We start from the raw sequence: 43,699 nt of genomic DNA, 5'->3' as shown, positions 1-43,699 counted from the left end.
ACGCCAGCCCGAACGAATTCGCAAGTATTTCGAGCACGGCCCTGTTCGCTATGCAGCTTGATACAAGTTCACAGGGGCCGGATCAATAATAAACTCTCGGCAAGTTGCGCGCGTCCGACAGCATTTCCAGAGTGGCGCCGCATGAAGGCGCGACATGTCCGGCGGTGGAAGAGGCAGAATGTCCCCGTGGTTGGAATCCCTAGGGGGTGGAACAGGGCGGCGGGCGGCTTCGGCGCAGGCAGATAGATTGTTTGTGGCCCACTGAAGACTGGACTCCGGCGATGGTGGCTGCGGAATATCGCTTGTGCCGATGTGGAAGATCCGCGCAAGTGCGTCCCAGCCCCAGGATGTCAACGGAAATGGTCTCCGAGAGATGGCGCCAGCGTTGAGCAGGGCCACGTCTATCGGATTCGACTCGTCGAGGGCGGCCCTGTCCAGGGACAGCTCAATCAGGCGCTGCGTGTGCGACGAGTCGAGTGAATATTGGCGATGTTCCCGTACGTTCCACAAGACGACTTGGCCCTGTGAGACTTGTAGGAACGTGTCCCGATTGAAATGGATGGTCATATCGGAGAAATGGGCACCGGATGGTGCCCATTGTCATCAAGTGAATTTACTTGAGCGGGATGGCCGCCTGGGTCCAATTAGCCATAACGCACGATTCGAGTTGAATCTCTTTCATGACAGTCTCCTGGTTGAAGGTGAATGGCGCCTCGGCCGAGACAAGACCATCTTTTCACGATTCTGACCCGATCGGAACAGGTAAGAGGCCGGGAGTCGGAAGCCTTGGGTCGAAAATAGAAAAGAGGGTGTGCCTGGTTTCCGCTTTTCCGGATTCCCAGATTTCTCCCAATAGAACTTACGTAGTAATACCTAATGTCGGTTGCGCAAACGGTTCGGACAGTGCTGCCGGGGGCTATCGTCCGCGCATTTGCATGTGCCGCAAAAGCCTTGTCCCATAAGGGCTGTGAGCATGCCCGCATGATGTGACCGAACGTTCTGGAACGCGTGCGGGCATGCGCGTTTCGAGGGTTGGGAAGCCTAGTGCAAATCCCAATGATCGCGTTGCAGCAAACCACACACAATAACGTTTCCCTATGTGCGAACGAACCAAGAATTCGGCGCTTCATGCGGGACGCGGGGGATTTCGCGGAGGATGCAAACCATGGCGTCATCCGGCTGCCCTGCGGTTGTCACAGACGATGGTGCCGGGCGCGCGTCCGCGCTCGCACCGCCAACCAGGAATGTGGCAGGAGACATGGCGAACAACGATTACATTCTCGAAACCCGCGGGCTCACCAAAGAGTTTCGTGGCTTCACCGCCGTGAACGGGGTCGACCTGCGCGTCGCGCGCGGCACCATTCATGCACTCATCGGCCCGAACGGCGCCGGCAAGACCACCTGCTTCAACCTGCTTACGAAATTCCTCGTGCCCAGCGCCGGGACGATCTCCTTCAACGGTGAGGACATTACCCGCGAAGCGCCCGCGCAAATCGCGCGCCGCGGCATCATCCGTTCGTTCCAGATCTCCGCCGTGTTCCCGCACCTCACCGTGCTCGAGAACGTGCGCATCGGCCTGCAGCGCAACCTCGGCACCGCGTTCCACTTCTGGCGCAGCAGCCGCTCGCTGCGTCAGCTCGACGCCCGCGCGATGGAGCTGCTCGCCGAAGTGGGACTCACCGAATTCGCCCATACGCTGACCGTGGAGCTGCCATACGGACGCAAGCGCGCGCTCGAGATCGCCACCACACTTGCTATGGAGCCCGAACTGATGCTGCTCGACGAGCCCACGCAAGGCATGGGCCACGAAGATGTCGATCGCGTCACCGCGCTCATCAAGAAAGTGTCGGCCGGGCGCACGATCCTCATGGTCGAGCACAACATGAACGTGATCGCCGGCATTTCGGACACCATCACCGTGCTCCAGCGCGGCGAGGTGCTCGCCGAAGGCCCGTATCACGAGGTCTCGAAGAATCCGCAGGTCATGGAAGCCTACATGGGCACTGCGGACGGCGAACTGCAGGGAGCCCACGGGTGAGGACGTCTATGTACGGAAATGGCAACGGTAACGGTAACGGTGGCGGTAACGGCGCGGGCAAGGGCGGCAGTAACGTGCCGGCGCTGGAAGTCGAAGGGCTGCAAGCCTGGTACGGCGAATCGCACATCCTGCATGGCGTGGATCTGACCGTCGGGCGCGGCGAAGTCGTCACGCTGCTCGGGCGCAACGGCGCCGGCCGCACCACCACGCTGCGCGCGATCATGGGGCTGACAGGGCAACGCCAGGGCTCGATCCGCATTGCGGGCGAAGAAACCATTCATCTGCCGACTTACAAGGTTGCGCACCACGGCGTGGGCTATTGCCCCGAGGAGCGAGGCATCTTCGCCAGCCTGTCGTGCGAGGAGAACCTGCTGCTGCCGCCGTACATCGGCATGAGCGGCAACCGCCGCGAGGACGGCGGGCGGGGCATGTCGCTCGAGGAAATCTACGACATGTTCCCGAACCTCAAGGAGCGGCGCCACAGCCAGGGCACGCGCCTGTCCGGCGGCGAACAGCAGATGCTCGCGGTCGCGCGCATTCTGCGCACCGGCGCGAACCTGCTGTTGCTCGACGAGATCTCGGAAGGTCTCGCGCCGGTGATCGTGCAGACGCTCGCGCGCATGATCACCACGCTCAAGGCGCGCGGCTACACCATCGTGATGGTGGAACAGAATTTCCGTTTTGCGGCCCCGCTTGCCGATCGCTTCTACGTGATGGAGCACGGCAAGATCGTGGAGCGCTTCGGCGCCCCGGAGCTCGAAACGAAGATGCCGGTGCTGCACGAGTTGTTGGGCGTATGAGGTGAGCTACCCGGGGCGAGCACGCCCCGGGCGATGGACCCAGGCGATCAAATCCACGAAGGAGACGAAGATGACGATGCGGATGAAGGCGTTGGCCGTTGCGGCCGCGTTCGGTTTTGCGGCAATGGCCTCGCAGGCCCATGCCGATGGCAATACGGTGAAGATCGGTTTCATTACCGACATGTCGGGCCTGTACACCGACATCGACGGCCAGGGCGGCGCGGAAGCCATCAAGATGGCCATCGCCGACTTCGGCGGCAAGGTGCTCGGCAAGCCGGTCGAACTGGTCACCGCCGATCACCAGAACAAGGCTGACGTGGCGGCGTCGAAGGCGCGCGAATGGTTCGACCGCGGGGGCGTGGACATGCTCATCGGCGGCACCAACTCGGGCACCGGCCTGGCCATGAACAAGGTCTCGGCGGAGAAGAAGAAGGTCTATATCAACGTGGGCGCCGGCTCCGATGCCCTCACCAACGACCAGTGCCAGCCATACGGCGTGCACTACGCCTACGACACCGTCGCGCTCGCGCGCGGCACCGGCTCGGCCGTGGTGAAGGCCGGCGGCAAGTCGTGGTTCTTCCTGACGGCCGACTACGCTTTCGGCCACGCGCTCGAGAAGGCCACCGCCGACGTTGTCAAGGCCAACGGCGGCACGGTCAAGGGCCAGGTGCGCCACCCGCTCTCGGCGTCGGACTTCTCGTCGTATCTGCTGCAGGCGCAGTCGTCGGGCGCACAGGTGCTCGGCCTGGCCAACGCCGGCGGCGACACGATCAACGCGATCAAGGCGGCGAAGGAATTCGGCATCAAGGGCAAGATGCAGATCGCGGGCCTGCTCGTGTTCATCAACGACATCCACTCGCTGGGCCTGGACAACACCGAAGGCATGTACCTCACCGACAGCTGGTACTGGGACAGGGACGAGAAGAGCCGCGCGTTCGCGAAGCGCTATTTCGACAAGATGAAGAAGATGCCGTCGAGCCTGCAGGCCGGCGACTATTCGGCGACGATGACGTACCTGAAGGCCGTGCAGGCCGCAGGCACCACCGATGCCGACAAGGTCATGGAGCAGCTCCACAAGATCAAGATCGACGACATGTTCAGCAAGGGCTATATCCGCCGCGACGGCACGATGGTCCACGATATGTACCTGATGCAGGTCAAGTCGAAGAAGGAATCGAAGTCGCCGTGGGATTACTACAAGGTCGTGGCGACGATCCCGGGCGAGAAGGCCTTCACGACTGAAGCGGAATCGACCTGCAAGCTGAAGTAAGCGGTACGAGTCTTATCGCGATGCACCGAAAGCGGCGGGGCGCCTGCCCCGTCGCGACCCTTCCCCCAGAGAATCGATTTCGATGGAATTTCTAGGCATCCCCCTGCCGGCGCTGTTGAGCCAACTGCTGCTGGGACTGGTGAACGGCTCGTTCTACGCCATGCTGAGCCTCGGCCTGGCGGTGATTTTCGGTCTGCTCAACGTGATCAACTTCGCGCACGGCGCGTTGTTCATGCTGGGTGCCATGCTGGCCTGGATGGGCGGCAACTACCTCGGCCTCAACTACTGGGTCATGCTGATTCTCGCGCCGGTGATCGTGGGCGTGATCGGCGTGATCATCGAGCGCACCATGCTGCGCTGGATCTACAAGCTCGACCACCTCTACGGGCTGCTGCTCACGTTCGGCATCACGCTCGTGCTCGAAGGCGTGTTCCGCTCGATCTACGGCGTGTCGGGCCAGCCTTACGACGCACCTGACATGCTCTCCGGCGCCACCAACCTCGGCTTCATGTTCATGCCGAACTATCGCGCCTGGGTCGTGGTGGCCTCGCTCGTCGTGTGTTTCGCCACGTGGTTCGTGATCGAGAAGACGAAGATCGGCGCGTACCTGCGCGCCGGCACGGAAAACCCCAAGCTCGTGGAAGCCTTCGGTGTGAACGTGCCGCTGATGATCACGCTGACCTACGGCTTCGGCGTCGCGCTGGCAGCGTTCGCCGGCGTGCTCGCCGCGCCGGTCATCCAGATCTCGCCGCTCATGGGCCAGTCGATGATCATCACGGTGTTCGCGGTGGTCGTGATCGGCGGCATGGGTTCCATCATGGGCTCGATCGTGACCGGCCTGATGCTCGGGGTCATCGAGGGCTTCACGAAGGTGTTCTACCCGGAAGCGTCCGCAACGGTCGTGTTCGTGATCATGGTGATCGTGTTGCTGCTGCGCCCGGCAGGGCTGTTCGGCAAACAAAAGTAAGGGGCAGAGCAATGCAACAAGGAATGCAACAACGCGCGCTTTACTCGCTTTTGCTGCTCGCGTTGATCGTCGCGCCGTTCGCCGGGGCGTATCCGGTCTTCATCATGAAGGTACTGTGCTTCGCGCTGTTCGCGTGCGCGTTCAACCTGCTGCTCGGCTTCACGGGGCTGCTGTCGTTCGGCCATGCGGCGTTCTTCGGCAGCGCGGGGTACATCACCGGCTATGCAATCCGCAACCTCGGCTTCACGCCCGAGGTCGGCATCGTCGCCGGCGTGCTCGCGGGAGCGGTGCTCGGGCTAGTCATCGGTTTGCTGGCGATTCGGCGTCAGGGCATCTACTTCGCGATGATCACGCTGGCGCTCGCGCAGATGCTGTACTTCTTCTGTCTGCAGGCGCCGTTTACCGGCGGCGAAGACGGTCTGCAGGGCGTGCCGCGCGGCAGCCTGTTCGGTGTGCTGCCGCTCGACTCGGACCTGACCCTGTACTACGTGGTGCTGGCCATCTGCGCGCTGGGCTTCCTGCTCATCATGCGCGTGGTGCACTCGCCGTTCGGCCAGGTGCTCAAGGCGATCAAAGAGAACGAGCCGCGCGCCATCTCGCTCGGCTACGACGTCGATCGCTTCAAGCTGCTGGCGTTCGTGCTGTCGGCCACGCTCGCCGCACTGGCCGGCTCGACCAAGACCGTGGTGCTCGGCTTCGAGACGCTTACTGACGTGCACTGGACGATGTCGGGCATGGTGATTCTGATGACGCTCGTGGGCGGCCTGGGCACGATGCTCGGGCCGGTGGTCGGCGCGGTCGTCATCATCGTGCTGGAGAACAAGCTCGGCGACATCGGCAACTGGCTCGCCACGGCCACAGGCGTGACATGGTTCCAGACGCTCGGCGAGTCGGTCACGATCGTGATCGGCGTGATCTTCATCATTTGCGTGCTGGCCTTCCGACGGGGGCTCGTCGGCGAGCTGGTGGCGCGCAGCCAGTTCTTCCGGACGATGGTGCAGCAGCAGTCGTAAGGGCTGGGCTGGCTGGGCAGGGCGGCGGGCGCACCGAAATGGGGCGCCGGATCGTCACCCTGACGCATGTATGTCGGAAAAAACCTAATTCGTAGGGGTAAATGCTGACTTGTGGTGCATCGGGTGCTCCTTTATTCTCTCCCTCAGTTCGCGTCACGGCAGGATATAGGGGCGAGGAACGAGGAGACAATAAGCGCGAAACGCGCACCGCCAAAAAGGAAGCGCTGTTGGAGAAAACTCCAACAGCGCTTTTTATATTGCGCTTCGCCGCCGGGCGAGGCCGTCGTCTGCCGCAGTGTGCCATGCGGGCGCCGCGCGCCATTCAGCCAATTTCACGCCACGTTGCGAGAATCGTGTGGGGCAAATACGCGCAATGCGGTCTAAAGACGCTATGCTCGCCGTTTTGCCGCGCAATTCACGTACCGCTTCACGTACCGCTTCACGTACCGATTCACGTGTCGATTCACGTCGCGATTTCTTACCGTATTCGTTCGGCCCGCCCGAGCATCCGCCACCGTATGTTCCGCCTGTCTGCCGTTCCGTCGTTTGTTTCGTCTCTCTGGTCGACGTTGTTGCTGTCGCGCCTGTTGCCGCGTTCCGTTTCGATTGGCGCGCGTGCGGGGAGGGCGCCGTGATGGACTGGGCGCTGAGCGACTTGCTGATGCTCGCGGGCGGGGCCTTTCTCGCGGGGCTGGTGGACGCGGTCGTCGGCGGAGGCGGCCTGATCTCGGTGCCCACCCTCTTCGCGGTCTTCCCGAACGCGGCGCCGCCCGTGCTGTTCGGCACGAACAAGCTGGCCGGCGTGTGGGGCACGGCATCGGCGGCCATGCGCTACGCGCGCGGCATCGAGCTGCGCTGGGCGATTCTGGTGCCGGCGACGGTGGCGGCTTTCGTGTTTTCGTTTTGCGGCGCGTATGCCGTCACGCACATCCCGGCGGACGTCCTGCGCAAGGCGTTGCCGTTCGTGCTGGCGGCGGTGGCCGTCTACACGTTGCGCAAGAAGGATTTCGGGACGGTCCACGCCCCGGTCAAAGGCAGCGCGGGGGTCACCCTCATGGCGGTGGCCGTGGGCGGCGCCATCGGTTTTTACGACGGTTTCTTCGGCCCCGGCACGGGCAGCTTCCTCGTGTTCCTGTTCGTGCGTCTGTTCGGACAGGACTTCGTGAACGCTTCGGCGTCGTCGAAGATCGTGAACGTGGCGACCAACCTGGCCGCGCTGCTGCTCTTCGGCATGGGCGGGCACGTGTGGTGGCAGGTCGGCCTCGGCATGGCCGTCATGAACGTGCTGGGCAGTCAGGTCGGCAGCCGGCTCGCGCTCAAGCACGGCGTGGGCTTCGTGCGCCGCATGTTTCTGGCGGTGCTCGCGGTGCTGATCGTGAAGACCGGGTACGACGCATTCCTGCGCGGCTGACCGGGCGGGAGAGGGAAAGCGGCGGGAACGCCGCCGGGCGTGGCGGGTGGGCGCAGATGCGTCCGATGCCACATGTGGGGAAACCGCACTTTACGAGAAGGTGCCGGTGCCCGTAAGATGGGCGACAATTTACCGACTGCGCGGTCGGTTAATGTCAAAAAAACGAATTCGCATTTTTGTGAGGAGACCCAAATGAAACTGAAGTTGCTGTGCATGGCATCGGCGATGATGCTGGCCGCGGGCGTTGCGAACGCTCAGGTGAAGATTGGCGTGTCGCTGTCGGCGACCGGTCCCGCCGCTTCGCTGGGCATTCCCGAGAAGAACACCATTGCGCTGATGCCGAAGACGATCGCGGGGCAGTCGGTGCAATACATCGTGCTCGACGACGCCACGGATACCACCACGGCCGTCAAGAACATGCGCAAGCTCATCAGCGAAGACCACGTCGACGCCGTGCTCGGCTCGACCGTGACGCCGAACTCGCTGGCCATGGTCGACGTGGCCGCGGAGACGCAAACGCCGGTGATCTCGATGGCCGCCGGCGCGGCCATCGTCGAGCCGGTCGACGCCAAGCGCACCTGGGCCTTCAAGACGCCGCAGAACGACATTCTGATGGCGACCGCCATTGCCAAGCACATGGCCGACAACGGCGTGAAGACGGCGGCCTTCATCGGCTTTGCCGACGCCTACGGCGAAGGCTGGTTCAAGGAGTTCCAGAAGGCTGCCGACCTGAACAAGATCAAGATCGTGTCGAACGAGCGCTTTAACCGCGCCGATACGTCGGTGACGGGCCAGGTGCTCAAGATCATGGGCGCGAACCCCGACGCCGTGCTGATCGCCGGCTCGGGCACGCCGGCGGCGCTGCCGCAGCGCACGCTCAAGGAGCGCGGCTACAAGGGCAAGCTGTACCAGACCCACGGCGTGGCCAATAACGACTTCCTGCGCGTGTGCGGCAAGGACTGCGAAGGCACGTACCTGCCGGCCGGCCCGCTGCTCGTGGTCGAGCAGTTGCCGAACGACAACCCGGTGAAGAAGTCGGCCGCGGCGTACAAGGCCGCCTACGAGAAGGCCTACGGCGCCGGCTCGATCTCGACCTTCGGCGGTCACGCCTGGGACGGCGGCCTGCTGCTGCAGGCGACGATTCCGGTCGCGCTCAAGAAGGCCAAGCCGGGCACGCCGGAATTCCGCGCCGCGCTGCGCGACGCGCTGGAGAACGTGAAGGATATGCCGGGCACCGCCGGCATCTTCAACATGAGCAAGAACGACCACAACGGTCTGGACCAGCGCTCGCGCGTGATGGTGCAAATCGTCGACGGCAAGTGGAAATTGGCGAACTGATGCGCGTCGGGGCTGCCTATAGCACGCAGGCATGCCCCGTTGTCGTATCTGCAGCACTCGCGCCCGGTCGCAGTTGACCGGGCGGCAGGAACGGGCGTTCGCGCCCGTTTTTTTTGAGCGTGGTAGTTTCGCGCTCGCAAGGAGACGGCAGGACATGCGACTGAGAGCGGCACAGGAGAGGCCGCGTTGTCCCAACCTGATCGCCGCAGCCGGGGGGCTGTCCCAGGCGATCCTTTCGAGCGTAAATCCATGACGGGTGAATTCGAACACCGCAATCTATCCCTGGTATTGCTACAGACGCGTGAGGCGGTGATGGGGCTGTTCCGGCCCCTGCTCAATTGTTACGACATCACGGAACAACAATGGCGTGTCATACGCGCCGTCAACGATAGCGAATCGGGGGAGATGGAAATCGGCCAGGTGGCGCGCGAGTGCTGCATTCTCAGCCCGAGTCTGTCGGGAATGCTCGAGCGCATGGAAGCCGCCGGCCTGATCCTGCGTCGGCGCGTGGCCGCCGATCAGCGTCGCGTGATGGTCTCGCTCACGCCCTCGAGCCGGGCGCTGTGCAAGAAGCTCGGCCCGCTCGTCGAGGCGCGCTATCGCTTCCTGGAAGACAAGGTCGGGCGCGACACGCTCGCCGAGATCTACCGTTTGCTCGACGTCGTGCACGACGCGCTGCCGCAGGAGGTGCTTGCCGAGGCGCCGCCCCTGCCGGCCAGGCCGCGCCGTCGCCGCAAGGCGGCTGCCTGAGTGGGACGGAGCAAAGGGGGCGTGAGGAAGGTGGGAGACGGAGAGAGTGACGGCAAGGGTGACGGAGAGGGTGACGGCAAGGGGCCAAGGAGGGCAAGGGATGGCCGCGTCTCAGTAGTCACCCGAGTTTTACCAATGCATAACGATTTATACAATTCATAATTCGCTGCGCTGCGTCACGGGGAACGTGCGGGGTGTATCGATGTGAAGGGGAACGGGGCGGCGGCGCGCCGCGCCGTGCATCACACCGGCTGTCTCGCCAGCCGGTTCAAGAAGTACTCAAACGAAGTGAGAGGAGCATGGATCTTTCGATTGCAGCCATCCTGGCGCAGGACGGCATCACTACGGGCGCGATTTATGCCTTGCTGGCATTGGCGCTCGTGCTGGTGTTTTCCGTCACCCGCGTCATCTTCATTCCGCAGGGCGAGTTCGTGTCGTATGGCGCGCTCACGCTGGCGGCACTGCAAACCCAGAAGTTTCCGCTCACGAGCTGGTTGCTCGTGGCAATGGGCGTGTGCACGTTCATCGTGGAGACGGCGAGCGTGCTGCGGCACAGCGAGCGTCGCAAGTTGGCCGGGCGGCTGGTGCCGGTGCTCGCGGGCAAATATCTGGTGTTTCCGATCGCCGTGTTCTTCGTCGTCAAGGCGCTGGCGCCGATGACGCTGCCGATGCTCGTGCAGATCGCCGTCACGCTGCTGCTCGTGGTGCCGATGGGGCCGATGCTCTATCGCCTCGCGTACCAGCCGCTCGCCGAAGCGAGCACGCTGTTGCTGCTCATCGTCTCGGTCGGCGTGCATTTCGCGCTCACGGGCCTGGGGCTGGTGATGTTCGGCGCCGAGGGCTCGCGCACGCAGGCATTCTCCGACGCGAGCTTCAATCTCGGTTCGGTGATGATTTCGGGGCAGAGCCTGTGGGTGGTGGGCGTCTCGGTGGTGATGATCCTTGCGCTGTACTTCTACTTCGACCGCTCGCTCTCCGGCAAGGCGCTGCGCGCGACGGCCGTGAACCGGCTTGGCGCGCGCCTGGTGGGTATCGGCACGGTGCAGGCCGGCCGTCTGGCGTTCACGCTGGCCGCGGTGCTGGGCGTGCTGTGCGGCATTCTGATCGCGCCGATCACGACCATCTACTACGAGTCGGGCTTCCTGATCGGCCTGAAGGGCTTCGTGGGCGCGATCATCGGCGGCCTGGTGAGTTATCCGGTCGCGGCGCTGGGCGCCATTCTGGTGGGCCTGCTCGAGTCGTACTCGTCGTTCTGGGCGAGTGCGTACAAGGAGGTCATCGTCTTCACGCTGATCCTTCCGGTGCTGCTGTGGCTGTCGCTCACGAGCAAGCATGTGGAAGAAGACGAGGAATAAGCCGGGGCGGACCACAGAATGAAAAACAAATACTTCCTGATCTTTTTGGTGCTGCTGGCCGTGTTGCCGGTCCTGCCGGCGCCGGTGCGTTTGCCTGAATACTGGGTGACGCTGCTCAACTACATCGGCCTGTACAGCATTGTCGCGATCGGCCTGGTGCTGCTCACCGGCGTGGCCGGCATGACGTCGTTCGGCCAGGCCGCCTTCGTCGGTCTTGGCGCATATGCAACGGCGTATCTCACGACCGCGTATGGCGCGTCGCCGTGGGTCGGCCTGATCGTCGGTATCGCCATTACGGCCGCGGCGGCGCTGATTATCGGCGCGATCACCATGCGCCTGTCCGGGCACTTCCTGCCGCTGGGCACGATTGCCTGGGGCCTGTCGCTGTATTACCTGTTCGGCAACCTCGAATTCCTGGGCAAGTACGACGGCCTGAACGACATTCCGACCATCAACCTGTTCGGTCTGGAGCTCGCGAGCGGGCGTCAGATGTTCTATCTGATCTGGGTCGTGGTGGTGCTGGCGGTGGTGTCGGTCAAGAACCTGCTCGATTCGCGTCCGGGGCGTGCGATCCGCGCGCTCAAGGGCGGCGGTGTGATGGCCGAGGCGATGGGCGTGAATACCGCCTGGATGAAGGTCGTGGTGTTCGTCTACGCGGCGGTTCTCGCGGCGATTTCGGGCTGGCTGTACGCGCACTTGCAGCGTGCGGTGAACCCTACGCCATTCAACCTGAACCACGGCATCGAGTACCTGTTCATGGCGGTGGTCGGCGGTGTCTCGCACGTATGGGGCGCGGTGCTGGGCGCGGCGATCCTCACGGTGCTCAAGGACTATCTGCAGAACATCCTGCCGGTGCTCCTGGGAGCGAACGGCAACTTCGAGACGATCGTTTTCGGCATCTTGCTGGTGTTGCTGCTGCAGTATGCGCGTGATGGCGTGTGGCCGTTCTTCGGCAAGATCTTCCCGGCGCGGCGCGTGGCGAAGGCGCCTGCGCAGGCCGAGGCGCTGGGCCATCGTGCCAAGCCGGCGGTGGGCGAAGTGGTGCTCAAGCTGGAGAAGGCGCGCAAGGAGTTTGGCGGTCTGGTGGCGGTAAACGACGTGTCGTTCGAAGTGAAGGCGGGCGAGATCGTCGGCCTGATCGGCCCTAACGGCGCCGGCAAGTCGACCACGTTCAACCTCGTGACGGGCGTGCTGCAGGCTACGCGCGGCGAGATTTCGTTCCTCGGCGAGCGCATCGAGCGTCTGCCGTCGCGCGAGATCGTCAAGCGTGGGATCGGCCGCACCTTCCAGCATGTACGTTTGATGCCGCACATGAGCGTGCTCGAGAACGTGGCGATCGGTGCGTATCTGCGCGACAAGAACGGTCTGCGTCGCCGTCCGCAGGGGGGCGTGTGGTCGAGCGTGCTGCGTCTGGATCGTCATGAAGAAGCGATGCTGCTGCACGAGGCAGCGCGGCAGATCGAGCGTGTGGGATTGGGCGCGCACATGTACGACGAGGCGGGCAGCCTGGCGCTGGGCCAGCAGCGTATTCTGGAAATTGCACGCGCATTGGCGTGCGATCCCACGCTGTTGCTGCTCGATGAGCCGGCCGCGGGTCTGCGTTACAAGGAAAAGCAGGCGCTGGGCGACCTGCTCAAGAAGCTGAAGGACGAGGGCATGAGCGTGTTGCTGGTCGAGCACGACATGGACTTCGTGATGAATCTGACCGATCACCTGGTGGTGATGGAGTTCGGCACCAAGATTGCTGAGGGGATGCCGGAAGACGTGCAGAAGAACCCGGCGGTGCTCGAGGCCTACCTTGGAGGAGTGGAGTGATGGCGGACGCAATTCTGGAGGTCAAGGACCTCGCCGTCGCATACGGCAAAGTCGAAGCGCTGCACGGTGCGCATCTGCGTGTGGAAGCGGGCCAGATCGTCACGGTGATCGGGCCGAATGGCGCGGGCAAGTCGAGCATGCTCAACGCGATCATGGGCGCGCTGCCGCACAACGGCTCGAGCAAGGGAAGCGTGTCGTATCTCGGTCACGAGATGTCGGCGCTGACGATCGAAGCGCGCGTGGCGCGGGGCATGTGCCTGGTGCCGGAAAAGCGGGAGCTGTTCTCGACGATGTCGGTGGAGGACAACCTGTTGCTGGGCGCTTACCGCCGCAAGCGGGCAGGGGAGAAGAACTTCCTCGACCAGATGGACGTGGTCTACGAGCTGTTTCCGCGACTCAAGGAGCGTCGGACGCAGCAGGCGGGCACGCTCTCGGGGGGCGAGCGTCAGATGCTGGCGGTAGGCCGGGCGCTCATGGCCAAACCGCAGTTGCTGATGCTCGATGAGCCGAGCCTGGGGCTCGCGCCGCTGATCGTCAAGGAAATCTTCCATATCATCAACGACTTGCGTAAGACGGGCGTGGCGACGCTGTTGATCGAGCAGAACGCCCGTGCGGCGTTGCAGGTGGCCGACTACGGTTACGTGATCGAGACGGGTGAGCTTGCCCTGGAGGGCCCGGCGCAGGAGTTGGCGAGCAATCCGAAGGTCATCGAGACGTATCTCGGCCTGGCCAAGAAGGCGGCCTGAGCGGCTGGGAGGCGGGCGGCCGGTTCGGCGCACTCGCGCCGGTCCTTCCCGTTCGGGAAGAGCCGCCCGTCACAGCGCCCCGCTCGGCCGTCCATAAGCGGCCCATAAGTGTCCCTCATAAGTGCCCCCTCATAAGCGCCCCATAAGTGCGTACCCCATAAGCGCTCTGTACCATCTACGCCCTCGAGCCCGTCCCTGACAGCCCGCCCGTCATGGCGGGCATTTTTTCGTCCGCGTGGTGCGAGGAGGGCGAACGAGCGTTCGCAAATTTTGTTCCGTCCCCGTTTTTTCATCGCGCAGTGAGGCTGGACGACAGACATTCGGAGACCACTTATTCACAGTTGCTTGTGGATAGATGTGGCTCACGGAAATCTATGGCGCACCGCCGCAATAAGGCGTTACGACGATTTTTCGAGAATCTCGAGGAAAATGGGATTCGGGTTATCCACAGAAAAGCAAATTATTCAGTGGGACTTGTCTATCCCGGGGGAGGGTGTGGATAACAAGAGGAAATTCTCGATTTTCCTCGATGCAGTTTCTTGGTTGCGGGAAGGCTTCGGCGTTTGGAGATCGGTTTTCGGTCTGCGGGTTGGAGTTTCTGGGCGGTCGTTGGCTTTTTGAGGTCGTTCTCTTCAAAAGCCGCGAGGTCGGGGCTTATGCACGAACTGTCCCGGACGATCGGGAGATGCTTGCCACCTCGGCGGCTTTACGTGCGATGGTTTCTGTCAGGCGTCCGGGCACGGAGCCCAGCGGTACCCCGACTGCGTTCGAGCCGAAAGTCACTCCGTCAGGGCACCGCCCGGTTCCGCCATCAAGCTTCCCAGTGCTCGGGTCGAAGCGTTGGGTGGTTTCACGTGGAACGTCGGGAGATGCTTGCCACCTCGGCGGCTTTACGTGCGATGGTTTCTGTCAGGCGTCCGGGCACGGAGCCCAGCGGTACCCTGACTGCGTTCCACCTGGAAGTCTCTCCGTCAGGGCACCGCAGGGCTCCGTCGTCGAGCTTCCGAGTGCTCGGATCGCATCGTTGGAATGGGTTTCATGCGAAGAGGGAGGGGCGCCCCGTCCCAATGAGGGATGAACCGATAGGTAGCCACGGGGCAGTGGTCCGCGCGATGGGGAACCGCATGCATGTTTTATGTCCTGGAGCGAGTGCGGTGTTGCGATGAACGTTCGGACCCGACCGGAGGTTTGGGCGGTCCTGGGGTGCGTCTTGATCGTGCTTCCGAGCGTGGCGCAGTCGGATTTCCGGAAATGGGGGTTTTCCACCGCGCCGGGGTAAGAGGGGGCGACTTGCAGTTATTCTGAGCTGGCACGGTGTCGACGGGATCCGGTGAGCATGGGCGCTGCGCGGTCCTCGGGTGTTTCACGTGAAACACACGCCGCACCATTCGCCGCTTCGGGGTATTCGATTGGAGAAGGTCGGCCGTGCCCCACTGTGGCGGCTTTCAGATGGAGCGCAGACGAGCACAGACGGAGCGGGGCGGGTTCGGGCTTCGCTGTCCGAAAGCGGGAGAAGCAGGATGGCGTCGGTTGGTCGCGGCCGTCTGCCGCCTCTAGCTTTCACTGCCCGAGCAAAAAAACATCCGATTGTTTCACGCGAAACCACGGCACGACCTTTGAGGTCCTGTGTCTTCGATGATCTCGGGGTGCTGCGTGGAGTCGACCGCGGCGCATGGCGGCGGCGGGGGCATTGGCTCGACGAAGGCTGGCCAGGCCAGGCCGTAGCGACTTTGGGCGGGATTGGGCCTGGCCGGTCTTCATGCCGTGCGGGAGGCGGCGGGTCGGACTCAGGCGTGCGACAACTTCTCCGTTTCACGCGAAACATCCAGACGGTTACAAATGATGCATCGCAATACCGCTATAATTCCGCAATTACCGAATCCAGAGAGTTTGCCGCACGCGGCAAAATTGCGATGCTTTATCCGACCGAGTTCGACGTGATCGTGGTGGGTGGCGGCCATGCCGGCACCGAGGCTGCGCTCGCCTCGGCCCGCATGGGCTGTAAAACCCTTCTGCTTACCCACAATATCGAGACGCTCGGCCAGATGAGCTGCAATCCCTCCATCGGCGGGATCGGCAAAGGTCATCTCGTGAAAGAGGTCGATGCGCTGGGCGGGGCAATGGCCGCGGCTACCGACGAGGGCGGCATCCAATTCCGTATCCTGAATTCGTCCAAAGGCCCGGCCGTTCGCGCCACTCGCGCGCAGGCGGACCGCATTCTCTATAAGCAAGCTATCCGCCACCGGCTCGAAAACCAGCCGAATCTTTGGCTTTTCCAGCAAGCCGTGGAAGACCTGATCGTCGAGGGCGAGCGCGTCGTTGGCGCCGTGACTCAAGTCGGCCTGCGCTTCCGTGCGCGTGCCGTTGTGCTGACGGCCGGGACATTCCTCGACGGTAAGATCCACGTTGGCCTGAACAACTACGTCGGCGGCCGGGCCGGCGATCCCGCCGCCGTCAGTCTTTCCGCACGCCTCAAAGAGTTGAAATTGCCGCAAGGGCGGTTGAAGACGGGGACGCCGCCGCGCATCGACGGCCGCTCCATCGACTTCTCGGTCCTGGAAGCGCAGCCCGGCGATCTGGACCCGGTGCCCGTTTTCTCGTTCCTCGGCCGTCCCGAGCAGCATCCCCGCCAAGTGCCGTGCTGGGTAACGCACACCAACGAGCGTACCCACGACATCATCCGTGCCGGCCTGGATCGCTCGCCCATGTATACGGGCGTGATCGAAGGCGTCGGGCCGCGCTATTGCCCGTCGATCGAGGACAAGATTCATCGCTTTGCCGACAAGACGTCGCACCAGATCTATCTCGAACCGGAAGGTCTCACGACCAACGAGTTCTACCCGAATGGCATCTCCACCAGTCTGCCTTTCGACGTCCAGCTCGAACTGGTGCGCTCGATGAAGGGCATGGAGAACGCCTATATCCTGCGTCCCGGCTATGCCATCGAGTACGACTACTTCGATCCGCGTGGCTTGCGCAGTTCGCTCGAAACCCGCGCCATTTCAGGGTTGTTCTTCGCCGGGCAGATCAACGGCACGACCGGCTACGAAGAAGCGGCAGCCCAGGGGCTGCTCGCCGGCGTCAATGCCGCGCTGCAAGTGCAAGGCCGCGAAGCCTGGTGTCCGAGGCGCGACCAGGCCTACCTCGGCGTACTCGTCGACGACCTGATCACCCGCGGCGTATCCGAGCCGTATCGCATGTTCACCAGCCGGGCCGAATATCGCCTGTCGCTGCGCGAGGACAACGCCGATATGCGTCTGACGGAAATGGGCCGCGAACTTGGCGTAGTGGACGATGTTCGTTGGGAAGCGTTCTGCCGCAAGCGCGACGCTGTTTCACGTGAAACAGAACGCCTCAAATCGACGTGGGTGAATCCGAAAACTTTCCCGGCCGAGGATGCTGTGCCGTTGCTCGGCAAGGCGATCGACCACGAATACTCGCTGGCCGACCTGTTGCGCCGCCCCGAAGTGAGCTACGACGCGCTCATGGCAGTGCAGGGCGGCCGGCTGGCGCCCGAGGGTGTATTGTCGGACGACCCGCTGCAAGCCCACCAGATCCGCGAGCAGATCGAGATCGCGGTGAAGTATCAGGGGTACATCGATCGCCAGGCTGACGAGATCAGTCGCAAGGAAGCCAACGAGAATACCGTGCTGCCGCCCAACATCGATTACAACGATGTCAGGGGGCTTTCGATCGAAGTGCGCCAGAAGCTCAATGCGCAGCGTCCCGAGACGCTCGGCCAGGCCTCGCGCATCTCCGGCGTCACGCCCGCGGCGATCTCGCTGCTGATGATCCATCTCAAGAAGGGTCTCGGACGGCGTCGCGCGTCAGAGGACACGACTGCCGCCGATTCCGGCGACCAGCACGCTGCCTGACGCGGAGCGCTCATGACTGCTTCGCGAAGCAATGCCGCAAACGGCGGCAACGAACTGGGCGCGCTGCTGGCCGACGGTATCCGGCAGCTCGGCCTTTCCATCAGCGACGAACAGCAAGCGCGTCTGCTCGACTATCAGGCGCTGCTCGCCAAGTGGAACGCCTCACTGCAAATGACCTCGATCCGCGACCCGCGGCAAATGGTCATCAAACACCTGCTCGATTCCCTCTCGATCCTGCCGCGTCTGGATAGAGAGCCGATTGCGCGCGTTCTCGACGTGGGCTCGGGCGGCGGCCTGCCCGGTGTGGTGCTCGCCATCGTGCGGCCTGACTGGCAGGTGACCGTCAACGACATCGTTCAGAAGAAGACTGCCTTCCTGACGCAGGCGCGCGCCACGTTCAGACTGACCAATCTCACCGTGGTGACCGGCCGCGTCGAGTCGCTGGTGGTCGGCAAGGAAGTGCCGGCCGCGTTCGACGCGATCGTCTCGCGCGCCTTCGCCGAATTGCACGACTTCGTCACGCTGGGCGGCAAGCTGCTTGCCCCGGACGGCAGCTTCTGGGCGATGAAGGGAGTGGCCGCCGAGAGCGAACTCGCGCTCCCCGCCGGTTATGAGCTCGTCGAGCGTCTCGCGCTGGACGTTCCGTTTCTCGACGCCGAGCGTCATTTGCTCCGCGTGAAGGTGAAGGCATGAACAAGATGACCCGCTGGGCAGGCGCCGTCATGGTCGGGTTTTCGGTGGCGGCGGCGGTGGCCTGGGCGCAGTCGGGGCAGGAATCGCTCACCACGCGCGTGCGTCCGGTTCAGAGAATCGACAAGGAGCGCTACGTCGGCACCTGGTACGAAATAGCACGCTATCCGAATTTCTTCGAGCGAAAATGTGTGTCGGACGTGACGGCAGAGTACGTGGCGTTGCCGGACGGCAAGATCGCCGTTACCAACCGGTGTCGCAAGGACGACGGCACCTGGGTGAGCGACGGCGGCCTGGCGCGCACCGACGGGCAGGGGACCGGCACGGCGCGCTTCAAGGTGACGTTCGCGCCGGACTGGCTGCGCTGGATTCCCTGGCTTTGGGCAAACTACTGGGTTATCGTGCTCGACGGTGACTACCAGTACGCCGCCGTCGGCGAGCCGAGCCGCGAGTACCTCTGGATTCTCTCGCGCACGCCGACGATGGACGAGAACGCGCTGAATCAAATGCGGGCGCAACTGCGCAAGCAAGGCTACGACACCGACAAGCTGGTGTTGACGCCCCAAAAGGCTAGCGCCCCCTGATGGCAGGGAGGCGGGCGCCCGGGTCACCGTTTCATCGTTTTACCGTCTCAGCCGCCCGTCGGCGCAATAACTGAGCATTACTCAGATAATCGGGTTTGCGGTCGAACTTTCGGGATGCAGTGTGCGGCCATGCGGGCCGGCGGGCGGTCGGCGGCATCGCCTTCGCAATTGCGCTTCATCCCGGCATCATGTGCACCATCGGCATCAATCGCTTCAATACGGCAGCATTCGGAGGACTACATCGGCATGGCGAAAATTTTCTGCGTGGCCAATCAGAAGGGCGGCGTCGGCAAGACGACCACCACGGTGAACCTCGCTGCCGGACTGGCGTCGCACGGGCAGCGTGTCTTGCTGGTCGACCTGGACCCGCAGGGCAACGCCACGATGGGCAGCGGCATCGACAAGGCCGCGCTCGAGTCGAGCGTGTACGAAGTGCTGGTCGATGGCGCCGATGTCGCGGCGAGCGCTCAGCGCTCGGAGACGGGCGGCTATGACGTGTTGCCCGCGAACCGCGAGCTGGCCGGCGCCGACGTGGAGCTCGTCTCGCTGGAGAACCGCGACACGCGTCTCAAGCAGGCGCTCGCCAAGGTTGAAGACGCATACGACTTCGTGCTGATCGACTGCCCGCCCACGCTTTCGCTGCTCACGCTCAATGGCCTGTGCGCCGCGCATGGCGTGATCATTCCGATGCAGTGCGAGTATTTCGCGCTCGAAGGGCTGTCGGATCTCGTCAACACGATCAAGCAGGTGCACGCGAACCTCAATCGCGACCTGAAGGTCATCGGGTTGCTGCGCGTGATGTTCGATCCGCGCATCACGCTGCAGCAGCAAGTCTCCGAGCAGCTCAAGGAGCATTTCGGGGACAAGGTTTTCAACGCCATCATTCCGCGCAATGTGCGGCTCGCCGAAGCGCCGAGCTACGGTATGCCGGGTGTCGTTTTCGATCCCGCTTCGCGCGGCGCGAAAGCGTATCTGCAATTCGGCGCGGAGATGATCGCGCGCATTCAAACTATGTAAGGCGCATTCGCGCAGGAACGCATTGTCATGGCGACCAAGACCAACGCACTGAAAAAGAAAGGCCTGGGCCGCGGCCTCGAAGCGCTGCTCGGCGCGCACGCCGATAACCACAACGGCGCGACGCAGGCCACTGCCGATGGCGCGCCCGCCATGATGGCGCTCGAGCGCCTGCAGGCCGGCAAGTATCAGCCGCGCACGCGTATGGACGAGGGCGCATTGCAGGAACTCGCCGCGAGCATTCGCGCGCAAGGCCTGATGCAGCCGATTCTCGTGCGCCGCGTCGATGGTGAGAAGTACGAAATTATTGCGGGCGAGCGACGTTTTCGCGCCGCGCGCATTGCGGGACTGGCCGAAGTGCCCGTGCTCGTGCGTGACGTGCCCGACGAGGCCGCCGCCGCAATGGCGCTGATCGAGAACATTCAGCGCGAAGATCTGAATCCGCTCGAAGAGGCGCAAGGCATTCAGCGTCTGCTCGGCGAATTCAACTACACGCACGAACAAGCCGCGCAGTCGCTGGGCCGCTCGCGCAGCGCCGTGTCGAACCTGCTGCGTTTGCTCAATCTCGCGCAACCGGTGCAGACGATGCTGCTCGCCGGCGATCTCGACATGGGGCACGCGCGCGCATTGCTCGCCGTCGATGCGGCCACGCAGATCACGCTGGCCAATCAGGTGGTGAACAAGCGTTTGTCGGTGCGCGACACGGAGCGCATCGTCAATGCGTCGCTCAAGCCGCAAGGTGACGGCATTCGCCGCCGGTCGGCGCAAGAGGGCGGCCGCGACGTGACGCGTCTCGAGGAAGAGCTCTCGGATTTGCTCGCGTCCAACGTCAAGATCAAGGTCGGCCGCAAGGGGGCCGGGCAGCTCACGATCGAGTTCGGCAGTCTCGACGCTCTCGACGGTATTCTCGCGCGCATCCGCGCCGAATGATTTCGGCACCCTGAACGATTCGATATGACAGCAGCGCCTACCGGGGAGCCGCCCATCCGGCCGGCTTGCGCGGACGCCGGCGTGCAGCGCGCCGCCGGGAAGATCGATGACATCGATAAGGTCGATGAGGTCGATGAGGTGGATAAGCTCGGTAAGCCCGGTAAGCCAGGCGCATCGGACAATTCGCGTGCGGCGGCTGACCCGTCTACGCCGCAGGCATCCTGCAGGCCACTCACGTCGCGGCTCGGGCGCGCGCTGCGAGCGACGTATGCGCGCGTGCGTGCCGACCGTGTGCTCGTCATCCTGCTCGTCGGCTTCGTGATGCTGCAGATCGCGCGTCCCGCGAGTGCGGGCGAACTGTGGCATCGCATCGACCGGCAGACGATCCTCACGCTCGCCGGCTTGTTGATGCTCACGCGCGCGATCGATCAGAGCGGCTTTCTCGACTGGTTGGCCCAGCGCCTGCTGAGAGCGTTTCGCACGGAGCGCCGCCTCGCATTACTGATGGTGACGTTCGCCGCTGCGCTCTCCACGCTGCTCACCAATGACGTCGCACTCTTCGCCGTGGTGCCGTTGGCGCAGTCGCTTGCGCGTATCGCGCCCGTGCGCATCGAACGTCTCATCATCTTCCTGGCGCTCGCCGTGAACGCGGGCTCCAGCCTCACGCCGCTCGGCAATCCGCAGAATCTCTTCCTGTGGCAGCGCAGCGGTATGGGCTTTGGCGCGTACATCGCGATGATGACGCCGGTCACGCTCGCGCTCATGGCCGTACTGCTCGCGGTGTGTGCCGCCGCGTTCGATTCACGCGCACTGCACTTTCAGCGACGCGGCCCGACGCATGACGTGCACTGGCCGCTGCTGTGGACCGCACTCGTCTCGTTCGTGGCCTTCGTGGCGCTTGCCGATCACGGGCGTGCGGCGTGGGCGTGTGCCGGCGTGGCGGCGCTGCTGCTGGCCGTGCGACGCAGCGCCGTGCTAGGCATCGACTGGCTGCTGCTGGCGATCTTCGTGCTGATGTTCGTCGTGCTGCGCGGCGTGGCCGAATTGCCGGCGGTCCACTCGGCGCTCGGGCACGTCGATTTCTCGGGCGATGGTGCGGCATATGCCGGCGCGGCCCTTCTCTCGCAATTCATCAGCAACGTTCCCGCGGCAATCCTGCTCGCGGAGTACAGCCACAATTGGCCGGCGCTCGCGCATGGGGTCGCCGTGGGTGGCTTCGGTCTGGCCGTCGGTTCGCTCGCGAATCTGATCGCATTGCGCACGGCGAAATCCCGCCGGATCTGGTGGCATTTTCATTGGGTGTCCGTCCCGTTTTATGCGGTGGCATTCGGGCTAGGCTACCTCGCACTGAAATGGGTGTGATCACGCACCGAACGACGTCTAGCTGCAGGGATTGCGCAGCGTTCGCGGGGAATCCCGCGCTGCACCATGAGGAAAATGGCGGTCCGTGAGAGTTGGCGCCAAATCGACGCATGCACTGCACAATTTCGGCGAATTTGTTGCGCGTTTCGATTGACTGCCGTTCGTAATGTCCCGTAAAATCTCGCGGATTTATCTGCTTGAAGAGCCCATTCGTTTTGCACGAGTCGGGCGGGGAGGGAACGAGATGGCCGACGAACAACGGTCGAACTTGGAACCGAAACCGCAAGCGCCGGCACGTGCAACATCAGAGGCTTGGGACGACGAGCAGGAGCAAGAAACAATCGTTCCGCTCACGCGTGCGCAGGCCGAGCGCCTGTTCGGTCCCGATGTGGGGCGCGCATCCCGTGTGACTCCATTCAGGGTGGTGGGAGCCCAGGTACTACTGTCGCTGGTCGCGACACTGGCCTGGTGGCTTCTCTCGGCATCGCCACGGGACGCGGCGGTGTCCGCTTGGCTGGGCGGAATGATCGGTTGGTTGCCGGGCGCGCTGTTTGCGCTGCGGTTGAGAATGTCAGGTGATCGCCTCTCCGTCGGTTCGCTGGTGATGGGGGAAGCGGTCAAGGTAGCAACGACGATTGCGTTGTTGGTGGCCGTAGCGTTCGGTTACCCCGGGGTTCACTGGGTAGCGTTGCTGGTCACCTTCGTGCTCGCGCTCAAGGCCTATTGGCTCGCGATGGCACTGAAGTAGCGGTGAAAACCGCTCACGCGTCGACACGCTGCCGTGTGCGGATTTTCATAATTGGGTGTTTGATCGCTATGTCAGTAGAAGCCGGAAGCCACGCTCCGAACCCGTCGGAGTACATTTCGCACCACCTGCAAAACCTCGCGAGCTCGACGCAGACCAAGATCGTCGACTTCTCGATCATCAACTGGGACACCATGTTCTGGTCGATCACGATGGGCGTTCTGGGCTGTTTCCTGCTGTGGCTGGCCGCCCGTAAGGCGACTTCCGGCGTGCCGGGCCGTTTCCAGGCCGCCGTCGAAATGCTCGTGGAGATGGTCGAAGACCAGTCGAAGAGCATCGTGCACGGCAACCGTGCCTTCATCGCGCCGCTCGCGCTCACCGTGTTCGTCTGGGTCGCGCTCATGAACTCGCTCGACTTGCTGCCGGTCGACCTGCCGTCGAAAATCATCGGCTGGGTCGGCCTCGAGTCGATCATCACCCATCACCGTATCGTTCCGACGGCCGACCTGAACGGCACGCTCGGTATCTCGGTCGGCGTGCTCCTTCTGATGCTGTTCTACAGCTTCAAGATCAAGGGCGCCGGCGGCTTCATGCATGAGCTCTTCACCGCACCGTTCGGCAACCACTTCCTGCTGTGGATTCCGAACCTGCTGCTCAACATCATCGAATTCTGTGCCAAGACCGTGTCGCTCGGCATGCGACTGTTCGGCAATATGTACGCCGGCGAACTGGTGTTCCTGCTGATCGCCCTGCTGGGCGGGATCTGGAGCTTTGGCGCGGATGCGTCGGTGCTGGGTTTTGTCGGCCACGTCATTGCCGGCACCGCATGGGCGATTTTCCACATCCTGATCGTGTTGCTCCAGGCGTTCATCATGATGATGCTCACGCTGGTGTATATCGGCCAGGCGCACGACCATCACTGATCGGTTGTTGCGGTTGTTACGTGTTTCCCGGTTTTTCGGTTTTCAAATTTAAAGTTTCAAGTCTCTAACCAATAGGAGTAATCATGCAAGCTTTCATCGCTAACATCCAGGGTCTGACCGCTATCGGTATCGGCATCATCATCGGTCTGGGCGCAATCGGCGCCTGTCTGGGTATCGCGCTGATGGGCGGTAAGTACATCGAGGCATGCGCTCGTCAGCCGGAGCTGATGAACCCGCTGCAAACGAAGATGTTCCTGCTGGCTGGCCTGATCGACGCCGCATTCCTGATCGGCGTGGGTGTTGCCATGCTGTTCGCATTCGCGAACCCGCTGCTGTCGAAGCTCGCTTAAGTTTCTTTCGGCCGGTCGCGCACTGATCCGCGCGGCCAACTGGACATGAACGGCGCGCCCAAGCCAGCAGGCATGATGGGGTGCGCTGTTTTGCCAATCGACTCGCATCACCGAAAGGAAACACCGTGAACATTAACGCAACTCTGTTCGCGCAAACCGTCGTGTTTCTGATCCTGGCATGGTTCACGATGAAGTTCGTGTGGCCGCCGCTGATCAAGGCTATCGACGAACGCGCGAAGAAAATCGCCGACGGACTGGCCGCTGCCGACAAGGGCAAGGCCGAACTCGAAGCCGCCAACAAGCGCTCCACGCAAGCTCTCGCGGAAGCTCGCGACGAAGGCGCAAAGCGTATTGCCGACGCGGAGAAGCGCGCACTGGCCGTGGCCGACGAGATCAAGGCCCAGGCGCAGGCCGAAGCCGCTCGCATCATCGCCAACGCCAAGGCGGAAGCCGAGAACCAGGCCGTCAAGGTCCGTGAATCGCTGCGCGAGGAAGTTGCCGGTCTGGCCGTCAAGGGCGCCGAGCAGATCCTGAAGCGCGAAATCGACGCCAAGGCCCACGCCGACCTGCTGAACCAACTCAAGGCAGAGCTCTGATCATGGCCGAACTCGCAACCATCGCTCGTCCGTACGCTGAGGCGTTGTTCCGCGTGGCCAAGGCCGGCGACCTGAATCGCTGGTCCGAGCTGGTGCGCGAACTGGCGCAGGTGGCAGCGCTGCCCGAAGTGGCCAATCTGGCCGACGATCCGAAAGTGACGCCGACGCAAGTCGTCGACGTGCTGACCGCCGCCGTGAAATCGACCGACGCCGAAGTGCGCAACTTCGTCGCCGCCGTGGTCGAGAACGGTCGTCTGGCAGCCATGCCGGAAATCGCCGGGCAGTTCGAAGCGTTGAAGAACGCCGCCGCCGGTTCGGCAGACGCCTTGATCGAAAGCGCCTTCCCGCTCGAAGGTGAGCAACTGACCTCGCTGGTCAAGGGCCTCGAGCACAAGTTCGGCCGCAAGCTCAACCCGACGGTGACGGTGGATTCGTCGCTCATCGGCGGCGTGCGTGTGGTGGTTGGCGACGAGGTGCTGGACACTTCGGTGCGCGCCCGCCTGGCGGCCATGCGGACGTCGCTGACGGCCTGAAGGCCGGCGCGAATCGCCTGCGACGGCAAGAATTGAATATCAGGAGCACATATGCAACTCAATCCCTCTGAAATCAGCGAACTGATCAAGAGCCGGATTCAAGGTCTCGAGAGCGGCGCCGAAGTCCGTAACGAAGGCACCGTGATCTCGGTGACTGACGGTATCTGCCGCATCCACGGCCTGTCGGACGTGATGCAAGGTGAAATGCTCGAATTCCCGGGCAACACCTTCGGTCTGGCACTGAACCTCGAGCGCGACTCCGTCGGCGCCGTGATTCTGGGCGAGTACGAGCACATCTCGGAAGGCGACACCGTCAAGTGCACGGGCCGCATTCTGGAAGTGCCGGTCGGCCCGGAACTGAAGGGCCGCGTCGTTGACGCACTGGGCCAGCCGATCGACGGCAAGGGCCCGGTCAACGCCAAGATGACCGACGCCATCGAAAAGATCGCCCCGGGCGTGATCTGGCGTAAGTCGGTGTCGCAGCCGCTGCAAACGGGTACCAAGGCTATCGACGCCATGGTGCCGATCGGCCGCGGCCAGCGTGAGCTGATCATTGGTGACCGCCAGACGGGCAAGACCGCCGTGGCCATCGACACGATCATCTCGCAAAAGGGCAAAGGCGTGACCTGCGTCTACGTCGCCATCGGTCAGAAGGCTTCGTCGATCATGAACGTGGTGCGCAAGCTCGAAGAGCACGGCGCGATGGAGTACACGATTATCGTGACGGCCACGGCTTCGGACTCGGCCGCGATGCAGTTCATCGCACCTTACGCCGGCTGCACCATGGGCGAGTACTTCCGCGACCGCGGCGAAGACGCGCTGATCATCTATGACGACTTGACCAAGCAAGCCTGGGCCTATCGTCAGATCTCGCTGCTGCTGCGCCGTCCGCCGGGCCGTGAAGCGTACCCGGGCGATGTGTTCTACCTGCACTCGCGCCTGCTCGAGCGCGCCGCGCGCGTCTCGGAAGAGTACGTCGAGAAGTTCACCAACGGTGCGATCAAGGGCCAAAGCGGCTCGCTGACCGCCCTGCCGGTGATCGAAACGCAGGCCGGCGACGTGACCGCATTCGTTCCGACGAACGTGATCTCGATTACCGACGGCCAGATCTTCCTGGAAACCGATCTGTTCAACGCGGGCATCCGTCCGGCAATCAACGCCGGTATCTCGGTGTCGCGCGTGGGCGGTGCTGCACAGACCAAGGTCATCAAGAAGCTGTCGGGCGGTATCCGTACCGACCTCGCGCAGTACCGTGAACTGGCCGCATTCGCGCAGTTCGCCTCGGACCTGGACGAAGCCACCCGCAAGCAGCTCGAGCGCGGCCGCCGCGTGACGGAACTGCTCAAGCAGCCGCAATACCAGCCGCTGCAGGTCTGGGAGCTGGCCGTGTCGCTGTTCGCCGCCAACAACGGCTATCTGGACGACCTCGAGGTCTCCCAGGTGCTGCCGTTCGAGAAGGGTCTGCGCGAAGTTCTGAAGACCAGCCACGGCGCGCTCATCGGCCGTATCGAAGAGACGAAGGATCTCTCGAAGGACGACGAAGCCGCCCTGCACGCTGCGATCAAGGACTTCAAGAAGACCGGCGCTTACTAATCCGGTTGAATCGGCAACTATTCAACGGACCCGGGAAGGCGCGACGTTCGGGCAACAGCGAACGTCGCGCCGAGACAAGGAGTAAGCAATGGCTGGAATGAAGGAAATTCGCGGCAAGATCAAGAGCGTGCAAAACACGCGCAAGATCACCAAGGCCATGGAAATGGTGGCCGCGTCGAAAATGCGCAAGGCGCAGGAACGCATGCGTCATGCCCGGCCTTACGCTGACAAGGTGCGCCAGATCGCCGCGCATATGGGCCAGGCGAATCCGGAATACCACCACCCGTTCATGGTGAAGCACGAAGACGCGAAAGCGGCGGGCATCATCGTGGTGACGACGGACAAGGGCCTGTGCGGCGGCTTGAACACCAACGTGCTGCGTGCCGTGGTGAACAAGATGAAGGACATCGAAGCCCAGGGCCTGAAGATCGAGGCCACCGCCATCGGCGGCAAGGGGCTTGGCTTCCTGAACCGTATCGGCGCGAAGGTGGTCTCGCACGTCGTGCAACTGGGCGACACCCCGCATCTGGACAAGCTCATCGGTGCGGTGAAGGTTCAGCTCGACGCATACGCCGAAGGCAAGCTCGACGCCGTGTACCTGGCTTACAACCGCTTCGTCAACACGATGAAGCAGGAAGCCGTGGTCGAGCAGCTGCTGCCGCTGCCCGAGAAGCTCGAAGGCGCCTCGGAAGAAGCGAGCGCGGTGCCGGCACAGCATTCGTGGGACTACATCTACGAACCGGATGCAAAGACGGTGGTGGATGCCCTGCTGGTGCGTTACGTCGAAGCTGTCGTGTATCAGGCAGTCGCAGAGAACATGGCGTCGGAACAGTCCGCCCGCATGGTGGCCATGAAGGCCGCGTCGGACAACGCGAAGACCGTGATCGGTGAATTGCAGATGGTCTACAACAAGGGCCGTCAAGCAGCGATCACGAAGGAACTGTCCGAAATCGTGGGTGGCGCCGCCGCGGTGTAAGCGGTGGCACGGGCCGATGCGCCGCAAGGCGAAATGAATTTGAGTATCTAAAGGAAAAGCGATGAGTACTGCTTTGATTGAAGGCAAGATCGTACAGTGCATCGGCGCCGTGATCGACGTGGAGTTCCCGCGCGAGAGCATGCCGAAGATCTACGACGCGCTCATTATGGACGGTTCGGAACTGACGCTCGAAGTCCAGCAGCAGCTGGGCGACGGCGTGGTCCGCACCATCTGTCTGGGTTCCTCCGAAGGCCTGCGCCGCGGTATGACGGTGAAGAACACCGGTCTGCCGATCACGGTGCCGGTCGGCAAGCCGACGCTGGGTCGCATCATGGACGTGCTGGGCCGTCCGATCGACGAAGCCGGTCCGATCGCACAGGATCACACCCGTTCGATCCACCAGAAGGCGCCGGCATTCGACGAGCTGTCGCCGTCGACGGAACTGCTCGAGACCGGCATCAAGGTTATCGACCTGATCTGCCCGTTCGCCAAGGGCGGCAAGGTGGGTCTGTTCGGTGGCGCCGGTGTGGGCAAGACCGTGAACATGATGGAGCTCATCAATAACATCGCCAAGGAACACGGCGGTTATTCGGTGTTCGCCGGCGTGGGCGAGCGTACCCGTGAAGGGAACGACTTCTACCACGAAATGAAGGACTCGAACGTTCTGGACAAGGTCGCGCTGGTGTACGGCCAGATGAACGAGCCGCCGGGCAACCGTCTGCGCGTCGCGCTGACCGGCCTGACGATGGCCGAGCACTTCCGTGACGAAGGTCGCGACGTGCTGTTCTTCGTGGACAACATCTACCGTTTCACGCTGGCCGGTACCGAAGTGTCGGCACTGCTCGGCCGTATGCCGTCGGCCGTGGGCTATCAGCCGACGCTGGCTGAAGAAATGGGTAAGCTCCAGGAGCGCATTACGTCGACCAAGACCGGCTCGATCACGTCGGTGCAGGCCGTGTACGTGCCTGCCGATGACTTGACCGACCCGTCGCCGGCGACCACCTTCGGTCACTTGGACGCCACCGTCGTGCTCTCGCGTGACATCGCCTCGCTGGGTATCTACCCGGCCGTCGATCCGCTCGACTCGACCTCGCGCCAGATCGACCCGAACGTGATTGGCGAAGAGCACTACACGGTGACCCGCCGCGTGCAGTCGACGCTGCAGCGCTACAAGGAACTGCGCGACATCATCGCGATTCTGGGCATGGACGAACTGTCGCCGGAAGACAAGCTGGCCGTGGCGCGCGCCCGTAAGATCCAGCGCTTCCTGTCGCAACCGTTCCACGTGGCAGAAGTGTTCACGGGCTCGCCGGGCAAGTACGTTCCGCTCAAGGAAACGATCCGCGGCTTCAAGATGATCGTCGACGGCGAGTGCGACCACCTGCCGGAGCAGGCCTTCTACATGGTTGGCACGATCGACGAAGCGTTCGAAAAAGCCAAGAAGATGCAGTAAACGGTTGAGTGCCGGGAAGCGGCGGCGCCTCGCGAGAGTCGCCGCCGCGCCCGGCAGGTGACTGTTGCAGGGCGGGGTAGCGGAGCGAGGACGGCAACGTCCGGACTGGCGCGCCTGCCGCTTCATCACACTCAACGGGAGCGATTATGGCAACCATTCACGTAGACGTCGTCAGCGCGGAAGAGCAGATCTTCTCGGGTGAGGCGCGCTTTGTGGCGCTGCCCGGCGAAGCGGGCGAGCTGGGTATTCTGCCCGGCCACACGCCGCTGATCACGCGCATCAAGCCGGGCGCGGTGCGCATCGAAGATGAAGCAGGTAACGAGGACTTCGTCTTCGTGGCCGGCGGCATTCTCGAAGTGCAGCCGAACACGGTGACCGTGCTCGCCGACACCGCCATCCGCGGCAAGGACCTTGACGAGGCGAAGGCCGCCGAAGCCAAGCGCCGCGCGGAAGAAGCGCTCGCGAACAAGGACTCGAATATCGAGTACGCGAAGGCACAGGCCGAACTGGCCGAAGCCGTCGCCCAACTCGCGGCGATCCAGAAGTTCCGCAAGGCGAAGATGTAAATTGGCGCCGGTGCCGCGAGAGGCCATCGCGATGTGGCGATGGTGTTCCGCGCGGCCCCGATGCCCGCCGAACCTCACCGGTCCGGCCGAAAACCCCATGCATTCAGTGCATGGGGTTTTTGTCTTTTGGCCCGTCGCAGGGCCACCACGGACCTCCACCGGCCTGCGCCCATCTCGTCGACAGCGTTGTGACGCCATCGTGTCATGACCCGCATCCAGGCCACGCGTGCGACTCAGGGCCATCCCCACTCGTGACGTCACTCGAATTACGTTAACGTAAACGTCAATCGAGTTCGACGCGCTATTGTTATGAACACGAGCCCGCCGTCGTTCGGTGCAACGACAGGCGGGCCATCCACTGGCATGGACGTCGCGCGACAGCATTTCGCCACTTCAGCATTGCTTCAGGAGACACAAGCATGGAAAGCCGGGAAGGTGCGGGCGTTGTACCTCGTAATGGATTGTCGTATGTGAAGGGCGACACCGATGTGCCGCTCTCGACGCTGACGGTATTCGGGCTGCTCGCCGAGACGGCGGCCAGGTTCGCCGAGCGGCAGGCGGTAGTGTTTCGCGAGCAGGGCGTGGACTGGACCTGGCGCGAATTCCTCGCGCATGTGGATACGTTCGCGGCCGGGCTCGTGGCGCTCGGCCTGAAGAAGGGCGACCGCGTGGGCATCTGGTCGCCCAATCGCGTGGAGTGGCTGGTCACGCAGTTCGCCACCGCGCGCATCGGGCTGATTCTCGTGAACATCAATCCCGCGTATCGCCTCGCCGAGCTCGAATACGCCATCAACAAGGTCGGCTGCAAGGCGCTGGTGACAGCGGAGTCGTTCAAGACGTCGCGCTATCTCGACATGCTCGGCACGCTCGCGCCCGAACTCGCGCAGTGCGCGCCAGGCGAGCTTCACTCGGAAAAATTGCCGACGTTGCGCACCATCATTCGCATGGGTGCCGGCATCACGCCGGGCATGATGAACTACAGCGACGTGGTGACGCTGGGCGCCGACGCCGACCTCGCCACGCTGCGCGCGATCTCCGACAGTCTCGACTGCTTCGAGCCGATCAACATCCAGTTCACGAGCGGCACGACGGGCAGTCCGAAGGGCGCCACGCTCACGCACCACAACATCGTCAACAACGGCCGCTTCATCGCCATGGCGATGCGCTTCTCCGAGCACGACAGCCTGTGCATTCCGGTGCCGTTCTATCACTGCTTCGGCATGGTGCTGTCGGTGCTCGCGTGCGTCTCGACCGGCGCGACGATGGTGTTCCCGGGCGAGGCCTTCGACCCGAAGGCCACCATGGCGGCCGTCTCGGAAGAGAGCTGCACGGCATTGCACGGCGTGCCGACGATGTTCATCGCGCAGCTCGATCACCCGGAGTTCGGCAACTACCATTTCGATACGCTGCGCACGGGCATCATGGCCGGCTCGCCGTGTCCGATCGAGACGATGAAGCGCGTGATCAGCGAGATGCACATGAGCGAGGTGACCATCGCCTACGGCATGACCGAGACGAGCCCGGTGTCGTTCCAGACCACCACGACCGACCCGCTGGACAAGCGCGTGACCACGGTCGGTCGCGTGCAGCCGCACCTCGAGGTGAAACTCGTCGATGCCGCCGGCGAGATCGTGCCCGTCGGCGAGAAGGGCGAGCTGTGCACCAAGGGCTACTCGGTGATGCTGGGCTACTGGGACGACGAGCCGCGCACGCGCGAAGCCATTCGCGACGGTTGGATGCACACGGGCGATCTGGCCACGCTCGACGAAGAGGGCTATTGCAACATCGTCGGGCGCGTGAAGGACATGCTCATTCGCGGCGGCGAGAACATCTACCCGCGCGAGATCGAGGAATTCCTGTTCCGCCATCCGAAGGTGCAGGCCGTGCAGGTGTTCGGCGTGCCTGACGCGAAGTATGGCGAAGAGGTCTGCGCGTGGATCATTCTGAAGCCGGGGCAGACCGCCACCGAGGACGAGATCCGGGCGTTCTGCAAGGACCAGATCGCGCACTACAAGATTCCGCGCTACATCCGCTTCGTCGACGAAATGCCGATGACGGTCACGGGCAAGGTGCAGAAGTTCATCATGCGCGAGCAGATGGTCGAGTCGCTGGGGCTGTCGGAAGCCAGGACGGCCTGAGCGCGGCGCACACGCTCGCGGGCCGCGGCCGCCTGGCCGCCGCCGGTGCGGGCGACCCCGGCGTCGCCTGCACCCGTGCGCCCGCTGCTCAAGGTTTGGGCGAGACCGGGGACAATGCCGTATCATTCGGGATTACCCTAGGCCCGCATCATGTCCACCCACTATTTCCGCACCGTCTTCGTACTCGGCATCCTGTCGGCCATCGGCTCGCTGTCGATCGACATGTATCTGCCGGCATTGCCCGCGATCGCGCGCGAACTGAATACGACGGACGCGGCGGCGCAATTCACGCTCGCGTCGTTCTTCATCGGACTGGGGCTGGGACAACTGTTGCACGGCCCGCTCGCCGACCGGTTCGGACGCAAGCGTCCGCTCTACGCCGGACTGGCGCTCTACACCCTGGCGTCGGCCGGCTGCGCGCTGGCGCCGAACATCGAGACGCTGATCGTCTGCCGCTTCGTTCAGGCCGTGGGCGGCTGCGCCTGCTTCGTGATCGCACGCGCCATGGCGCGCGACCTGTTCGATACGAGCACCGTGGCGCGCGTGCTCTCGCGCATGACGCTGATCATGGGCGCGGCGCCCATCCTCGCGCCATTGGCCGGCGGACAGTTGCTGCTCTTCGTGAGCTGGCGCTGGATTTTCTGGGGATTGACCGCCTTCGGCGCACTCTGCTTCGCGATGTCCGTCTACTGGCTGCCGGAGACGCGTGCCGCGGCCCGCGGAGCACGCAACTGGCTCGCGACGGCATGGCACAACTACGGCGTGCTGCTGCGCGATCGCGAGTTCATGGGCAACGCGCTCGCGGGCGGCGTCGCGCAGGCCGGCATGTTCGCCTACATCACCGGTTCGCCGTTCGTTTTCATCAACCTCTACGGCGTCGATCCGGCGAACTACGGCTGGCTGTTCGGGATCAATGCGTGCGGCATCATCGGGGGCTCGCAGATCAACGCGCACCTGCTGCGCACGCGCCGTCCGGCCGACGTGTTGCGGCGCACCAACAATCTCGTCGCCATTCTCGGCCTGCTACTGCTGTGCGTGGCGGCGCTGCGTCTCGGCGGGCTGCCCGGGCTGATGGTGCCGCTCTTCGCCTTCGTCGCGAGCCTCGGCTTTTCGCAGCCCAACGCGATCGCGGAAGCCCTGAACCGACAGCACCAGCGCGCGGGCGCCGCGTCGGCGCTGCTAGGTGCGCTGCAGTTCCTCGCGGCGGCAGGCGCCGGTGCGGCGGTCGGGCTACTGCACGCCCGCTCCGCGGTGCCGATGGCCGCCGTCATCGCGGTGTGCGGCGGCCTCTCGTGGTGCCTGCACACGGTGCTCATCCGCCGCGCCGGTCCGGCGCTGCCACCGCCCGCGGGCGCGGCCTGACGTCGATTTCCCGAGTCCCTGGGAACCGCAACCCGAGCTTTCCTTCCAAACCTGGAATTCGTGCCGCGGCACCAGACCTGTAACAGTTTGTAATTGCGCTGTTACGGTGCCCGCTCGATTGGCAAAGTACGGTCCAGACGTCCTGGCAGAAGGCCCCCCAAGTATTTTTGCGAGGACGGCTAAAGTTCGGCGGCAGACCGCCGAAATACAGCCATGTAGTAGAGCGCAGCTTCGTGACGCTTTCATGAAGCCGTCATCCCTCCGCCGCCGATCGTTCGCTCCGAACGCATCGCAGGGGACGTGCGTCCCCGTCCTGTAGGAAAAACTCCTACAAAAAACTTCCGCTTTTCTCATCATTTTCCGTAGTTTTTCTCCGATTTCTTTATCTTTCGCCTTTATCCACAATGCGGGGGTAAAACCAGTAGTACCGCCAGATAATCCATTGCGCCGGGGGGCCGCATGCGAAACAGCGAAACACTGAATGAGATTCGCGAGTTGAATCTCTCCTACCTTGTCCTGGCTCAGCGCCTGATCCGCGAGGATCGCGCGGCGGCGATGTTCCGCCTGGGCATCAGCGATCAGCTGGCCGACGTGCTCGGCAGTCTTACTCTGGCTCAACTCGTCAAATTCGCGGGGTCGAACCAGCTCCTGTGCCGATTTCGATTCGACGACCACGTAATCCTCTCGAGCCTCACGCATGGCGCGAAAGACGTGGGTATGCAGCAGTCGCACGCCTCGATCCTGCTGGCGGGCCAGCCCGTCGAGCAGATCGGCTGAGCACGCGACACGCGCCGCGTCGCCCCAGGGGGCGGCGCCACGCGTGACTAGCCAGGAAGCCTGTATATGCGTACCAAAAGCGTCGTCCTCGAGGCCAGGGAGATTCAGCTGGCCATCGAGCTGATCGAACTCGGTGCCCGCCTCCAGTTGCTGGAAGCGGAAACGAGCCTGAGCCGGGACCGGCTCATCAAGCTCTACAAGGAACTCAAGGGCGCCTCGCCGCCCAAGGGCATGCTGCCGTTCTCGACCGACTGGTTCGTGACGTGGCTGCCGAACATCCACTCGTCGCTTTTCCACAACATCTACCGCCACCTCGTGCAGTACGGCGGCTGCCAGGGCATCGAAGCCATCGTCAAGGCGTACCGCCTGTACCTCGAGCATGTGGAACTGCATGGATGGGAGGCGGTGCTCGGGTTTACGCGGGCATGGACGCTCGTGCGCTTTTTCGACAGCAAGATGCTGCAGATGACGCCATGCACGCGCTGCGGCGGCCATTTCGTCACGCACGCGCACGAGCCGCATGGCCAGTACGTTTGCGGGCTGTGCGCACCGCCGTCGCGCGCCGGAAAGACCCGCAAAGCAAAGCACGCGCCCGCCGCCGATCTCGCGCCCGCCGCGGCGTCGCCGGCGACCGGCGGCGATATTTCCCCGCTTGCCGCCTGAGCGCGGCCACGTCACGAGGTCGCACCCCCTACAGTTTCCCTGCGTGTCTGCCGTTAAGCCCTCTGAACAGGAAGGACAATTTTCCGTAGACGTATTTTTGCGAGAGGTATCCGGCAGTGCTTGTCGTCATTGGTTACATCATCGTTCTGGCGTCGGTCTTTGGCGGCTTCGTCATTGGCGGGGGCCACCTGGGCGCGCTGTTTCAGCCGACCGAGCTGCTGATCATCGGTGGCGCGGGCGTCGGCTCGTTTGTCGTGGGCAACAACAGCAAGGCGATCAAGGCGACGGTGAAAGCCCTGCCAATGCTGTTCAAGGGCTCGAAATACACCAAGGAGCTGTACATGGAGCTCATGGCGCTCCTGTACGTGCTGCTCGCCAAGGCGCGCAAGGACGGCATGCTCGCCATCGAAGGCGACGTGGAAGACCCGGCCTCGAGCCCCGTGTTCTCGCAGTACCCGCGCATTCTCGGCGAGCCGCGCATCATGGAATTCCTCACTGACTATCTGCGCCTGATGGTCAGCGGCAACATGAATGCGTTCGAGATCGAGAACCTGATGGATCACGAAATCGAGACGTATCGCCACGAGGGCGAAGTGCCCGCGCACTGCCTGCAGAAGACCGGCGACGCCATGCCGGCCTTCGGTATCGTGGCCGCCGTGATGGGCGTGGTCCACACGATGGCTTCGGCCGACCAGCCGCCGGCGGTGCTCGGCGCGCTCATCGCGCAGGCGCTCGTGGGCACGTTCCTTGGCATTTTGCTCGCCTACGGCTTCATTTCGCCGCTCGCGCAGCTCATCGAACACCGCATCAACGAGTCGGTGAAGCTCTACGAGTGCATCAAGGTCACGCTGCTGGCCAGCCTGAACGGCTACGCACCGGCGCTGTCGGTCGAGTTCGGCCGCAAGGTGCTGTACTCCACCGTCCGTCCGTCGTTCGCCGAGCTTGAAGAGCACGTGCGGCAGGTCAAGGCACGTTGACGGGCGGCAGCAATGAGCGAGAAAGAAGAGCGGCCCATCGTCGTCAAGCGCCGCAAGGCGGGCGGCCACGGCCATCACGGCGGCGCGTGGAAGATTGCCTACGCCGACTTCATGACGGCCATGATGGCGTTCTTCCTGCTCATGTGGCTGCTCAGCTCCGTGAGCAGCAAGGAGCTGGCGGGCATTGCCGAATACTTCCGCACGCCGCTCAAGGTCGCGCTCACGGGCGGGCGTAACGCCGCGGAGAACGCCGGCGTGATTCCCGGCGGCGGCGCCGACACCACGCGCACCGACGGACAGAAGTCGCGCGGCGATCAGGTGCGCTCGCGCCAGGCCACGACCACCGAGCTTGCCGAGCGCGCCGATGCGGCGCGTTTGCGTGAGCTCAAGGCGCGCATCGAAAAAGCCATCGAGAATAATCCGACGCTGCGGCAGTTCCGCAAGCAGTTGCTCATCGACGTGACGACCGAAGGACTTCGCATCCAGATCGTCGACGACCAGAACCGACCGATGTTTGCCAACGCGAGCGCGCAGGTGCAGCCGTATATGCGCGACATCCTGCGCGAGATCGGCAAGTCGCTCAACGACGTGCCCAACCGCATCAGCCTGTCCGGTCACACCGACGCCACGGCCTACGCGCAGGGCGACAAGAGCTACAGCAACTGGGAGCTGTCCGCCGATCGCGCGAATGCTTCGCGCCGCGAGCTCATCGCCGGCGGGCTCGACGGCGAGAAGGTGCTGCGCGTGGTGGGGCTCGCCTCGACCGTGCCGCTCGATCGCGACAACGCGTACAACCCCATCAACCGCCGCATCAGCATCATCGTGCTCAACCGGCGCGCCGAGCAGTCGGTCAAGCACGAAGGCGACCAGCCGACGATCGACGCCGCGAACGCGCGCGGCGCAGGGGCAAACGCGGTGAGCGCCGCGCTGGGCGGCGAGCCGCCGGCACTGCCGACGGTGCCGGCCGTGCCCGCGCCGCCCGCGCCTCCGGCAGGTCCGGCCGGCTCGGCCGGCGCACGATAACCGACAAGAGGAGACGCATGCAGGCACTGCGCAACACGATTCTCGCCGTCGACGATTCCGCGTCGATGCGTCAGATCCTGGCGGCCACGCTCGATGAGGCCGGCTACGCCGTGACGACCGCACGCGACGGCCAGGAAGCGCTGGCGCTGGCCTCCAATGCCGCGTTCGATCTGGTGCTGACCGATCAGCACATGCCCGGCATGGACGGTCTGTCGCTCATTCGCGCGCTGCGCGAACTCGACGCATTCGCGCAGACGCCCATTCTGGTGCTCACCACCGAAGTCGACGGCGCCTACAAGACGGCGGCCCGCGAGGCGGGCGCCAGCGGCTGGCTGATCAAGCCGGTCGACCCCGAGGCATTGGTCGACGTGGTGGGCTCGCTCGTCGGCGACGGCGCCTGATGACGGCGTCGATGGCACAACCAAGTTAGGACGAGGAAACCGGTGGATATCACCCAGTTCTACCAGACCTTTTTCGATGAAGCCGAAGAGTTGCTCGCAGAAATGGAGCACCTCCTGCTGGCGCTCGATGTCAACGCGCCCGACAACGAGCAGCTCAACGCGATCTTTCGCGCGGCGCACTCGATCAAGGGCGGCGCCGCCACGTTCGGCTTTACCGCGCTCACCGAGACCACTCACCTGCTGGAAAACCTGCTCGACCGCGCGCGTCGCGGCGAATTGCAGTTGCGCACCGAGATGGTCGACACCTTCCTGGAAACCAAAGACGTGTTGCATCAACAGCTGAATGCCTACCGCGCCTCCAGTGAACCCGACGTCGAGGCGATGACGCGCATCTGCGCGGTGCTCCAGCAACTCGCAGCCGAAGAAAGCGGTGCGCCGGCAACCGCCGCCCCTGCCGCACCCGCCGCGCCGGCCGCTTCCACGGCACCGGCCGCCGCCGAGCCCGCCGCGCACGCGAGCGGCGCGCCGACGAGCGCCGTGCCCGCGGGTCAGACGCGTCTGAAGGTCACGCTCACCGGCGTGGGCGAGAAGGACCAGACGTTGCTCGCCGAAGAGCTGGGCAACCTCGGCCAGGTCGCCGGCCGTCAGTCGAGCGGCGACGTGCTGCACCTGTGGCTCGACACCACGTGCGACGCCGACGACATTCTCGCCGTGTGCTGCTTCGTGATCGAGCCGTCGCAGATCGACGTGCAGGACGCCGCCGCGCCGGCGCCGGCCGAGGCGCCCGCGGCGCCCGCCGCCACCTCCGAAATCTCCGCTCCCGTGCCGCCGCCGGCCTCGGCCGCTCCTGCCTCCGCTTGCGCACCGATCGACGTGAGCGCTGCCGAGCCCCTCGCTACAGCCACAGCCACAGCCACAGCCGCTCCCGCTGCCGCTGCCGCTCCCGTGCCGCCGCCGGCCGCCGACCCGATCGTCGTGCCGAGCGCCGCGCCCGCGCCGCCGGCGGGGGCGTCCGCCGGCAATGGCGGCGGTGCGCACCATCCGCCCGAAAAGCGCGCTGCCGCGCCGGCCGCCGGCGGCAACGCCGGTCACGAGAACAGCTCGATTCGCGTGGGCGTGGAGAAAGTCGACCAGCTGATCAACCTCGTGGGCGAACTGGTGATCACGCAGGCCATGCTCGCGCAGACGGCGAGCAGCCTCGACCCGATGCTGCACGACCGCCTGTTCAACGGCATGGGCCAGCTCGAGCGCAACGCGCGCGACCTGCAAGAAGCCGTGATGTCCATCCGCATGATGCCGATGGACTACGTGTTCTCGCGCTTCCCGCGCCTCGTGCGCGATCTCGCGGGCAAGCTCGGCAAGCAGATCGAGCTGGTGACGTTCGGCCAGGCGACCGAACTCGACAAGAGTCTCATCGAGCGCATCATCGATCCGCTCACGCACCTCGTGCGCAACAGCCTCGATCACGGCATCGAGACGTCCGAAGCGCGTCTGGCCGCGGGCAAGGACCCGGTCGGTCAGCTCGTGCTCTCGGCCGCGCATCAGGGCGGCAACATCGTCATCGAAGTGAGCGACGACGGCGCGGGCCTGCGCCGCGAGAAGATTCTCGCCAAGGCGCAGCAGCAGGGCCTGCCGGTCTCCGACTCGATGACCGACGAAGAAGTCTGGCAGCTGATTTTCATGCCGGGCTTCTCCACGGCCGAGGCGGTGACCGACGTGTCCGGACGCGGCGTGGGCATGGACGTCGTCAAGCGAAACATCCAGCAAATGGGCGGGCACGTGGAAATCCTGTCCACGCGCGGCAAGGGCACCACGATCCGTATCGTGCTGCCGCTCACGCTCGCGATTCTCGACGGCATGTCCGTCAAGGTCGGCCCGGAGATCTTCATCCTGCCGCTGAACTTCGTCATGGAGTCGCTGCAGCCGCGTCGCGACGACATCCGCGCGGTGACCGGCGAAGGCCAGGTCGTGCTGGTGCGCGGCGAGTACCTGCCGCTCGTGGAGCTCTACCGCGCGTTCGACGTGCCCGATGCCCGCCACGATCCCACGCAGGGCATCATCGTGATCCTCCAGGCGGAGGGGCGCCGCTTCGCGCTGCTCGTCGACGAGCTCGTGGGGCAGCAGCAGGTGGTGGTGAAGAATCTCGAAACCAATTACCGCCGTATTCACGGTATTTCCGCCGCCACCATCATGGGCGACGGCAGTGTGGCATTGATCGTCGACGTGGCGGCGCTCCAGCGCGGCCAGCGCTCGAGCGCTGCCACCATCTTCAACTGAAGTCGGAGACGCGTTAGATGGACAACCTTTCGCAAGAGCATGCCGTGTCGCGCCAGGGCGGCGCCATGCAGACCGATGGCGACGGTCATGAATTTCTGGTCTTCACGCTCGGTGAGGAGGAATACGGCATCGACATTCTGAAGGTGCAGGAAATCCGCGGCTACGACGCGGTCACGCGCATTGCCAACGCGCCCGACTTCATCAAGGGCGTGATCAACCTGCGCGGCATCATCGTGCCGATCGTGGACATGCGCATCAAGTTCCGCCTTGGCCGCGTGGAGTACGACACGCAGACCGTGGTGATCATCCTGAACGTGGCCGGCCGCGTGGTCGGCATGGTGGTCGACGGCGTGTCCGACGTGCTCACGCTCGCGCGCGGCGAAATCAAGCCGGCGCCCGAGTTCGGCGCGCAACTGGCCACCGAGTACATCACGGGCCTGGGCACGGTCGAAGGCCGCATGCTCATCCTGATGGACATCGAGAAACTGATGACCAGTGCCGACATGGCGCTCATCGAACGTCTGGCGAGCTGAGGGCTTGCCGCCGAGACCGACGCACGGGCCGAGACACCCGCGACGCAGACCCGACAGACATAACCCATTGACCCTACGACCCGGAGACCGAACACGTGCGCGATAACCAGCCCGTTACCCAGAACGAATTCGTCATCGGCGAGCATCAGTACCTGATCTCGCGAACGGATCTGAAGGGTCGGATCACGTATGCCAATCCCGCCTTCGTGGAGGTGAGCGGCTATTCGCGTGACGAACTGCTGGGTTCGCCGCACAACATCGTGCGGCATCCGGACATGCCGTCCGAGGCGTTCGCCGATCTGTGGGAGACGATCAAGCGCGGCGACACCTGGACGGGGCTGGTCAAGAACCGCCGCAAGAACGGCGACTACTACTGGGTGCTCGCGACCGTCACCCCGACCCTGGAGAACGGCGCCGTCGTGGGCTATACGTCGGTGCGCGTGCGCCCGGCTGCCGGCGCGAGCGCCGAAGCCGAATCGGTCTACGCCCGCTTGCGCAGCGGGCAGGCGGGCAATCTGCGCATTCGCGGGGGCCGCGTCGAGCGCGGCGGCATTGCGGCGCTGCTGCGCCGAGTCCGGCTCGACACCCTGCGCGCGCGGCTCACCGGCATCATCGTGCTCGGCGCGATCCTGCTCGCCGCCGTGGGCGGACTGGGCATGTGGGGCGTGTCGAGCAGCAATACCAAGCTGCTGCAGGTCTACAAGAACGGCATGGTGCCGGTGAGCACGCTCGGCGTCATCGCCCAGAAGCTCGATCGCGACGTGCTGCTCGTGGCCGAAGCGGTGGGAAGCCCGAACCTCGACGCGATGAAGCGCGCCGGCGACGAAATTGCCGCGAGCCTCGAGGACATCAATCGTCAGTGGGCCGAGTACATGAAGTCGGTCGATCCGTCCACGCAGGCGCAGGCCGAGCGCTTTAACGTCATTCGCCAGCGTTTTACCACCGACGGCCTTCAGCAGACCGTCGAGATGCTCAAGGCCGGCTCGGCCGAGGGCGCCCAGCAGACCTATCTCGAGAAGGTGAAGCCGGCCTACGGCCCGATGCGCGATGAGCTCAATGTGCTCACCCGCCTCGAGCTCACGCAGGCCACCGATCTCTATCAGCAGTCGCAGAAGGAACACACGCTCGTGCGAACGTTCACGGCCGTGGCGGTCGTGGGCGGCATCATCGTGCTGTTCGTGCTCGGCAGCATCCTGCGTCGCGCGATCAACCACCCGTTGCGCGTTGCGCTCGCCATGTCCAAGCAGATCGCGGCCGGCGATCTGACCGGCAAGACCGAGAGCACCGGCAACGACGAGATCGGACAGCTGCTGTTCGGCCTGACGGTCATGAAGAACAGCCTGCTGTCCATCGTCTCCGATGTGCGCGAAGGCATCGAGTCGATCAACGTGGCTTCGCGCGAGATCGCGGCGGGCAATACGGATCTGTCGGCGCGCACCGAACAGCAGGCCGCGTCGCTCGAGCAGACCGCCTCGTCGATGGAGCAGCTCACGGCGACCGTCAAGCAGAACGCGGACAACGCCAAGCAGGCGAGCGCGCTCGCCGTCAACGCCTCGGAAATCGCCGCGCGCGGCGGTCAGGTGGTGGGCAACGTCGTCGACACGATGCAAGGCATCTCGTCGAGCTCGCACAAGATCGTCGACATCATCAGCGTGATCGAAGGCATTGCGTTCCAGACCAACATCCTCGCGCTCAACGCGGCTGTGGAAGCCGCGCGCGCGGGCGAGCAGGGCCGCGGCTTCGCGGTGGTAGCCGGCGAAGTGCGCACGCTCGCGCAGCGCAGCGCGGCCGCCGCCAAGGAAATCAAGGTGCTGATCGAAGACTCGGTCGGGCGTGTGGAGAACGGCTCCGCGCTCGTGGCACAGGCCGGTCAGACCATGGACGAGATCGTGCAGGCCGTGCAGCGCGTGACCGACATCATGGGCGAGATTTCGGCCGCGTCGGCGGAGCAGTCGAGCGGCATCGAGCAGGTCAACCGCGCCGTGACGCAGATGGACGAAGTCACGCAGCAGAACGCGGCGCTCGTGGAAGAAGCGGCCGCCGCGGCCGGCTCGCTCGAAGAGCAGGCGCATCGCCTGCGCGACGCCGTGTCCGTGTTCCGCGTGGGCGACGCGCTGCAGGCCACGCAAGTTCACGGCGCGGCCGCGCTGCACCGGTCGTCGGGCGCGGTTGCCGGCGCCGCGGCAGTGCGCGCGCAGGCCGCACCGCCCGTGCCGGCCGTCGCGCCCGCCGTCTCGAGCGCGCCGGTTCGCGCCAACGCCGCACCGGCGCGTGCCAGCGCCGGCGCCGGCGCGACGCGCGCGCTGACGCGTCGGCCGCAGGCGCCGGCAGGCGCGACGCCGCCGGGCGCCGCGGCACCGGAAGATGCGCAGGTCCTGCAATTGGCGGCGCGTCGCGGCAAGGCCCCGGCGGGCGGCATGGGGAGCACCGGAAATACGTCGTCAAGCGACTCCGGCGATTGGGAAGAGTTTTGACGTTTCGATGGATTGGGATGAGTACGCCGGCGGCATGCCGGCCTTCACGGGGTAGAGGTCGTTATGTTTAAGAATGTCACCATCCGGGCGCGGCTGACGCTGGCGCTCGGACTCTTCATGGTGCTGCTGGTCGTGGGCGCCGCGGCGGGCCTTCTGTCGCTGCGACAGAGCAACGCATCGCTTCAGGAAATCTACTCGAACGACATGGCCTCGTCGCGTTCCCTCGCGCAGACGACGATCGCCACGCTATCGGCCCGGGTGACGCTCTCGCGCATCGAATTCATCGCCGATCCGACCGAGATCAAGACCGCGATCGAGAGTGTGCGGACCAACCTGAAGAAGGCCGACGACGCTTGGGCCGCCTACGCCGCGCTGCCGATGAACGAGCAGGAAAAGCCGCTCGCCGACAGCGTCGTGGCCGCCCGCGGCAAGGTCGTGAACGAGGGCATCCTGCCGGCGCTCAAGGCCATCGAATCGGGCGACATTCCCGACTTCCACGCCAAGACCGTGATGGACGTGCCGCGCCTGTTCGCCGACTACACCAAGGCGATGACCGTGCTGGCGGATCTGCAGGTGAAGAACGCGGAGGAACGCTACCTCGCCGCACAGGCGCGCTACACGCTGGTGATGTGGCTGGTCGGCGTCGGTCTCGTCGTCGGCCTGATCGTGAGCATCATCACGCAGGTCACGCTCACGCGCGCCATCGTCGGACCGATCGACGACGCGATCCGGCACTTCGAGAAAATCGCCGCGGGCGACCTCACGCAGCGCATCGAAGTGTGGAACGACACCGAGACGGGGCGCCTCTTCAAGGGCGTGAAGCACATGCAGGACAGCCTCGTGCGCACCGTGGCGGAAGTCCGCTCGGGCACCGAGTCGATCACCTCGGCCGCGCAGCAGATCGCGGCGGGCAACACGGACCTGTCGGCGCGCACGGAGCAGCAGGCGGCCTCGCTCGAAGAGACGGCCTCGTCGATGGAGCAGCTCACGGCGACCGTCAAGCAGAACGCGGACAACGCGCGCCAGGCGAGCCAGTTGGCGGTCAACGCCTCGGAGATCGCTGCCCGCGGTGGGGACGTCGTGGGCCGCGTGGTCGGCACGATGAACGGCATTTCGGCGAGCTCGAACAAGATCGTCGACATCATCAGCGTGATCGACGGCATTGCGTTCCAGACCAACATCCTCGCGCTCAACGCGGCGGTCGAAGCCGCGCGCGCGGGCGAGCAGGGCCGCGGCTTCGCGGTGGTGGCCGGCGAAGTGCGCACGCTCGCGCAGCGCAGCGCGGCCGCCGCCAAGGAAATCAAGGAGCTGATCGAGGACTCCGCCCACAAGGTGCAGGACGGCTCGGCACTCGTCGAGCAGGCCGGTCAGACCATGGACG

At 64.2% G+C, this 43,699-nt stretch carries 37 protein-coding genes; all 37 read left to right on the top strand.

The genetic code is table 11. The features are described 5' to 3' along the window. The first annotated feature begins 1,258 nt into the window (after nucleotides 1-1,258). Nucleotides 1,259-2,038: an ABC transporter ATP-binding protein gene (locus tag CDN36_RS20810; RefSeq protein ID WP_039406839.1), complete on the top strand. Its 780-nt coding sequence runs from the start codon at nucleotides 1,259-1,261 to the stop codon at nucleotides 2,036-2,038. A gap of 8 nt (nucleotides 2,039-2,046) precedes the next feature. Further along, nucleotides 2,047-2,838 (top strand): ABC transporter ATP-binding protein, encoded by a 792-nt coding sequence (locus CDN36_RS20805; protein ID WP_287497763.1) that lies wholly within the window; start codon nucleotides 2,047-2,049, stop codon nucleotides 2,836-2,838. A gap of 76 nt (nucleotides 2,839-2,914) precedes the next feature. Then, nucleotides 2,915-4,108, top strand: a complete 1,194-nt coding sequence (locus CDN36_RS20800) for an ABC transporter substrate-binding protein (RefSeq protein ID WP_150555532.1) — start codon at nucleotides 2,915-2,917, stop codon at nucleotides 4,106-4,108. Nucleotides 4,109-4,190: 82 nt separating this feature from the next. Then, nucleotides 4,191-5,075: a branched-chain amino acid ABC transporter permease gene (locus CDN36_RS20795; protein WP_150555490.1), complete on the top strand. Its 885-nt coding sequence runs from the start codon at nucleotides 4,191-4,193 to the stop codon at nucleotides 5,073-5,075. An 11-nt stretch (nucleotides 5,076-5,086) separates the two neighbouring features. Continuing rightward, nucleotides 5,087-6,088 carry a branched-chain amino acid ABC transporter permease gene (locus CDN36_RS20790; RefSeq protein WP_150555491.1) on the top strand — a complete coding sequence of 334 codons (1,002 nt, stop codon included), beginning with the start codon at nucleotides 5,087-5,089 and terminating at the stop codon, nucleotides 6,086-6,088. Nucleotides 6,089-6,722: 634 nt separating this feature from the next. Continuing rightward, nucleotides 6,723-7,499, top strand: coding sequence for a sulfite exporter TauE/SafE family protein (locus CDN36_RS20785; protein WP_150555492.1), 777 nt, complete (start codon nucleotides 6,723-6,725; stop codon nucleotides 7,497-7,499). Between the two features lie 192 nt (nucleotides 7,500-7,691). After that, entirely contained in the window at nucleotides 7,692-8,837 is a 1,146-nt protein-coding gene (locus CDN36_RS20780; protein ID WP_150555493.1) for an ABC transporter substrate-binding protein, read from the top strand. Between the two features lie 249 nt (nucleotides 8,838-9,086). Next, a complete protein-coding gene (gene hpaR, locus CDN36_RS20775) occupies nucleotides 9,087-9,587 on the top strand; it encodes a homoprotocatechuate degradation operon regulator HpaR (RefSeq protein WP_287497762.1) in 501 nt (166 codons plus the stop codon). A 299-nt stretch (nucleotides 9,588-9,886) separates the two neighbouring features. After that, nucleotides 9,887-10,942 (top strand): branched-chain amino acid ABC transporter permease, encoded by a 1,056-nt coding sequence (locus tag CDN36_RS20770; protein WP_150555495.1) that lies wholly within the window; start codon nucleotides 9,887-9,889, stop codon nucleotides 10,940-10,942. An 18-nt stretch (nucleotides 10,943-10,960) separates the two neighbouring features. After that, a complete protein-coding gene (locus CDN36_RS20765; RefSeq protein WP_150555496.1) occupies nucleotides 10,961-12,757 on the top strand; it encodes a branched-chain amino acid ABC transporter ATP-binding protein/permease in 1,797 nt (598 codons plus the stop codon). Then, complete coding sequence (locus CDN36_RS20760) at nucleotides 12,757-13,503, top strand: ABC transporter ATP-binding protein (protein ID WP_150555497.1); 747 nt, start codon at nucleotides 12,757-12,759, stop codon at nucleotides 13,501-13,503. The genes CDN36_RS20765 and CDN36_RS20760 overlap by 1 nt, the downstream gene beginning before the upstream one ends. 1,913 nt (nucleotides 13,504-15,416) lie before the next feature. Beyond that, a complete protein-coding gene (mnmG, locus tag CDN36_RS20755; RefSeq protein ID WP_287497764.1) occupies nucleotides 15,417-17,378 on the top strand; it encodes a tRNA uridine-5-carboxymethylaminomethyl(34) synthesis enzyme MnmG in 1,962 nt (653 codons plus the stop codon). A gap of 12 nt (nucleotides 17,379-17,390) precedes the next feature. After that, nucleotides 17,391-18,071 carry a 16S rRNA (guanine(527)-N(7))-methyltransferase RsmG gene (gene rsmG / locus CDN36_RS20750; protein WP_287497761.1) on the top strand — a complete coding sequence of 227 codons (681 nt, stop codon included), beginning with the start codon at nucleotides 17,391-17,393 and terminating at the stop codon, nucleotides 18,069-18,071. Continuing rightward, nucleotides 18,068-18,652: a lipocalin family protein gene (locus tag CDN36_RS20745; protein WP_150555500.1), complete on the top strand. Its 585-nt coding sequence runs from the start codon at nucleotides 18,068-18,070 to the stop codon at nucleotides 18,650-18,652. The genes rsmG and CDN36_RS20745 overlap by 4 nt, the downstream gene beginning before the upstream one ends. 246 nt (nucleotides 18,653-18,898) lie before the next feature. Next, on the top strand, nucleotides 18,899-19,669 hold the full coding sequence (locus CDN36_RS20740; protein WP_150555501.1) for a ParA family protein: 771 nt from the start codon (nucleotides 18,899-18,901) through the stop codon (nucleotides 19,667-19,669). A 27-nt stretch (nucleotides 19,670-19,696) separates the two neighbouring features. Continuing rightward, nucleotides 19,697-20,596, top strand: coding sequence for a ParB/RepB/Spo0J family partition protein (locus CDN36_RS20735; protein WP_287497760.1), 900 nt, complete (start codon nucleotides 19,697-19,699; stop codon nucleotides 20,594-20,596). Between the two features lie 24 nt (nucleotides 20,597-20,620). Next, entirely contained in the window at nucleotides 20,621-21,958 is a 1,338-nt protein-coding gene (locus CDN36_RS20730) for an SLC13 family permease (protein WP_287497759.1), read from the top strand. 244 nt (nucleotides 21,959-22,202) lie between these two features. Beyond that, nucleotides 22,203-22,706 carry an ATP synthase subunit I gene (locus CDN36_RS20725; RefSeq protein ID WP_150555503.1) on the top strand — a complete coding sequence of 168 codons (504 nt, stop codon included), beginning with the start codon at nucleotides 22,203-22,205 and terminating at the stop codon, nucleotides 22,704-22,706. Between the two features lie 68 nt (nucleotides 22,707-22,774). Continuing rightward, a complete protein-coding gene (gene atpB, locus CDN36_RS20720) occupies nucleotides 22,775-23,626 on the top strand; it encodes a F0F1 ATP synthase subunit A (protein ID WP_150555504.1) in 852 nt (283 codons plus the stop codon). A gap of 83 nt (nucleotides 23,627-23,709) precedes the next feature. Beyond that, nucleotides 23,710-23,976: a F0F1 ATP synthase subunit C gene (gene atpE, locus CDN36_RS20715; protein ID WP_010807762.1), complete on the top strand. Its 267-nt coding sequence runs from the start codon at nucleotides 23,710-23,712 to the stop codon at nucleotides 23,974-23,976. Between the two features lie 125 nt (nucleotides 23,977-24,101). After that, nucleotides 24,102-24,572, top strand: coding sequence for a F0F1 ATP synthase subunit B (locus CDN36_RS20710; protein ID WP_206110968.1), 471 nt, complete (start codon nucleotides 24,102-24,104; stop codon nucleotides 24,570-24,572). A gap of 2 nt (nucleotides 24,573-24,574) precedes the next feature. After that, nucleotides 24,575-25,105, top strand: coding sequence for a F0F1 ATP synthase subunit delta (locus CDN36_RS20705; RefSeq protein ID WP_150555506.1), 531 nt, complete (start codon nucleotides 24,575-24,577; stop codon nucleotides 25,103-25,105). 51 nt (nucleotides 25,106-25,156) lie between these two features. Beyond that, nucleotides 25,157-26,698 carry a F0F1 ATP synthase subunit alpha gene (gene atpA, locus CDN36_RS20700; protein ID WP_150555507.1) on the top strand — a complete coding sequence of 514 codons (1,542 nt, stop codon included), beginning with the start codon at nucleotides 25,157-25,159 and terminating at the stop codon, nucleotides 26,696-26,698. Nucleotides 26,699-26,786: 88 nt separating this feature from the next. Beyond that, nucleotides 26,787-27,674 carry a F0F1 ATP synthase subunit gamma gene (gene atpG / locus CDN36_RS20695; RefSeq protein ID WP_150555508.1) on the top strand — a complete coding sequence of 296 codons (888 nt, stop codon included), beginning with the start codon at nucleotides 26,787-26,789 and terminating at the stop codon, nucleotides 27,672-27,674. A 61-nt stretch (nucleotides 27,675-27,735) separates the two neighbouring features. After that, the gene (gene atpD, locus CDN36_RS20690) at nucleotides 27,736-29,127 is read left to right on the top strand and encodes a F0F1 ATP synthase subunit beta (protein ID WP_150555509.1); all 1,392 of its coding nucleotides are present in this window, start codon (nucleotides 27,736-27,738) and stop codon (nucleotides 29,125-29,127) included. Nucleotides 29,128-29,273: 146 nt separating this feature from the next. Then, nucleotides 29,274-29,693, top strand: a complete 420-nt coding sequence (locus CDN36_RS20685) for a F0F1 ATP synthase subunit epsilon (RefSeq protein ID WP_039406794.1) — start codon at nucleotides 29,274-29,276, stop codon at nucleotides 29,691-29,693. 419 nt (nucleotides 29,694-30,112) lie between these two features. Next, nucleotides 30,113-31,831: an AMP-binding protein gene (locus CDN36_RS20680; protein WP_287497758.1), complete on the top strand. Its 1,719-nt coding sequence runs from the start codon at nucleotides 30,113-30,115 to the stop codon at nucleotides 31,829-31,831. Nucleotides 31,832-31,981: 150 nt separating this feature from the next. Continuing rightward, complete coding sequence (locus CDN36_RS20675) at nucleotides 31,982-33,193, top strand: Bcr/CflA family multidrug efflux MFS transporter (protein ID WP_287497757.1); 1,212 nt, start codon at nucleotides 31,982-31,984, stop codon at nucleotides 33,191-33,193. Nucleotides 33,194-33,652: 459 nt separating this feature from the next. After that, the gene (flhD, locus tag CDN36_RS20670) at nucleotides 33,653-33,970 is read left to right on the top strand and encodes a flagellar transcriptional regulator FlhD (RefSeq protein WP_023598340.1); all 318 of its coding nucleotides are present in this window, start codon (nucleotides 33,653-33,655) and stop codon (nucleotides 33,968-33,970) included. Nucleotides 33,971-34,036: 66 nt separating this feature from the next. Beyond that, complete coding sequence (gene flhC / locus CDN36_RS20665; RefSeq protein WP_150555512.1) at nucleotides 34,037-34,633, top strand: flagellar transcriptional regulator FlhC; 597 nt, start codon at nucleotides 34,037-34,039, stop codon at nucleotides 34,631-34,633. 116 nt (nucleotides 34,634-34,749) lie between these two features. Next, entirely contained in the window at nucleotides 34,750-35,610 is an 861-nt protein-coding gene (motA, locus tag CDN36_RS20660) for a flagellar motor stator protein MotA (RefSeq protein ID WP_150555513.1), read from the top strand. A 12-nt stretch (nucleotides 35,611-35,622) separates the two neighbouring features. Next, the gene (gene motB / locus CDN36_RS20655) at nucleotides 35,623-36,633 is read left to right on the top strand and encodes a flagellar motor protein MotB (RefSeq protein WP_287497756.1); all 1,011 of its coding nucleotides are present in this window, start codon (nucleotides 35,623-35,625) and stop codon (nucleotides 36,631-36,633) included. A gap of 17 nt (nucleotides 36,634-36,650) precedes the next feature. Continuing rightward, complete coding sequence (locus CDN36_RS20650) at nucleotides 36,651-37,034, top strand: response regulator (protein ID WP_370750078.1); 384 nt, start codon at nucleotides 36,651-36,653, stop codon at nucleotides 37,032-37,034. A 42-nt stretch (nucleotides 37,035-37,076) separates the two neighbouring features. Beyond that, nucleotides 37,077-39,311, top strand: a complete 2,235-nt coding sequence (gene cheA, locus CDN36_RS20645) for a chemotaxis protein CheA (RefSeq protein ID WP_287497755.1) — start codon at nucleotides 37,077-37,079, stop codon at nucleotides 39,309-39,311. Between the two features lie 17 nt (nucleotides 39,312-39,328). Then, a complete protein-coding gene (locus CDN36_RS20640; protein WP_150556982.1) occupies nucleotides 39,329-39,844 on the top strand; it encodes a chemotaxis protein CheW in 516 nt (171 codons plus the stop codon). 95 nt (nucleotides 39,845-39,939) lie between these two features. Continuing rightward, nucleotides 39,940-42,318 (top strand): methyl-accepting chemotaxis protein, encoded by a 2,379-nt coding sequence (locus CDN36_RS20635; protein ID WP_287497754.1) that lies wholly within the window; start codon nucleotides 39,940-39,942, stop codon nucleotides 42,316-42,318. A gap of 63 nt (nucleotides 42,319-42,381) precedes the next feature. Next, on the top strand, nucleotides 42,382-43,699 hold a 1,318-nt coding region (locus CDN36_RS20630), incomplete at its 3' end, for a methyl-accepting chemotaxis protein (RefSeq protein WP_287497753.1).

Origin of the sequence: Pandoraea sp. CB10b_02 (genome assembly GCF_002216225.1) — a bacterium.
GTDB classification, from domain to species: Bacteria; Pseudomonadota; Gammaproteobacteria; order Burkholderiales; family Burkholderiaceae; genus Pandoraea; species Pandoraea nosoerga.
This window is presented reverse-complemented; position numbering and strand designations above follow the sequence as displayed.

What these genes read in the sequence shown, in the direction of transcription:
- CDN36_RS20810 (WP_039406839.1), top strand. Translation starts at nt 1,259, where the DNA reads ATGGCGAACAACGATTACATTCTCGAAACCCGCGGGCTCACCAAAGAG.
- CDN36_RS20805 (WP_287497763.1), top strand. Translation starts at nt 2,047, where the DNA reads ATGTACGGAAATGGCAACGGTAACGGTAACGGTGGCGGTAACGGCGCG.
- CDN36_RS20800 (WP_150555532.1), top strand. Translation starts at nt 2,915, where the DNA reads ATGCGGATGAAGGCGTTGGCCGTTGCGGCCGCGTTCGGTTTTGCGGCA.
- CDN36_RS20795 (WP_150555490.1), top strand. Translation starts at nt 4,191, where the DNA reads ATGGAATTTCTAGGCATCCCCCTGCCGGCGCTGTTGAGCCAACTGCTG.
- CDN36_RS20790 (WP_150555491.1), top strand. Translation starts at nt 5,087, where the DNA reads ATGCAACAAGGAATGCAACAACGCGCGCTTTACTCGCTTTTGCTGCTC.
- CDN36_RS20785 (WP_150555492.1), top strand. Translation starts at nt 6,723, where the DNA reads ATGGACTGGGCGCTGAGCGACTTGCTGATGCTCGCGGGCGGGGCCTTT.
- CDN36_RS20780 (WP_150555493.1), top strand. Translation starts at nt 7,692, where the DNA reads ATGAAACTGAAGTTGCTGTGCATGGCATCGGCGATGATGCTGGCCGCG.
- hpaR (WP_287497762.1), top strand. Translation starts at nt 9,087, where the DNA reads ATGACGGGTGAATTCGAACACCGCAATCTATCCCTGGTATTGCTACAG.
- CDN36_RS20770 (WP_150555495.1), top strand. Translation starts at nt 9,887, where the DNA reads ATGGATCTTTCGATTGCAGCCATCCTGGCGCAGGACGGCATCACTACG.
- CDN36_RS20765 (WP_150555496.1), top strand. Translation starts at nt 10,961, where the DNA reads ATGAAAAACAAATACTTCCTGATCTTTTTGGTGCTGCTGGCCGTGTTG.
- CDN36_RS20760 (WP_150555497.1), top strand. Translation starts at nt 12,757, where the DNA reads ATGGCGGACGCAATTCTGGAGGTCAAGGACCTCGCCGTCGCATACGGC.
- mnmG (WP_287497764.1), top strand. Translation starts at nt 15,417, where the DNA reads ATGCTTTATCCGACCGAGTTCGACGTGATCGTGGTGGGTGGCGGCCAT.
- rsmG (WP_287497761.1), top strand. Translation starts at nt 17,391, where the DNA reads ATGACTGCTTCGCGAAGCAATGCCGCAAACGGCGGCAACGAACTGGGC.
- CDN36_RS20745 (WP_150555500.1), top strand. Translation starts at nt 18,068, where the DNA reads ATGAACAAGATGACCCGCTGGGCAGGCGCCGTCATGGTCGGGTTTTCG.
- CDN36_RS20740 (WP_150555501.1), top strand. Translation starts at nt 18,899, where the DNA reads ATGGCGAAAATTTTCTGCGTGGCCAATCAGAAGGGCGGCGTCGGCAAG.
- CDN36_RS20735 (WP_287497760.1), top strand. Translation starts at nt 19,697, where the DNA reads ATGGCGACCAAGACCAACGCACTGAAAAAGAAAGGCCTGGGCCGCGGC.
- CDN36_RS20730 (WP_287497759.1), top strand. Translation starts at nt 20,621, where the DNA reads ATGACAGCAGCGCCTACCGGGGAGCCGCCCATCCGGCCGGCTTGCGCG.
- CDN36_RS20725 (WP_150555503.1), top strand. Translation starts at nt 22,203, where the DNA reads ATGGCCGACGAACAACGGTCGAACTTGGAACCGAAACCGCAAGCGCCG.
- atpB (WP_150555504.1), top strand. Translation starts at nt 22,775, where the DNA reads ATGTCAGTAGAAGCCGGAAGCCACGCTCCGAACCCGTCGGAGTACATT.
- atpE (WP_010807762.1), top strand. Translation starts at nt 23,710, where the DNA reads ATGCAAGCTTTCATCGCTAACATCCAGGGTCTGACCGCTATCGGTATC.
- CDN36_RS20705 (WP_150555506.1), top strand. Translation starts at nt 24,575, where the DNA reads ATGGCCGAACTCGCAACCATCGCTCGTCCGTACGCTGAGGCGTTGTTC.
- atpA (WP_150555507.1), top strand. Translation starts at nt 25,157, where the DNA reads ATGCAACTCAATCCCTCTGAAATCAGCGAACTGATCAAGAGCCGGATT.
- atpG (WP_150555508.1), top strand. Translation starts at nt 26,787, where the DNA reads ATGGCTGGAATGAAGGAAATTCGCGGCAAGATCAAGAGCGTGCAAAAC.
- atpD (WP_150555509.1), top strand. Translation starts at nt 27,736, where the DNA reads ATGAGTACTGCTTTGATTGAAGGCAAGATCGTACAGTGCATCGGCGCC.
- CDN36_RS20685 (WP_039406794.1), top strand. Translation starts at nt 29,274, where the DNA reads ATGGCAACCATTCACGTAGACGTCGTCAGCGCGGAAGAGCAGATCTTC.
- CDN36_RS20680 (WP_287497758.1), top strand. Translation starts at nt 30,113, where the DNA reads ATGGAAAGCCGGGAAGGTGCGGGCGTTGTACCTCGTAATGGATTGTCG.
- CDN36_RS20675 (WP_287497757.1), top strand. Translation starts at nt 31,982, where the DNA reads ATGTCCACCCACTATTTCCGCACCGTCTTCGTACTCGGCATCCTGTCG.
- flhD (WP_023598340.1), top strand. Translation starts at nt 33,653, where the DNA reads ATGCGAAACAGCGAAACACTGAATGAGATTCGCGAGTTGAATCTCTCC.
- flhC (WP_150555512.1), top strand. Translation starts at nt 34,037, where the DNA reads ATGCGTACCAAAAGCGTCGTCCTCGAGGCCAGGGAGATTCAGCTGGCC.
- motB (WP_287497756.1), top strand. Translation starts at nt 35,623, where the DNA reads ATGAGCGAGAAAGAAGAGCGGCCCATCGTCGTCAAGCGCCGCAAGGCG.
- CDN36_RS20650 (WP_370750078.1), top strand. Translation starts at nt 36,651, where the DNA reads ATGCAGGCACTGCGCAACACGATTCTCGCCGTCGACGATTCCGCGTCG.
- CDN36_RS20640 (WP_150556982.1), top strand. Translation starts at nt 39,329, where the DNA reads ATGGACAACCTTTCGCAAGAGCATGCCGTGTCGCGCCAGGGCGGCGCC.